Source organism: Pseudomonas psychrophila, from assembly GCF_001043005.1.
Classification (GTDB): domain Bacteria; phylum Pseudomonadota; class Gammaproteobacteria; order Pseudomonadales; family Pseudomonadaceae; genus Aquipseudomonas; species Aquipseudomonas psychrophila.
Genome location: NZ_JYKZ01000005.1, coordinates 57,672 through 115,342, shown reverse-complemented (window position 1 = coordinate 115,342; position 57,671 = coordinate 57,672). Strand labels below are relative to the sequence as shown.

Below are 57,671 nucleotides of genomic sequence, written 5' to 3'. Positions count from 1 at the left end.
TTCCGCCCCCTGCGCCTGCAAAATGGCCTTTATGTTCAACGTTTTGCCCCGATGCTGCGAGTGGCGGTGCCTTATGGCCAACTGACTTCGCGCCAGGCGCGAATGATGGCCAAAATCGCTCGCGACTATGACAAGGGCTATGCCCACATCAGTACCCGCCAGAACGTGCAGTTCAACTGGCCCGCGCTGGAAGATATTCCGGACATCCTGGAAGAGCTGGCAACCGTGCAGATGCACGCCATTCAGACCAGCGGCAACTGCCTGCGCAACGTCACCACCGACCAGTTCGCCGGTGTCGCAGCCGATGAACTGATCGACTCGCGCCCTTGGTGCGAAATCGTGCGTCAGTGGACGACCTTCCACCCGGAATTCGCCTACCTGCCACGCAAATTCAAAATTGCAATCAACGGCTCGACCTCTGACCGTGCCGCGATTGAAGTGCATGACATTGGCCTTGAGCCAGTGCTCAACGAAGCCGGCGATCTGGGCTTCCGCGTACTCGTGGGTGGCGGCTTGGGCCGTACGCCGGTCATCGGCGCATTCATCAACGAGTTCTTGCCCTGGCAGGACCTGCTGAGCTACCTCGAAGCCATCCTGCGGGTTTACAACCGCTATGGCCGTCGTGACAACAAGTACAAGGCCCGGATCAAGATTCTGGTCAAGGCCCTGACGCCTGAAGTGTTTGCAGAGCGTGTTGAAGCCGAAATGGTTCACCTGCGCGGCGGCTCCAACACCCTGACCGAAGCCGAAGTGCAGCGTATCGCCAAGCACTTCGTGGACCCGGACTACAAAGCCCTGCCCGACTTCGGTGCTGAACTGGCCGAACTCGACAAGCAGCACCCGGGCTTCGCACGTTGGCGTACCCGCAATACCCTGGCCCATAAAAAGCCGGGTTATGTCGCAGTCACCCTGTCGCTGAAGCCTACCGGCGTCGCACCGGGCGATGTGACCGACAAGCAGTGGGATGCCATTGCCGACATGGCCGATCGCTACAGTTTTGGCCAGCTGCGCACCTCCCACGAACAGAACATCATCCTCGCCGATGTGGAAGAGAACCGGTTGTTCGCCATGTGGGGCGAGTTGCGCGAAAACGGCTTTGCCACCCCTAACATTGGCTTGCTGACCGACATGATCTGCTGCCCGGGTGGGGATTTCTGCTCGCTGGCCAACGCCAAGTCGATCCCGATTGCCGAATCGATCCAGCGCCGCTTTGAAGACCTGGACTACCTGTTCGACATCGGCGAATTGGACCTGAACATCTCCGGTTGCATGAACGCCTGTGGTCACCACCACGTCGGTCACATCGGGATTCTGGGTGTGGACAAGAAAGGCGCCGAGTTCTACCAGGTGTCACTGGGTGGCAGTGCCAGTCGTGACGCAAGCCTGGGTAAAATCCTCGGTCCTTCGTTCGCTCAAGACGCCATGCCGGATGTGATTGAAAAGCTGATCGACGTCTATGTTGAAAAACGTAACGAAGACGAGCGTTTCATCGACACCTATCAACGTATCGGCATTGACCCTTTCAAGGAGCGCGTCTATGCAGCGAATCATTAAGAACAACCAGGTCATCGACGAAACCTGGCACTTGCTGCCAAAGGAAACCACCTTTGACGAAATCTCCAACTGCGACGACCTCATCGTCCCGTTGGTGATGTGGCGCGAGCACGGGCATGCACTCAAGGCCCGTGATGGCGGCCTGGGTGTGTGGCTGGACAGCGATGAAGAAGCCGAAGAACTGGGCGAAGACGTGGTGCACTTTCAGGTGATTGCCCTGAACTTCCCGGCCTTCACCGATGGTCGCAGCTACTCCAATGCCCGCTTGCTGCGTGACCGTTATGGTTACAAAGGCGAATTGCGCGCCATTGGCGATGTACTGCGCGACCAGTTGTTCTATTTGCATCGTTGCGGTTTCGACGCGTTCGCCATTCGCGCCGACAAAGACCCGTATGAAGCCCTGGAAGGCCTGAAAGATTTTTCGGTGACCTACCAGTCCTCGACCGACGAACCCATGCCGTTGTTCCGCCGGCGTTGATTACATGACTCAGGCCTGATCCTCCCCTGGGTTCAGGCCTGAGTCGTTGATTGATCGCTGCCCAGGGGGTGTTGCTGGAGCTCCAGGCGAGTCAGCTGTGTGACCACCGAGGCTCTTGTCCTTCCCCGTGCATCACCCAGCGCATTCGACTGCGCGACATAGTCGTTGCTCGACATGCTTTCGCGGGCCATATACAAAACGTCCATGCGCTCGTCCAGAGGCTCGTCGGCTACAGTGAACGCCTCGGGGTATTTTTTCTCCAGGAACGCTGTCCAGAAATCCCTGCTGCCGATCGAAGCCATCATGGCTTCAGGCTTATCCTGCGCGAGCACATAGGCTTTAGCGGTTTTAAGCTCAGCCGATGTCACCCGCGCAATCCTTTCAAAACGCATGCTCCTGGGCCTTGCCGGCAAATCCAGAGCCCGGGCCAATTTGACCTGATAGAACATCTGCACCTGTAGCGGATCAAGTTCGGCTATCTGACGACTGATGCTTGCCGGACTCAGTTGCTCAGCCAGGCTCAACGATTGAGGGGTCCCCAATCGGTAGGCCACGCCTTGCTGCTGAACGGCGTCCATGCTGCTCACCGGGACAGATGCCAAGTGCGGCCCGAGCTCATCCACCAACTGTTGCAGCTCACGCACAGAGGCCTGCTGCTGTAGCTGAATGGCGGCCAAGCGCGCCTCGATGATGGTATTCACATGTTGGTTCAGCAAATCGATATGGAACAAGCCGTGGGCCAGCTTCAACAGGCTCTCTTCGGTGTTGACTCCGGTTTGTGCAATAAACACCTGATGTTGCAACTCCATATCGGCAAAAATCATCGCAATCCCGTCACTGCAGGTCCGTGGATTCGAGGCAATCTCAAACACACGGTCGCGCAATTCCAGGTGATCGTGCATTGCACCAAGCAAAGCCCAGATCCGCTGGGTAAGGTTTTCTCGCTGTTGCAGGAACTGCGCAGAAGTCGTCATGTCTTCCAGCACCCGGAAAAAATCGGTTGCCCCTGAAGCGTTCATCAAGCCGCTCCAATGAGTTGCTTGTTCACGGGTAGGCGAGGTTGACCAATGCTCGATACCGCGTTGTGGAGCTACGTGCTGACGCTGTAGATCAACCCCAAAGTTGATCCCGTGTTCCCGATGATAAACCTGCAGACGACGCTGCGAATCAGCACTCAGCGGGTTGTCGTGCAAAAACGTTACCCGGTTAAGAGCGGCCCGGTCCGCAGCCAGCACCTCAGGCGGGATATGGCTGATGGCGTTATCTCGCAGATCCAGTATCTGCAGGCTCATGAGATGCTCAATCCCGTCCGGCCATTGCGTAGTACCTGTGTGGCGCAACAGCAAGTACTTGAGCTCACGCATGGGCCATACCGCTAAACGCCTGCCCAGCAGATTGCCGGTAAGATTCAATGATTTGAGCCGGGTCAGGCCAGACAGAACAGCCACGGCCTGATCGTTCAGGGCAATCCGGTTGCCTTGCAGGTTGAGATCCCGTAGCTGCGACATGCGCCCGAGTGAAGCAGGCAGCTCGGCCAAATGACTGTTTTTAAGTGACAGTATTCGAAGATTGGGAAAACGGTCGAGAAAGCCGACTGGAAATTGAGCATTGCCCGAGTGGGACAAATGCAATGCGCTGACATGTCCAAAATCAGCGGATAACGCCGGGAGCCCATCGACAGGCCAGGCTTCAAGATCCAGCTCATAGCCTGTGTGATCCTCAATCTGGACGCTGGGGGTTTGCCTGCGCCAGGCGCGGATCAAGGCCTGGCTGATTGCCCGCTTGGTCCTTTGCGCCAGGAGGGTGCGCGGCCCATTGTGGGGTTGGGTCCAGACATCAGAGCCAACCCACTCATCAAGATCGCTGCGCAGGGCCGTGAGTTCAGTCTTGAGATTCACCAGCGCCCGGGTCATGAGTGCCCCGGGTATTTTAAGCCGGTACAAGAACTGACCTGCCTGCACGTCGCTCATCAACGGGTAAAGCTCGACAACCAGATCCTTGAGCAGTGCCGGCTCGCCTGCAGGCAAAATACGCCCGGCGCGCCCGCCGAGGGTGTAACCCAAACGGCCATCGGCCAGGCGCAACGGCGATTTGAACCATGGTTTTATGCTGTGCATCCCGAGGCTTTTGGTGACACTGTTGCGCTGAATCGCCGCTTGGCTGGCCACTTTCAAGTGCAACTGGGTGCCCAGATCAGTGGTCCCCAGCCCAATGGCTGATCGCTCCTCTGAGGTCAACACGTGGGGTACACAGCTCAAAAGAGCTGGATTGCTGTAAACCTCCCCGGCCGAATTCTGAAACTCGTAGACCTCGGCGTTTTTTACAATCTCACGACCAGACGCAGCAGTTCGACCAAGACTGTACAGCACCTGGCGAGTGAATTTATCTCTCACCACAAACCCCACATTCCGTGGCCATCCTGGTACGTCAGGCAAGGTTTCCCATCCCACTAGAGTGCTATCAGCATTACCCAGCGCCAGATGGAAAATACCTTCTATCGTGCGGTTAACGCGTAAGGTCTGTACATAGCTGCGAGCCTCCTCCAACACTACCAGCGGTATGGCCCCAGTGGCTGCGAACTGCATTTTTTGCCCGGCTGTCATCTGATCGAGCAGCTCTTCAACCACCGCCACCGGCAAACTGGGGAACTGACCTTTAAGGCCTGCCGTATCAGCGCCCAGCACCTCTGAGCTGTTATACAGCCGGGCAAGCAATCCCCCCCGGGTGCTTTCGGCATATTCACCCAGTTTGCGCGCCAACGCTGCAACCTGCTGATCAAGCCAAGGCAGCCCATCGCCCAGCAGACCCTCGATCTGCGACGATGACAAACTCTCAAGGGTGACTTTGAGCAAATCCCCGTTGTTGATTTGCGCCTGCGCAAGCTGCAGCCTGGAATGCAGCGACGTAAGATCAACACCGTACTCTTTGTAATTCACACCCTCTGCGTCAACAACACGCAAAACCCGCTCTGGAGGCCATCCCGGCAGGCGGGTCAACAGTTCCAGCTGCAAGTCCGCCTGATCAACAGTGCCGGTACTGCCCTGCTTCATCTGCATGATAAAGGTCTCGATTCGTTCGCTCAGGCGTACACGTTTGAGACTGTCGAGCAATAAAGGCGGCAGGGGCAAGTTGTCCATCAACAGTTGGCGCATCATGGTCTGCGATGTATTGGTCGCGGCAAGCACCTGTTCTGCGCCAGCATCTGACAGCCCTTCGGACTGGTGTCCAAGGCGCCGGAACAACTGCAATCCAGAAGCGTGTATCGGGTTGTCCAGCTCAGGGGTCCACATCCCGCGCTCGTTATGAATCAACCGGGGCGTGTAGGCATCAGGATCTGTGGGATGCAACAGATGACAACGGCCTTTGTCCGACTCGATGCGGACCTCAAACACCTTGCCGTCAAGCTTGATGAAGGACTGGTCGCCAACTTTGTACAGCCCCTGTTCGTCTGGGACCAGGCCGGCAAGGGACACATGCTTGAACTCATAAGGTATAAAGTCGGGTTTCCACAGCCTGTTGTGCCCTTTTACCGACTTGACCGGCACCAGAGCATCAACCACCGGCTCGGTCTTCAGCGCTTTGGTGCCAGCGCTGGTACTGGCGACCAGCGCAATGTTTTGCGCAATATCAAACAGGTGTTCAAGGGCCGCGACGCGATCAGCGTGCTGCCAGGCCCTGATGCCCTCATACACCTCAACACCCAACTGCAGCACACTGCCTACCAGCAGGACCTGACCCAAAACCGGAACAAATCCCAGCGCCAACCCCAGCAAACTCATCCCCAGATTCAGGTACATAGCCTGGCGTTCCAGGCGGCTTCTAGTGTCCTCATCCTCCGTGGGTACCAATAATTGTCGGGCGTCGTCTTTTATCTGGGCCAACTGCAACAGCCACGCCACTTCGAATGGATCGCCCGCCTGTAACTTATGGCCGGTCACTCCCAACAGCGCGGGTTCGTTAACGATAGGTGGACGTCTCAGCAAGAGTGAGTCCCAGCTCATCTGCCTGATATTGGTGCGACGAACAAACTCGGCACGATGGCGCAGCGGTACCCGCTGGATAAAATAGTCGGCAAAAAGCGAAGTCTTTAACCATTCCCTCAATTGAAACTTGAAGCGTTCAAACGTCTCGAAATGATAAAACGACCGTTGTGGTCCGTCCGGCAAATACACGATGCAGGACTGGTCCTGTTCACGTGGTTTTCGATCCGGCCAAAACACTATAATCCCGGGCACTTCAAAACCCAGTATTTCAAATGTGCTATGAACTGCCCCGCCAGTATTTGTCTCAGGCGAAGGCGAAAGTAGCTGATTAACCATTAGCGCGTAATGGCGAGATGTGACTTCAGACTTCATATAAGCAATGTGCAATGCCGAAGCAAACTCATAACGTTTATTCATACAGAATGCAGTTTTAATTCTGTAGGCTTTCGAACGTGAATCTTCTGCAGGCCATTCATCTCCGAGAGGAACAAAGACCCTGTCCAGATGCAATTGATACTGCAGCCCCACATTCAGATCACGGCATATGACTGCAAATTTTTCAGGCGTAAGTGCAGCATGGGGTCGTTGATTCTTATCACTGACCACATAGATCATGCTCCCTGAAGCAAAGCCTGTAGCCACGGTCTGTGCCTGCTGGAAATTTTGCATCGCCGCCTGCAGCAAGCTGTGCCGGTTAATACTCGACACCAGATTAAGCTCCAGTGACTGAGGCTCGAGCACATCAGGAATCAGCAACCGGACCAGGGCATCGGCCAAGCGCAACTGCTGATTGGCAATGTAAATCACGACATTGTTCAGCAGATGAACTTCCTTGATCGCACAGGCCCGAGGGTTAACATCCCAATGACCGTGGGCGGTCAGCGCTTGTATAAGTAACGGTTCAGCAAACTGCTCAATGGGCGATATTTGTGCCAATACAGCCGAGACGACTGCGTGTGTTTCATGGGCGTGCTTCATGCTGTCGCGCAAAGCCTGACGCACATCAGCTGGCGCCGTCACAAACCACAACGGCAACAAGGGCTTTATATAGTGTTCATATTTATTTTCTGCCAGCAAATCAGCATAGGTTGCAGAACACTCGACAACAGCCAATTCGCTCGCGGATGCAGGCGGCAAAGAAAGTGTAGACATTTCTAACATCCAGATAATTAGTCAGGAAACAAGCTTATACGCAGCCTTGCTTGAAACACTGTTAATTACCTGATCGAGGCGTGTGACACAGCCACTAAAAATTGAAACTAAACTATATATAACTACCCCTTAAAACAGTAAAGCCATACCTATTGATGAGTGAATGTTTTGCCTGCAAGGCCGCGTTCGATACCACGCTCTGCCACGACATGGGTTGTCGCAGCAGAGCACAACCTTTACCAGAAGCGCTGCTGGGTCAAGCGACTCCACAGCGAGTCAACCACCTGTTGCACCGAGGTGCTTGCCGCCAGCCCCACGCGCTCCTGGAGACTTTTACGCTGGGCATAGTGCAGGTGATAGAGCTGGGCATCGTTGGCCCGCTCGGACAAGTACTCGTCGCTGGTTTTAAGTTCATCGACCAGCTGTTTATCGACCGCGGCGACACCCAGCCAGACTTCACCGGTCGCCACTTCATCAATCGCCAGTTGCGGACGATATTTGGCCACGAAATTCTTGAACAACTCATGGGTAATGTCCAAGTCCTGCTGGAACTTCTCACGGCCTTTTTCGGTGTTTTCGCCAAACACCGTCAGCGTGCGCTTGTACTCACCTGCCGTCAGCACTTCGTAGTCAATGTCGTGCTTTTTCAGCAGGCGATTGACGTTGGGTATCTGCGCAACAACGCCGATGGAGCCCAGAATGGCAAAGGGTGCGCTGATGATCTTCTGACCAATGCACGCCATCATGTAGCCGCCACTGGCCGCGACTTTATCGATGCAGATGGTCAACGGGATGCCTGCCTGGCGAATACGCGCCAGTTGCGAGGAGGCCAGGCCATAGCTGTGCACCATGCCGCCGCCGCTTTCCAGGCGCACGACCACTTCGTCAGTCGGCTTGGCAAGGGTCAGCAACGCGGTGATTTCGTGACGCAGGCTTTCAGTGGCAGAGGCCTTGATGTCGCCTACAAAATCCAGGACAAAGACCCGAGGCTTGTCATCCGGCTGCTTTTTCTGCTTTTTGTCCGCTTTACTGGTTTGCTTGTGCAGTGCCTTGAGCTGGCTCTTGGACAACAGAGACTGTTCCAGACGCTCACGCAGCCCCTTGTAAAAATCGTTGAGCTTGATGACCTGTAATTGCCCGGTGGCGCGGCGCCCCTTGCCACGCAATGCTGCAAGGGTCACCAGGACAACCACAATGGCAACCACCAGGGTCACGGTCTTGGCCAGAAAACTGGCGTACTCGGCAAGAAATTCCACAGCCTCTCCTTAAAACGTCTGCAGCCCTCGGGTCAGGGCTGCGCAATGGCACTCAGCATACCGGCGCCAACCGGGGCCTGCCAGCCGTGAAACGCCTCGCATTCAGCGACAGGTAGGAATTCAAACAAGCGTATGTTTTTTCATTGACAGCCACTTGCCATCCTCCTAACCTCGCCAGACTTTCAGCGGACCGGGATGACGCGGACGTGGGCAGCATCTATTTGATAAGACATGGCCAGGCCTCTTTCGGTGCAGACGACTACGACGTGCTGTCGCCACTGGGCGTGCGTCAGGCGACCCTCACCGGCCAGCATCTGGTGGATCTGGGTCTGCGCTTTGATCGCTGCCTGTCAGGCGAACTGCAGCGCCAGCAAGACACCGCACGTCACGCCACAGATCAGTTCCACGCTGCCGGCCTCCCCGTTCCATCGCTGGAAACTGACCCGGCCTTTGACGAATTCGATGCTTTCGCCGTGCTTCGCACCTTGCTTCCTGGCCTGCTGCCGGACGAACCTGATGCGCTGGAGGCCATGAACAACGCCGCCCACAACCCGGCAGAATTCCAGCGTATCTTTGAACTGGTTATCGCCCGCTGGCTCAGTGGCACCTACGACACCCCGGGTCTGGAAACATGGCTGGCTTTTGTCGAACGGGTTCAGGCGGGACTTAATCGCATTCTCGACCTGGCAAACAATCAGCACACCATCGCCGTGTTCACCTCCGGCGGAACCATCACTGCCTTGCTCCACATACTGACCCAAATTCCGGCCACCGATGCTTTCAAGCTGACCTGGCAAATTGCTAACACTTCGCTCAGCCAGCTCAAGTTTCATGGCCGCGAAGTGACCCTGGCTTCCTTCAACAGTCATGTGCATTTGCAACTGTTGAAGACGCCGTCACTCATCACCTATCGTTGAGCGTCGGCAACCGCGACCTACGGGCCGCTGTAATCCACCCTATATAAGGATCGAACCATGACTTCTGTAGCTGATGCCGTTCAAGCAATGAAAGCAAAATTCAACCCAGCCGCTGCTGCAGGCCTGGATCTGGTATTTGGTTTTCGCATTGATGACGACAAACACTTCTCGCTGATCGTCAAAGACAGCACCTGTGAACTCAAAGAAGGCGAAAACCCGGACGCCCAGGTCACTCTGGTCATGGACGGCGAAACCCTGGAAGGCATCGTCAGCGGCGAAACCGACGGCATGCAAGCATTCATGGGCGGCAAACTGCGCGCTGAAGGCGACATGATGCTGGCCATGAAGCTGAGCGAACTGTTCCCGGCTTAAGCCACAGGCAACACCCAAAACCGAAGCCCACGCGCTTCGGTTTTTTTTGCCTTGTGATTCACTCAGGCAATGGTTATCAAGGGGGCTGATTCCCCATTAACACCCCTGCCTATTAAGGCCGCGCCTGCCTTGTCGAGACCCGGGTTGCCCATTAGATTAGCGAATGTTGTCAGGCCACAAATATAAGCAGAAGAGATAAACATGGCGCTTACCGACTCGTCCACCCACATCCGTTCTGGCGAAGAGCTCGACGCCAGCCGCATTGATCCTTATCTCAAGGCCCATATCCCGGGGCTTGAGGGGCAGCCCGTGATCAGCCAGTTCCCTGGTGGTGCTTCTAACCTGACCTATCTGATCGAATACTCCGGCGTTGAGCTGGTACTGCGCCGTCCGCCGTTTGGCCACAAGGCCAAGTCGGCCCACGACATGGGCCGCGAGTTCCGCATCCTCAATCAGCTCAAGGACGCCTTTCCCTACTGCCCCAAAGCCTATGCCCTCTGCACCGATGAGTCCGTGATCGGCAGCGAGTTTTATGTCATGGAGCGGCTCAAGGGCATCATCCTGCGCGCCGACCTGCCGCCAGAGCTGGGCCTGGGCCCCGACCCTACACGCACCCTGTGCCAAACCTTTATCAACACGCTGGCGGAGTTGCACAAGGTTGATTACACCGCTTGCGGCCTGAGTGATCTGGGCAAGCCCCAGGGCTATGTGCAACGCCAGATCGGCGGCTGGTGTGAACGCTATGAAAAAGCCCTGACCCCCGATGCGCCGCGCTGGGAGGCGGTCAAGGACTGGCTCAAAGCCAATATGCCTGCTGACCACCCTACCCCCGCCATCGTTCATAACGACTACCGCTTCGACAACGTGATCCTCGATCCCGCCGATCCGCTGCAAATCATCGGCGTGCTGGACTGGGAACTGACCACCCTGGGTGATCCGCTGATGGACCTCGGCAACACCCTCGCCTACTGGATTGAAGCTGACGACCCGGCACCGGTGCAGTTGATGCGCCGCCAGCCGAGCAACGCCCCCGGAATGTTGACTCGCCGCGAATTCGTCGACTACTACGCCGAACGCTCAGGCATTCAGATAGATAATTACGACTTTTACTACACCTATGGCCTGTTCCGTCTGGCCGGTATCGTTCAGCAGATCTACTACCGCTACTACCATGGCCAGACCCAGGACAAACGCTTTGCTCAATTTGTGCAGATGAACGCCCTGCTTGAGCAGATGAGCCTCAAGGTCATCGCCCCCAAAATCCGCGCTCACTGAGAAATCCACATGCCCAGGACTCAACTGTTCGACCTCGATGGCAAAATCGCCTTTGTTTCCGGTGCCAGCCGCGGTATCGGCGAGGCCATTGCCAAACTGCTGGCCCAGCAAGGCGCCCATGTGATTGTGTCCAGCCGCAAGCTCGAAGGCTGCCAGCCAGTGGCCGACTCGATCATCGCCGAGGGCGGCAAGGCAACGGCCATCGCCTGCCATATCGGCGAAATGGAACAGATCACCCGGACCTTCGCGGGGATTCGCCAGGACTTCGGGCGCATCGATATTCTGGTCAACAACGCCGCCACCAACCCACAGTTCTGCAACGTGCTGGACACCGACCTCGGCGCCTTCCAGAAAACCGTCGACGTGAATATTCGCGGGTATTTCTTCATGTCGGTCGAGGCCGGCAAACTGATGCGCGAGCACGGCGGTGGCAGCATTATCAACGTGGCCTCGATCAACGGCGTAACGCCGGGTGAATGCCAGGGCGTGTACTCGATGACCAAGGCCGCGGTGATCAACATGACCAAAGTGTTTGCCAAGGAATGTGCAGCCTTTGGTATTCGCTGCAATGCCCTCCTGCCGGGGCTGACCGACACCAAATTCGCATCGGCACTGGTCAGTAATGAGGCCATTCTCAAGTCAGTCCTGCAGCAGGTTCCACTCAAGCGTGTGGCGGCGCCAAGTGAAATGGCCGGAGCGGTGCTGTACCTGGCCAGTGATGCATCGAGCTACACCACCGGGGTTTCGCTGAATGTGGATGGCGGGTTTCTGTCCTGATCCCTGTGGGAGCGGGCTTGCTCGCGATGGCATCCACCCAGTTTTCCTGCCAGAACGCAGCCTCTGCATCGCAGGCAAGCCAGCTCCCACAGATTGTGTCACTCAACGCTGATACCGGTCGCCCAAAGCCTGATGACGCACGTTAACCGCCATCAGGCAGCGCTCTGCCTCCTGCACCATCTCGTCAATCAGGCTCTGGCAGCTTTTAAGATCGCCAATCGCTGCCGCCACCTGGCCGCAGGGCAAAATCCCCTCATCCGGCACACCATCGACCATCGAACGCTGCAGGAGCACCGGCTGGTTGGCCGCCATCACGGTTTGCGACAAGGCGCCGGGGTCTTCCTTCACGGATTGAACGAACACCCCCAGCATATGACCCAGGCTCATGCCTGTCTGTTGCTTCCAGTGCCAGGCACTGCCCAGGGCAATGCGCAGACGGCCAAAGGCACTGGCCTTTTCCAGGCGATTGATAAACGCGTTTTCGATCATTCGGTGTCGCATGCCATCCACCGCTGTCGTGACACGGATTTGCTGAGGATCGGCGACCTTCACATAGCGCTCCAGCGTGGCAAGGGGGGTAGGCGATTCCTGGGTCATCAGGAACCGCGTGCCCATGGCGATACCGGCCGCACCGGTGGCCAAGGCTCCGGCCAGCCCGCGCCCGGTGGAGTAACCCCCCGCCGCAATCACCGGCACCCGCACCGCATCCAGTACCTGCGGCAACAATATGGTGCTCGGCACGCCACCGGTATGCCCCCCGCCTTCACCGCCCTGCACAGTGATCATGTCCGCGCCCAGTTCCACGGCCTTGATCGCATGTTTCAACGCGCCCACGGTCGGGATACACAGCACCCCGGCCTTTTTGAAGCGTTCGATGGTCTGGCGATCCGGCCCCCGGCCATAACTGACGGCTCGCAAGCGGTACTCGATGGCCAGATCCACGCACTGCGCGGCGTTTTCCTGGAACATATGAAAATTGAGGCCGAAATTGCTCCCCCCCGTAGCCTCGATCACCCGCTGTATTTCAGCCTCCAACTGATCCGCTGCAAGGGTCGCACCCGCCAAAAACCCGAAGGCACCGGCCCGGGTGCTGGCAATCACCAGATTGGCGTCCGCCACCCAGCCCATCGCGGTTTGCACGATGGGGTAGCGACAGCCCAAGGCATCGGTCAACGCCGTTTGCAGGTACTCGCTCATCGCCCCTCTCCCGCAGCCGTCTTGTTCGCCTCAATCATGGCCTTGGCGTCGTAACCACCAAGCTTGTCCCCCGAAAGCAACTCGTTATGGCTATGAGCAAAGTGATGCCAGGCAAAGACCGCATCCATCGCCGTGCGCTTGCCTTGCAAGTCTTCAACGTGATTGATCGCCTGCTTGGTCAGCGCCAGGCCCATGCGCGGTTGCTTGGCAATAGCGGCAGCCAGCGCGTAAGTACCTGCTTCCAGTGCTTCGCGGGCAAACAGGCGATTGACCATGCCCATTTGATAAGCGCGCTCGGCACTCATGCGATCACCGGTAAAAAGAAATTCCTTGGCAATACGCGGATTGAGCTCGTAAGGATGGGCAAAATATTCCACCCCGGGGATACCCATGCGCACCACCGGGTCCTGGAAGAACGCATCATCGCTGGCCACGATCAAATCGCAGACCCACGCCAGCATCAACCCACCGGCAATACACGCGCCCTGCACCATGGCGATGGTCGGCTTGGGCAACTCTCGCCAGCGCCGACACATGCCCAGGTACACCTCCTGCTCGCGGGCATACAGGTACTCGCCACCCGGCTTGTTGGTGTGATCCCACCACAGGCTGGCCCGGTCGAAGGACTTGTTGATATCACGCCCAGGCGTGCCGATATCGTGCCCCGCAGAGAAGTGTTTACCATTGCCGCGCAGCACAATGACCTTCACCGCGTCGTCATTCACGGCGCGGCGAAAGGCATCGTCCAGGGCATAGGTCATCTGCGAGTTTTGCGCATTATTTACCGTGGGCCGGTTCATGGTCAGCGTGGCAATACCATCGGCCACTCCATACAGCACCGGCTCTTCGGTTTCATACACAGCGGTATCAGCCCGCTGTACAAATTCGCTATCGCGGCTCATGTGAATTCCTTGCCTTCAGGCCTGGCGAATGCCGGGCGGATTGCCCTTGAGCGCAGCTGCGCGATAGTCATGGGGGTCCAGACGACGGATCAGCGCCAGTTGCTCCGTCGTGGGCGCCATGGTTTGCTTGAGGTCAGCAGCCTTGAGCAGCGGGAAGCCGGTTTTTTCCTGTACCTCTTCAAAGCTCACGCCCGGGTGCAGGGAACGTACTTGCACGGCGCGATCCGGCCCGCCGAAGTCCATCACGCACAGGTCGGTAACGATCAGGCGGATATCCATCAGGTCGCGGCGCATACCTTCTTCCCAACGCTCGTCCTTAAAACCGACACCCGAGACCATGTCGACTTCACCCGAAACAAAAGCCCGGGTGTTATGGGAAGGCACGAAAAACGAGTTGATATGGTTGATGCTGTTGCCCGGCAAACCGCGCACCCCGAGCATTGCCACCTTGGGTTTTTGATAATCGCCAATGCACGACAGGTTGGTCTGGCCCCAGCGGTCGATCTGGGTCGGACCGATCATCGCGTGTCGGCGCCCCCCCCACACGCATTCGAACACCCGCTCGAACGACAGGTAGCCCGAGTAGCGCGGCACATAATCACCACGGGGGCCCAGCGGGATCGGCTCTTCCACCAGGAATGCCTCACTGTCGGTCATCAGCAGTTCAGGGCTGTGGGTCAGTTTGGCCAGACTCGCACCCAGGCGCGGGATCACGCCCAACCCCGAAGCAATGACTTCGCCGTTGCCGCGCCAGGCTTCACAGGCGGCCACGATCAACAATTCAGCCAAGGTAAATTCGTTAGTAGCAGTCATGTCAAAACTCCTTAAAACACTGGCAGCGGCAAAGCGCTCAGGCGATCGACACCGCCATTGCTGGCCTGATAGGCACTTTCGCCCGGGGTCACGAACTCGGCTACATAACCTTCCCAGCCACCTTCTTCAGCGGCGCTGGCGCTGTAGCGTTTCAAATGGCTCATGTCCCAGCCGTAGTCAGACGGACACGAGGTAGGGTGCGCGCCAAACGGTGCATGCACTACGCCGCTGACCAGATAGCGTTCAAAGGTATTGAAGCGGGCCTGTGCAGCTTCCAGGCTCAAGCGCTGCTCAATCCGCTCGCAAGACACAAAGCACTGCTTGGCGGCACGGGCGAACAGATGGTCGAAATACGGGTCAGGGCCGGTAACCAGGGTATTACCCAGCCGGTCGGCAACGTTGACATGCAAAAAGGCGATGTCCAGATTCAGCGCAGGCATGGCCAGCAGCACCTCGCCATCGTCATAAGGCGACTGCACCTGCTTGATGTGCGGATTCAGGCGGCTGACATCCGTGGCCAGCCCGCAACGGGTCGGCAAAAACGGCAAGCGCATGCCCGCGGCGCGCAGGCCCCATTGCAGCATGCCTTCGTCCAGCTCCATCAGCTCCAGCTCGCCGGCCTCGCGGGCCTTGCGAAAGTAGGCTTCAAGAGGGATCGCATCGAGGGTGGCAAAGCCGAACACCAGTTTCTTGACCTTGCCCGCAGCGCAGAGCATGCCGACTTCAGGGCCGCCATAGGCCACCACGGTCAGGTCCTTGACGTCCGAGCGCAGGATCTCGCGCACAATCGCCATGGGCTTGCGCCGCGGGCCCCAGCCGCCAAAGCCGATGGTCATGCCGTCGCGCAACTGGCCAACCACGTCTGCCGCTGTCATTTGCTTGTTCATCGTGACTCCTTACTGTTCTTGGCCGACGGAAAAATCGTGGCCCCACAGGCTTACCCGGGTGAATTCAAAAGCGCTGTGGTCTTGCCAATCCACCAGCAAGCCGCCATAGCCGTACTCCAGGTCAAAGCCCGAAGGTGTTTTCATGTAAAAAGAGGTCATGCGGTCGTTCAGGTGCTGACCCAAAGTGGCCGACAACGGCACGTTGTGAGCGATACGCCGATCGTGGGCGCGGCCCACTTCGGTCATGGACTCGACCTCGACCATCACATGCACGCAGCCCGATGGCACCGGGTATTCGGCCAGGGCCAGGCTGTGGTGACGGCTGTTTTTGCAATGCAGAAAGTGGATACGAATCGGTGGCGCCGAAGGGTCGGGACGAAAGTTGAAAATGTCCGACAGCTCAAACCCGAGGACGTCCTTGGCAAAGGCCAGGGTGGCATCGAAATTTGGCGCGGGCAGCACGGTGTGGCCCAGGCCCATTTCACCCGTGATAAAGCCCGGTACACCTTGAGGCGAGACAAAGGGTTGGCAATCGGAGCGATGGCCCCAGCTCAATTCATGGCGGTTGCCCGAAGGATCGGTGACATGCAGCAGCGCTTGCACACCGCGCTGATCGCATTGTTCTGCGGTGCCCGGGCGCCAGCTGACATCGGCTTGATCCAGCACCTGGATGGCCGCATTGAATGCCTTTTCGCTGGCCAGTTCCCAGCCGGATGCCAGATAGCGCGACTCGCCACCAGGCACGATCAGCATGCGAAACGGACGCTCATCCATCTTCACGTACACGCCGCCGGCGGGTGCTTCGCTGACCATCATCCCGAGCACGTCCTGGGCATAACGCTGCCACTGGACGGGGTCCCGGGACTCTGCAACGAAGTAGCTCAAACCACGAATGTCGATCATGTGCCTGCTCCTCAATGCCTGTATTTATTGGCTGAGGGCAGTATGGGAAGGATGGCGCCGGGGCTCATCGTCCGTTGAGACTAAAGCTCGATTGGCGCAACACACATAAAACAGTGGGAGCGAGCCTGCTCGCGAAAGCGTGTTGACTGGATGATCGCTTTCGCGAGCAGGCTCGCTCCCACGGGATTACATATAGAGAATCACCAGCTCATTGATCACCGACGGCCGCTCGCTGCCCAGCACATGGGTATTGAGTTCAAGGGTCAGTTGAGTGCCGCTTTTGACCCGCTCCACCCGCTTGACCCGTGCCCGGGCATGAATCGTCGAGCCTGCGGGCACCGGTGCCGGGAAACGCAGACGATCCGATCCGTAGTTGATCATGTTGCTGAAACCGGTGATCTCGTAACCCAGATTCAGCTTCATGCGCGACTGCAGGATCTGCACCAGCGCACCATGGGCAATGGTGCCGCCAAACGGGCTTTGCTTGCGCGCACGCTCAGGGTCGGTGTGGATCCAGTAGTCATCCCCGGACAGCTGGGCAAAGGTGTCAATCAAGGCCTGATCGACCACCACCTGATTGCTCCACGGGCTGAATTCCTCGCTGACCAGGGCCTGCAGCGCCGCCTCGTCATCCAGAGCAATCTGGCGCACGGTGGCGACCTGTTCTTGCGCCGGTTGCTCAACCGCTCGCAACGCCTTGAGGGCATCAGCATCCTTATCGACACCTGTAAAGCGCAGCAGCCGATTACCCTTGCCGTCTATCTCGGCATACACAGGTTGCAGGCGCATGCCGATCTTCACTTCGGACTCGTCCAGTCCCACCAGGTTGGTGTTCATACGAACACCCTGATCCAGCTCGACCACCGCCAGCATTTGCGGCATCTCATCCGCGAAGTCCGGCAAAGTTGCGATACGCGTTACGGTGAAGCTATACAGCGTTGCCCCGCCACTGACTTCACGCCAGGCCAGTGAATGAGTCAAACACGCCGGACAATGCCGGCGCGGGTAAAACACCCAATGACTGCATTCGTTGCATTGCTGAATCAACAGGCGCTCAGCCTTCAGGCCTTCCCAGAACGGTGCAGAGATCTCGGTTGGCACCGGCATTGGTTTGTTATTCGACATCGGATTCATGCTCCCTGAAGTATCAATGCGCCCTGCTCACTCATCACCCCGCCGGTGCCTGAGACATAAACCGTGTCGCATTGCTTGAGCTGGCGTTCACCCGCCTCACCCGCAATTTGCGTCACGGCTTCGATCACCTGGCTCATGCCGCCCGCTGAACCGGCCTGGCCAAAGCTGAGCTGACCGCCGTGGGTGTTCATCGGGAAATCGCCGCGCCAGGTCAAGTCGTGCTCACGCACAAAACTCATGCCTTCACCCTTGGCGCAAAAACCGGCGTCTTCCAGGGTCAGCAAGGCGGTGATGGTGTAGCAATCGTAGATTTGTGCCGCGTCCACATCCGCAGGCTTGATCCCCGCCATCTCAAACGCACGGCGCGAAGCAGGTCCGATTGGGGTTTGCAGCATGTCCTGGGCATAAGACGGCGATTTGAACGCCAGGTGTTCACCAAAACCGGTGATCCAGGACGGTCGTTTACGAGCGCGGGCAGCCACTTCTTTAGAAGCGATGATCATGGCTGCGCCACCCGCCACGGGCATGACGATTTCCAGCACGTGCAACGGGTCGGCTACCTTTTTGCTGGCCAGTACTTGCTCGATGGTCAACGGCTGACCGTAAAACATGGCATCCGGGTTGTACTGTGCATTGGTGCGCTGATCCACCGCGATTTTTGCCATCGCCCGAGGGTCATAGCCATATTGCGCGGCATAACGCTGGGCAATCATCGCGTAACCGGTGTTCTGGCCCATGTGACCGTAAGGCAAGTCAAACTCGGCTTCGGGAGCGCCAAACGCCGTGCTGTGGCCACCAAAGCGCATGGCCCGGGCCATCCAGCTGGCGTCTTCATCCGGGCCCATGGGCGCCATGCGTGCCGGCAATACGCACAGCACCGCCTGGCACAAACCCAGTTCAATGGCGGCCGCTGCGCGCCAGACCATACCTACTGAGGTACAGCCGCCAAGGTCGACGACTTCGGCAAAATTGAGGCGCAAGCCCAGGTATTCAGCGGCCATGGCCGGTACAAACACCGAAGCCTCATGAAATTGCGGACCATTAATCACCAGCCCGTCGATATCGGATGCCTGCAAACCGGCATCGCGCAACGCCTGGGCCGCCAAATCAGCCACTTGCTCCAGATGGAACATGCGCGGCGCCGTGGCGTATTTCTCAGGTTTGTACTGTGCGCTGCCCACAATGGCCGCGTGACCTTTAAGACCCATGGTTATCTCTCTTTAGAAGTGCAAATCAGGCCGTTTTGTGGGGGCGGCGGTGCGACGATTCGACTTGCTCGCGATGGCACCGACGCGGTTCTGCTGCAAAACGTCAGTGCCTGTATCGCGAGCAAACCCGCTCCCACACAGGGGACGGGCAAGTCGTTAGAAGGTGTATTTCATAGAGAACGTGGCGTAGTCACGGTCAGCAAGCGGCCGATTGATCGGATCGGGCGAACCCAGATACCCGATGTATTTGAGCGATACTTCCAGGTTGCTCAGGTACTTGAAGGTCGTGCCTGCGCTCAGGCGTCGATCCCCGGCCACCCCGGCGATAGTCCCCGACATCGGTGCAGCACCGCTGAAAACGTCCGAGTAAGTGAACGGAACTTCAAGGTCCCAGCCCTGGAACACACCCGGATAACTGAACGAAGCCCCCACGGTGTACGCGCTCGATGAGCGGGTACGCCACGCACTGCCGGTATTGTAGGTGTAGTCATTGGACGGCTGAACAGACGGCACCAGTGACGGCAACAGCCCTACACCTTCAAGGTTGGGCGCTGCCGAAGTTGCATCCGCGTGGTCGGCACGCACAGTGACGATTTCACCGGTCAACGTGGTTTGGCTGGCCCATGGACGGTCACCCAGAATTCGCATCGCCGACAACTGGAACTGTTGGCCCTTGCCCTTGGCAGGCACCGGCCCCAACCCGGTATTGACCATCACCGGCGCACCGTCGCGATACGACCACTCGGCACCGAGTTGCACGTCTCCCAGCTTGGTGGTGGCACTGATGCCGGTCAGCTTGATGTCTTCAAAGTATTTGACCCGGTAGCCGTTGGCCTTGTAAGCCAGGCCACCAGCGCCAGCCGGAATCGGGTCCCAGCCCACCAGCGCAGTGGCCGGGTTTTTATCGTGGTACACCACATGGAACAGCGACACTTCAAGGTCCGTGACCGGGCGGTAACGTATCTGAGCACCCCACTGACCACTGTCACGGGGCTCATCGGTGCCCAGGTACGGCACTTTATTGGCCCCCATGTACAAAAACTCGCGGCCCGGGCCAATCACGTCGGAGGTCGACAAGAAGCTGCCCACCGGCGGCAGTTCAGTGCCCTTCCACTCATACTGCACGTAGCCGCCCAGGGTAATTTCAGGATTGATCCGGTAGGACGCCGAGAATTGCCCGACCGGCAGCAAAACCTCTTTGACCTCGACCCCTGGCTGAGCCGCCTTGACCGCATCGGACGGGTTTTGTACGCCGTTCACGCCAGGGTAGTAAAGGCTCTCGCCCCACGACTCAATGTGGCGACCCGCCTTGACGTCGAGCATGGTGTCGTTCTCAAAACGCCAGCCGCCGAACACGTAGGCGTCGAGCAACTTAGTGCGGCCACCGCTGTAGTAGCGCGTGTCGCTGGTGAACTCGTCATTGCTGCCGTACTTGTTGACCGTGGCCGGTGAGTCGTTGTCATTTTTACGGTGGTACACATCGTCGTAAAAGGTGCTGGCGCGCACGACGGCACCATAGTTGTCCTTGCGCAGGATCATCTCGCCCAGCGCGCCCACACGGTTGGTGGTGAGGCTGTGCTGCTCGAAGTTGCGGTTCGGATCATCGGCGTTAATCCCCATCAGCCTGTCGCTGGGATGCCCCAGGCGCATACCGATGCCGTAGCTTGTGGTGACCGTCCAATCAATAGTGGTGCCGTCATCAAACTCGATGGTTTCCCCTGCCCACAGCGGACTGGACACCAGTGCCACAGCGACAGCCAGGCCACTGACCTGATAGCTGTGCGGGCGCGGCCCTTGATATTTATTGTTGTTTTTATTGATCACTCTGCCTCTCCTGATTGACGACTCGGTGGCCGCCTCGATGGGTTCAAGCGTCATTGCGTTCTGCATACCGCGCCTATAGCCACTGCTCAAAACAACTCAAGCGGGTCGAACTTCACGACTCCTGTCGGGGCTACCCGATAACGATGCAGCCCTCCTTGTTCCTCACGAACGAGCGCCCCCTCGGCCATAAGGTAATTGGCGTGAGCCAACGTCTCCCCAAGCGCCATCAGTTCGTCAAAACGACCTGACAGTTTCTTAAACAACACCGCCATCATTTCCAGCGCCGTGCGCGGTTCCTCGCAGGCCAGGAGCAACTGCTGCAAATGTTTGAGATGGTGATCGCGCAACTGATCCAGTCGCAGATGCAGATTGAAAAACGGCCGCTCATGGGCCGGCAGCACCAGCACGCTGTCGGGGATCACGCGCAGCCGTTCGATGGAGTCCAGCCAGTCACGCAATGGATTGGCTTCTGGTTCCGGGACATACACCGCAATGGTCGAGGTAATACGGGGCAACACTTGATCGCCCGAAATCAGCAACCCATCGTCCGGCGCGTACAGACACGCATGCTCCGGTGAATGCCCGTTACCCATCACCACCTCCCAACGGCGACCGCCGATGGTGAGCCGGCTGCCATGGCTCAAACGGGTAAAACCGGCGACCAGTTGCGGACGAAAGTGCTCGCCCTGGATCAGTGGCAGTAACGATGTGGCGCGCTCTGAACTGAACCCGGCCTTTTGATAAAAATCGAGAAACGCCCAGTCCGGCTCAGCGGCTTTTGGCGGGCCGTGATGCAGTGCCTGAAACTCACCCCGAGTCATCAATACCGGACAGCGGAAACGCTCGGCCAACCAACCGACCACGCCGGTGTGATCGCTGTGAAAATGCGTGCAGATCACCGCCTTGAGCGGCAAACCCGAGAGCACCTCTACAAATACGCGCTCCCACACTTCGCGGCATTGATCGCTGTTGAGGCCCGTATCGACCGCGACCCAGCCGTCACCATGGCGCAGCAAATACAGGTTGATGTGATCAAGCCCGAACGGCAGCGGCATGCGCAGCCACAGCACGCCCTCGGCGACTTCCTGCACCTGGCCGCTGGCCGGAGCCTGTGGCCACGGGTAACGCAGACCGTCACGCCATTCATGCCCTTGAGCGTCGAATTCACTCATGGCTGCAGCCTGCAAAAGGCAGCAAACCGGCACGGGCCAGTACTTGCAGCGAATACGGCTGATAAGTGCCGGTACTTTCGTCACGCACAAACAGCGGATCGGCAAACAAACCCGGTGCGTAGCCCTGGCGCTGCAGATCGACCTTGCGCAACTTGAAAGTACTGGTCAGGTCTGCCGCCGCCGAAACCCGTACAAACATCGGCGCCGCATAACGTGGCAACCGGGCTTGAGTCAGATCAAAGAAAGCCTGCGGATCAAACGCATGCCCCGGTTGCATAAGAATCGCTGCCATCCCGGCGCGACCTTCGTGCTCAGGCACCTGAACGCCGTATACGTTGATCAGCTCAAGCCCTGGCATGTCACTGAGCGTATCTGCCACTTCAAGCGTCGAAACGTTCTCGCTTTTCCAACGAAAAGTGTCGCCAATACGGTCGACGAAATAGAAATAGCCGTCGTCGTCATAGCGCAACAGATCCCCCGAACTCCAGTAGGCGTCGCCAGTTTGAAACACATCACGGCGGATCTTGCTCTCGCTGGCCGCTGCGCTGGTGTAACCCTCGAAACGCCCGCCGCCAATCTGCGGGTGGTCAACGATAAAGCCCATCGCCTCACCCAATTCACCGGGTTGGCACAGCTGATAAAAACCGTTTTCGTCCCGCGGATGGCTCTCGCTTTCAACGTCGTAGCGCACCAGGCGCAGATTGGTGCGGCTCCAGTCCGGCACTCGCCCGCACGATCCCACGTAGTTGTCGACATTGATCAGGTTGGCGTTGGCTTCGGTGGCGCCCCAGCCTTCAAAGACCTGGACCGGACCGAAACGCTCAAGCCAGCGCTGCCAGGATTCAGGCGTCAGGCCTGCACCGAGCATGTAGCGCAAACTGTGCTCACGCTCTCCGGCCGCCACGGGCTGATTGAGCAGATAACGGCAGATCTCGCCGATGTACTGGAACACGGTGATGCGGTTACGGCGCACATCAGGCCAGAACTCCCGCACACTGAACCTGCGCCGCACCACGATGCTCGCGCCCACGCGCAACGCCGTGGACGTCACCGAAGTGGCCGCCGCGCCGTGGTACAGCGGCAGGCAGCAATAAAACACGTCGTCGCAGGTGGCGCCCAGGGTTACTTCCATTACGTCACCCGACGACATCCAGCGCATATGGCTGTAACGGGCCGCCTTGGGCAGCCCCGTGGTGCCTGAGGTAAAAATCAGCAACGTAGTGGTTTCAGCCGTAATCCCGGCGCGCACTTCACGGGTAAATGCAGTGCCCGGCGCACGGGCGATCTGCTCGCCAAACTGGCTGTCGACACAGGTTGGCAACGCACCCGCAAAAGGGTTGGACGGGTCTTCGACCAACCACAGCGGTACGTCTGGCAAGCCTTCAGTGTCCAACAGGTTAGCCAGGCACTCTTCGCCCACCACGACTGCCTTGGCAGCGATGGATTGCAAGGCATGCACCAGCGGCTTGCCATTGACCTGGGTATTGATAAACGCCACCACGACACCGAGTTTGACCAGCCCGAACCAGCTGAAGAAAAACTGCGGACGGTTCTCCATGGCAATGGCGCACACGTCACCGGGGCGCAGGCCCTTGGCGTAAAACACGTGAGCCATGCGATCGGCTTGTGCATTCACGGTGGCGTAACTGAAGCGCTGCTCGCCGTCGATCAGAAAGCAGTGCCCGGGCAAGGCCTGCGCCTGAGCTTCAAGACGATCAGCCAGGGTGTACAGGTCTGACGGTTTAATCTGGGCACTGGCCGCTGCACGTACATCGAGCAATGCCTGAGTGTGCTCCCGTGGCACGGGCTGCTGCCTGGATGCAGTTAGAGCGCTGATTCGTGACATGTCGTTCATTGCGCCACCGCCTCGCCCAGCGGGTAATCGCTGTACCCTTCGGGGCCCGGCGAGTACAAAGTCTTGCGGTCGAAGCGGGCCAGAGGCAGCCCCTTGCGCAGACGCTCCACCAGATCCGGATTGGCAATAAAGTGACGGGCAAACGACACCGCGTCACCCTGCCCGGCCTGCAGTGCAGCCTCGGCCGACTCACCGTCAAACCCGTCATTCAGGATCAGGCCGTTGCTGCAATGGCGCTGGGCCAGGGCAAAGGCATCCAGTTCGGCCAGAGGCGAACGCATGATGTGCACGTAAGCCAGGCCCATAGGCTCGGCGGCCTTGCACAGGGCTACTGCGGTGGCTAACGGGTCTTCGTCATCGATGTCATTGAATGGGTTGCCCGGACACAGGCGCAGTGCCACACGCCCGGCACCAATGGCTGAAGCCATGGCCGCCAGCACCTGAGCCGGGAAGCGCACGCGGTTGTCGACACTGCCACCGTACTGGTCTTCACGCAGGTTGCTGCCCGACGCCATGAACTGCATCGGCAGGTAACCGCTGGTGCAGTGCAACTCAACCCCGTCAAACCCAGCTTCGCGCGCATTCAATGCAGCCTGGCGATACTCCTCGATCACCAGGGCGATATCTTGCAGGGACAAGGCCTGGGGCTCGTCGGTATCGACCATGCCGGCGGTGTCGGTAAACAACTGAGTACGTGCGCGCAAGGGCGAAGGCGCAACCGTAGCGGCCCCGGCCGGTTTGTTGTGGGCGCTGGAAGCACGGCCGACGTGCATCAGTTGCAGCACAATCAGGCCGCCTTCGGCATGTACCGCGTCGGTCACAGCCTTCCAGGCCGCGATCTGTTGCTCGTTGTAAATCGCCGGGGTCCGGCAATAGCCCAGGCCGCTGGCAGAAGGCGCGGTGCCCTCGGCGACGATCAGCCCGGCCGACGCACGCTGGCGGTAGTACTCAACCATCTCAGGGGTGGGCACGCCGTGCTGATCCGCACGACTGCGGGTCATCGGTGCCATGACAATACGGTTGGCCAGTTCAAGCTCACCGAGGCGCACAGGTTCAAACAAAATGCTCATGGATAGTCCTCAGCGCACGCGAATTTTCGGTGCGCCAGCCCCTCGGCGCAGGGTGGCAAGAAAGTGTTCGACCGGTGCCGCTGTCGCCACTTGGGGCAGTTGGTCCTTGTCCGGGCGATGGGCCCAGAACTCGGTCCAGGACGGGAACAGGTCGTGGAAAGTACCGGCGTAGGGTTCGCGCCCCGGCCAACGCATTTTTTGCGTGCCGATCGGCGGCTTGTTGAGGTCACTGGCGTACCAGTAGCACGGCAAGCGGCGGCGGAAATACCAGCGCCCCTGCATCCGCTCGTAGTCATCCCAATAGAGCATTTGCATGGTGACCCACTCGGGGCCGGTCTCGTGCTCGTTCTTGGAATACACCACACCCACGGCGTGATCAGGGTCGGTAAACTCGATGAGGTGCTGGCCCAGGTGATGCGAGGTGCCATGGAACTGATCACGCAACGTGTCATCGACCCAGGCTTTGAGGTGTGCACGCCCGGTTTTTTCGCGACCGACACGAATGTCTTCGGCAAACAGATTGACGTGGGCATCGAGGTCGCGCATGTCCAGCGACAACGAATATTTGCCGGCCAACTGGCGAATTTCTTCAATCGACTCCAGCCGGTCAAGACGGGCTAGCAAGGCGTTCTGTTCCATAAAAGGGTCCTTATTCCAATACCGTGTACAGCTCGCTGCTGCGCCCGCCATCGACCGGCAAGCAGGCGCCGGTGATATACGAGGCTTCGTCGCTGGCCAAAAACAGAATGGCGTTGGCCACTTCCACGGGTTGGCCGACGCGCCTGAGCGGGATCAGTTTTTCGGTATTGGTGCGGGTCTTGTCGTCGGTGAGCATGCCGGCCGTGGCGGGCGTCTCTACCACGCCCGGGCTGACCACGTTGCACCGAATGTTGTGGCTGGCGCCTTCGCTGGCGGCGGCGCGGCTGAAATTGATCACCGCGGCCTTGGCTGCGCTGTAGCCAGCCATCCATGGCGTACCGAACTGGCCGCAGATCGAGGCCAGATTGATGATTGAGCCGCTGCCCTGAGCACGCATCAGGCCCATCGCCGTACGCGTACCCCAGAAGGTGCCGTCCACGGTGGTCGCAAAGTTGGAGTGCCAGTCAGCGGTGGAGGTGCTGTCAATCGCACCCCAGCTGTAGGCCATCGCATTATTGACCAAAATATCCAGCCGGCCATGGCGTTGTGCCGCCTCGCTGATGGCGGCGACATAGGCGGCTTCATTGCTGACATCGGCCACCGCGCATTCCGCACGGCCACCGCTGTCGCGAATGTGTGCGGCGACCGCTTGCAGCGGCTCGATGCGACGACCGCAAAGCACCACCAGGGCGCCCTCTTCGGCAAACCGCAGTGCCGTGGCGGCGCCAATCCCGGAACCGGCACCGGTGATAAATGCAATCTTGTTGTGTAAACGAGTACCCATGACCTGCTCTCCCATTGCTGTGCCCGGCGTTTAGATAAACGCCATGCCGCCGTTGACCGCCAGGTTTTGCCCGGTAATGAAGGCCGCGTCATCACTGGCCAAGAAGGCCGCGACGCGAGCGATTTCATCGGTCTCACCCATGCGGCCCAGAGGGATGGCCTTGAGCATGCTTTGCATCCAGTCTTCCGGGATGTCAGCCATCATCGGGGTGTTGGTCGGGCCGGGAACGATGGTGTTGACGCGAATGCCATTGCCTGCCAGTTCGCGGGCCATGCTGCGGGTCAGGCCCATTACGCCAGCCTTGGCCGCGCAGTAATGGCTTGGACCTTCACCCGTCAGGGCGGAGGTGCTGGAGATATTGATCACCACACCGGGGGTGGCGGCCTGAAGCATCAGTTTTACGGCTTCACGACTGCAGAAGAAGGTCCCGGTAAGGTTGACGCCGATAACGCGCTGCCAGTTCTCGTCCGGTGTTTGCGCGAACGCATCAATCGAACCGATGCCTGCGTTATTGACCAGCACATCGAGGCTACCGAAGTGCGCGTGAACGGCAGCCATCGCGGTGGCGACAGAATCGCTGTCGGCGACGTTGCAGCTGACGGCAAGAGCGCTGTCGCCCAGCCCTTCAATGCTTTGGCGTGCGGCGTCCAGATTGATGTCGGCTGCGACAACCTTTGCCCCCTGCTCGGCAAAATGACGCACGATGGCCCGCCCCATGCCTTGACCTGCGCCCGTTACAAACGCCACTTTATTCAGCAATTTCATAGAGTTCTCCCGCCTGCCCGATTCCGGACCGCCCTTAAGACTGGGCGGTGTATGGGACCAATCATTGACTGGAGAAAAAAGCTGAACATCGTCCGATAAGACTAAGCAGCACTCACACCTTGTTGGCGCACTACCCGCTCCGTAGCCGTTGACGAGTAGAACAAGGCTAGGTCCGAGCGCGAAGCGGTCGCAAATCCGGAGCGCACGGTTTGCCTGATTAACCGCAATATCCGGATTTACGACTGCTACGCAGCCTCGCAGCGCTCGTCAGCGGTGACAAGATGACCGGCTGGTCTAAATGGACGATGTACTCGCCACGCGCTTCATGGAATAACGGAACCACTAGAACAAAAACCGGGAGAGCCCGTCGTGTCCATACCCTTGCGCCCCACCTGGCGAACTCACTACGCACTAGGCGTTTTGGCTGCCATCTATATCTTCAACTACATCGACCGGCTGCTGATGGCCATTTTGATCGAGCCGGTTAAAGCCGAATTCGGCATTTCCGACACCGGTATAGGCCTGCTTTCAGGGGTGACCTTTGCGGTGTTTTACACCCTCTTCGGCTTTCCTCTGGGGCGACTGTCAGACCGTATCGGACGCAAGAAAGTCATCGCATTCAGCTGTATTGCCTGGAGCGTGATGACCATTTTCTGCGGCTTTGCGGCCAGCTTTGCGATGCTGGTGGTGGCCAGGATCGGGGTAGCGATTGGTGAGGCCGGTGGCACCGCCCCGTCAATGGCAATGGTCTCGGACCTGTATCCGCCTGAACGCCGTTCTACCGCTCTGTCGGTACTGATGCTGGGCTCAAGCCTGGGGGCGATTTTCGGGCTGGGGCTGGGCGGCTGGATCGCTCAACATTACGGCTGGCGTTTTGCATTTGTAGTGATCGGCGCGCCGGGGATTTTTCTCGGACTGCTGTTACTGCTCACCGTACGGGCGCCGAAACCTGCAATGCTGGTCAGCCCCAATCAAGTGGCGCAGGCGAACTGGGCCGTCACGGTGCGCGAGCTGTTCCAGACCCCTTCTTTCCTCTGGATTGTGCTCACCGGCGGCTCTGCTGCCATCGCCGGTTATGCCATCGGCACCTGGAGCCCAAGCTTTCTGATCCGCTCCCACGGTTTGAGCCTGCAGGACGCCGGGCTGCTGGCCGGTGTGGCAGGTGGCGCCGGGGCCACATTTGGCACCCTCACCTGCGGCATTTTGTGTGACCGTCTGGCGCGCCGTGACAAAGGCTGGCAGATCGGCGTTCCGCTGCTGGGCACGCTGATCAGCATCCCGTTCGCCCTGACTTACTTTTTGTGGCCGGTTGGCACCGCGTTTTATGTGGGGAGTACCCCTGTACCCACCGCCTTTCTGTTTTATAGCGTGTTCAGCTTTTTCGGGACGTGGTGGGCAACACCCTGCCTGGGCGCCATTTCTCATCTGTTCCCGGCAACCCGACTGGCCCAGGCCACCGCGATTTTTGTGATGTCCATGACCTTGCTCGGGGTGGGCGTCGGTCCGCTGCTGATCGGCATGCTCAGTGACGGTTTCGCCCATAGCCTGGGCAACGAAGGCCTGCGCTACGCCCTGGCCTCTTGCGTCTCGCTGCTGGTGCTGGCTTCGTTGTTTCTGGCCATGGCCTTGCCACGCTATCGCAACTACCTGATGAACAAGACCCCAACCCCAGCATCGCTGGCTGACGCGGCCACTGCCTGACTTTTGGAGATTGAGTGATGACAGAACAAGACCTTCCACTGCCCATCGGCCACTTTGTGACACTGGACAGCGGCCTGCGCCTGCACTTTCTCGATGAAGGCAGCGGCCCGGTGGTGTTGTGGCTGCACGGTAGCGGTCCGGGTGCCAGTGGCTACAGCAATTTCAAAGGCAACTACCCGCAGTTTGCTGCCGCAGGTTTTCGCAATCTGGTGGTGGACTTGCCGGGGTTCGGTCGCTCCGACAAGCCTGAAGATGCCCAGTACAACCTGGAATTTTTCGTCAATGCCATATCGGGGTTTCTCAAGGCGGTCGGGGTAAAGCGCGCAACCCTGCTCGGCAATTCCCTGGGCGGTGCAATTGCCCTGGGCCTGGCGCTGGCGGAACCGGAGCGCGTCGAAAAACTGATCCTGATGGCCCCGGGCGGCGTTGAAGATCGCGAAACCTACTTCAAGATGATCGGCATTCAACGCATGGTCGAGCTGTACAACGCTGGCCCCCTGGGCATCGAGCAAATGCGCCGGATCATGAGCCTGCAATTGTTCGACAGCTCGCAGCTGGATGACAGCCTGCTGGCTGAACGTGTGGCCGTGGCCGTGCACCAACCGCGCAATCTGTTCACCACCATGATGGTGCCGAACATGACCGAACGACTGGAGGAGCTGCAAGCACCGATCCTGGGGTTCTGGGGCACCGATGACAATTTCAACCCCGCCAGTGGCGCGCTTAAAGTGCTGAATCACGCTCCCAAAGCACGCTTTATCATGCTCAACCAGTGCGGCCACTGGGTGCAGGTTGAACACCGTGACCTCTTCAACAAGGCGTGCCTGGAATTTTTACGCGGCTGAATCATCACCGCGAACCACGCATGACTCACGGCTGCCTGCGGGCGGCCGTACCCCCTTCCAGACACCCGCTCGGGCTGAAATAACAATGACAAAATACTCTCAGTTGCTGGCACCCGGTCGTATTGGCTCTCTTGAGCTGCGCAACCGCATCATCATGGCGCCCATGGGTTCCAATTTTGCCGAAGCCGACGGCCAGTGCGGCGAACGGATTCAAGCCTATTACGAAGCCCGCGCCCGAGGCGGCGCCGGACTGCTGATCATGGGCGTGTGCTCGGTGGCGTTTCCGGCCGGGACCGCCGAGCCGTTCCAGGTCGGCGTGTCCAGCGATGACTTCATCCCCGGTTTGAGCCGCCTCGCCGAACGCGTCCACCAGCACGGCGCAAAAATCGCCATGCAACTTCAACACGCCGGCAAGACCTCGGTGCGCGACATGGCCGAAGGTCGGCAACTGTGGGTGCCTTCAGTACCGCCCGTGCTGCAAAGCGACATGATGGAGGCGCTGACACCCGAGGAGCTGGCCAACTTTGTCAGCTCCATGAAACGTCGCGCCGAAGGCTCACCGATCAGGGTGATGGACAGCTTCGATATCGCGCAAATGATCGACTGGTTTGCCTTGGCTGCCGACCGGGCCAAACGCGCCGGCTTCGACGGCGTAGAACTGCACGCGGCCCACGGTTACATCATTGCCGGCTTCCTCTCAAGCTATTACAACCGGCGCGAAGACGAGTACGGCGGCTCATTGGAGAACCGTGCGCGGCTGCTGTTGGAAATCATCGCGGCAGTACGCGCCAGGGTCGGCAACGACTTTGCGGTGTGGCTGCGTCTGGACGCAGAAGAGCTGCACACCCCTGGCGGCATCACTCTGGACGACGCGACGGCTGTGGCGCGCATGGCCGAGGCCGCTGGGGTCGATGCGGTCAGTGTGTCCGCCAGTGCACGCATCACCAGTGGCGTGGTGTTCACCGAGGCACCACTGGTTCAAAAGCCCAACGGATTCCTGGAGTGGACTGGGGCAATCAAACGCAGCGTGCAAGTGCCGGTGATTGCCGTAGGGCGCATCGAACCGGAGGCCGGTGAAGCGGCACTGAAACGCGGCGACTGCGACTTTATTGCCATGGCCCGCAAGCTGTTGGCCGATCCGGAGCTGCCGAACAAGCTGCTCAACGATCAGGAGGCCAGCATCCGCCCGTGCATCTACTGCTACGTGTGCGTCAGCCAGATCTTCATCAACGAGCGGGTCAAATGCGCGGTCAACCCCATGACCGGCCATGAGTTCGAATACGTTATCAGCCCCACCTCAACGCCTAAGCATCTGGTCGTGGTCGGTGCCGGGCCTGCCGGGATGGAAGCCGCACGCATTGCTGCCCTGCGCGGACATCGTGTAACCCTGCTCGAGCGCAGCGACCGCCTGGGGGGCACGCTGTTTTTTGCGGGCCTGGCCTATGCCGAAAACGCCCGCTTGCTGGACAACCTGAAGGTTCAGGTGCAGCAATCATCCATCGATGTGCGCTTGAACACCCAGGCCAGCCCCGCCCTGCTTCGCGACCTGGGCGCCGATCAAGTGCTGGTGGCTGTTGGCGCTGAACGTGCGGCACCGGCGATCCCCGGTGCCGATCAAGACCACGTTTGGAGCGGAGATGAGCTGCGACGCCTGATGACGGGTGACCGCGCCGACGAAATCGCCAAGCGCAAGCTGTCCTTTACCCAGCGTGCACTGATGAAAGCCGGCAGCCTGACCGGTGTTACCGACAGCCGGGAAGCCATGCAAAAACTGTCACGGGTGTGGATGCCCTTGGGCAAGCGCGTGACCATCATCGGTGGCGGGCTGGTGGGCCTGGAACTGGCGGAATTCCTGATTGCTCGCGGGCGTCAGGTAACCGTGCTGGAAAGCGGCACCCACCTGGGCCGCGAACTGGCCATCGTGCGCCGCTGGCGGGTGCTCCACGAAGTTCGCGTGCATGGCGGCGAGTTGATTACCGGGGCCTGCGTAACAGCCATTGAAGGCCATGCCGTGCTTTACCAACTGGCTGATGGCAGCAGTGCCCGCAGCGAAGCCGATTCGGTGGTACTGGCCATCGGCGCACAGCCCAACACCGGATTACTCGACGAGCTGACCCGTGCAGGCTTGAGCGCCACCAGCATTGGCGACTGCCGGAGCATTGGCTATATCGAGGGTGCCATCAGTGCCGGACACAAGGCCGGGCGCGAGGCCTAGGGACAGACCGCGCCGTTAGCTTCGCAGGCAAGCCAGCTTCCACATACCCACAAAACGTGATGGTTACACCCTCGCTGTGGGAGCGGGCTTGCTCGCGATGGCATCACCTCGACCTACCTGTAAGACCCCGCCGCTCTCAAGCAGGCTGTCGAACATGGCCTGGGCTGCCGCCGACAACTCATGACCGGGTTTGGTCAGCACGCCGATGGCGCGCTCTACCACGGGCTCATGCAAGGTGATGCAGCATGCGCCGAGCTCACGCATCTGCTCGGCGCACAGCGCCGGTACCACGCTCACGCCCAGCCCGCTGGCGACCATTCGCCCGACCGTGGCCAGTTGATGACTTTCGAATTCCACCGGTAATTTCATCTGTCGCGCCTGCAGGTGTTCTTCCAGCATTACCCGCACGGCAGAAGGCCGTTGCAGGGTAATAAAGGGCTCTTGCAGCAGGGTTTTCCAGTCAATCAAACCAAGCCCGGCCAGCACCGAATCACGGGGCACTACCGCGACAAAACGGTCGAGGTACAACGGGGTAAAGGTCAGCGACGAACCGGGTGCGGGTTCGAAAGCCACACCCAGCTCCACCTGACGATCGCGAACCATCTCCAGTACTTGCTCGTTGATGACGTCGTTCACCGTGACGTTAACCTTGGGATATCGCACGCGAAAACGCTTGAGCATCGCTGGCAGCTGATTACCCGAGAATGACGGGATCGCCGCCAGGGTCACGCGCCCACGTTGCAGGGTGAAACGCTGACGCAAGTCATCCTCGGCGTTGTCCCAGTCCGCGATCAGACGTCGGGCCAGCGGCAACAGCGACTCGCCCTCGGGTGTCAGTGCCACATTGCGCGTGGTACGGCTGAACAGACGCCCGCCCAGGCCCTCCTCCAACGCTTTGATGGTCAGGCTCAAGGCCGACTGGGACAAATGCAGGCGCTCGCAAGCCACGGCAAAACTCAAGCTCTGGGCCACGGCGAGAAAGGCGCGGATCTGCTTCACGGTCATGGGCTTAGCCTCGCAGTGATTGATTTGTTTTATCTATTAATCCAGCTTAAAAATCAACTTATCAAATCAATCACATCCAGTAACACTCACTTCAAACGGCTAACCACAGCCCACTAAAAATAAAGAGGTGCGTATGGCAGGTTTCGACAAGCGTGTGAGCTCCTACGAGGAAGCCCTGGCGGGACTCAAGGACGGCATGACCGTCATCTCTGGTGGCTTTGGTTTGTGTGGTATCCCCGAGAACCTGATCAACGAGATCAAGCGTCAGGGCATCCGCGACCTGACCGTGGTTTCAAACAACTGCGGGGTTGACGGTTTCGGCCTCGGCGTCCTGCTCGAGGACCGCCAGATCAGCAAGGTGATCGCCTCTTATGTGGGTGAAAACGCCCTGTTCGAGAAGCAGCTGTTGAGCGGTGAAATCGAAGTCGAACTGACACCCCAAGGTACCCTCGCCGAAAAAATGCGCGCTGGCGGTGCCGGCATTCCGGCATTTTTTACCGCTACAGGTGTCGGCACCCCCGTTGCCGACGGCAAGGAAACCCGCGAATTCAAGGGCCGCGCCTACCTGATGGAAGAGTCCATCACCGGCGATTTCGCCATTGTCAAAGGCTGGAAAGCCGACCACTTCGGCAATGTGATCTACCGCCATACCGCCCAGAACTTCAATCCGCTGGCCGCCACGGCCGGCAAGATCACCGTGGTTGAAGTCGAAGAAATCGTCGAGCCCGGCGAACTGGACCCGACCCAGATCCATACCCCGGGCATCTACGTCGACCGGATCATTTGCGGCACGTTCGAAAAACGTATCGAACAGCTCACCGAGCGTTCCTGATCCCCTGCCCAACTCCTGAACCCGAGCACGGAGAACAACCATGGCTCTATCCCGCGAACAAATGGCTCAGCGCGTCGCCCGCGAAATGCAGGACGGCTTCTACGTCAACCTGGGCATCGGCATCCCGACCCTGGTCGCCAACTACATTCCCGAAGGCATGGAAGTCATGCTGCAATCAGAAAACGGCCTGCTCGGCATGGGGGCGTTCCCCCGGGTCGGTGAAGCAGACGCCGACATGATCAACGCCGGCAAACAAACCGTCACCGCACGCACCGGGGCGTCGATTTTCTCATCTGCAGAGTCGTTCGCAATGATTCGCGGCGGCCATATCGACCTCACCGTACTCGGTGCCTTCGAAGTCGACGTACACGGCAACATCGCCTCCTGGATGATCCCCGGCAAGCTGGTCAAGGGCATGGGCGGCGCGATGGATCTGGTGGCCGGCGCGGAAAACATCATCGTCACCATGACCCACGCGTCCAAGGACGGAGAGTCCAAGCTGTTGTCGCGTTGCAGCCTGCCATTGACCGGCGCAGGTTGCATCAAGCGTGTCTTGACCGACCTTGCCTACCTGGAAATCGACAACGGCGCGTTCATCCTCAAGGAGCGCGCACCCGGCGTCAGCGTTGAGGAAATCATTCGCAAAACCGCAGGCAAGCTGATCGTCCCGGACCATGTCCCGGAAATGCAATTCGCCTGAACCATTCACTCAAGAGCAACGCTGCTCAAGTGTGGGAGCGGGCTTGCTCGCGAGGGTCTTCAGAGCACCGCATTAACTCAGTAAAGACGCGTCATCGTTAACGACCATCGCGAGCAAGCCCGCTCCCACAGAGCCAAAAAAACCTTGAGTGAACAGCATTGTCAGTCACAGCGTTTTTTTGATGACCCGTGTCTGCTCGGGGGCAATCAACTGACCGTGCGCGTCGATGGGCCGCATCAACCCCAACGGCTGCCCTGTGGCTGTATCCACGAGTTGCGAATGGGCCTCGTGGGGCTCGAACATATGCTGCTCTGCCCATTGCCGCAAAGCCACGACCACCGGAAAGAGGCTCTCACCTTTCGCCGTCAAGACGTATTCCTGATACGAGGTCCCGTCAGACGCGGGCCGCACTTCCAAAATACCTGCCTCAACCAGGCCCTTGAGCCGGTGGGTCAGCACGCTGCGCGCTACACCCAAACCACTCTGAAAGTCCCCAAAGCGCCGAACGCCATCGAACGCATCGCGTACGATCAGTAACGACCAGCGATCGCCGATCAAGTCCACAGTCCGTGCCACCGGGCAGGTGGGGGCTGGATCAATGTGCGGCTTGGCCATGCAGGCTCCTTTGATTGTTTAGGAAATCAGAATGATTTCTCGCAGCAAGTTTCATTTTAAGACTGGTTGCCCTACAATGAAACAAGTCTTAATTTGAGACTAGATTGCCGCGAGGTTTACCCGTGCACAATGATCAACTTCATCCCGTCTGCGGGGCGCCCCCACGGCGCACTCCGCGAGGGCTGGTCGGACTGTTCGCCTGCGCCAGCGGGTTGAGTGTGGCGAACGTTTATTACGCCCAGCCATTACTTGACCAGGTGGCTGAAGACTTCGCCATCAGCCCTGGCGCTGTCGGCGGTGTAATTACCGCCACCCAGGTTGGCAGTGTGCTGGCCTTGTTGTTGATTGTGCCGCTGGGCGATCAGATCAACCGCCGAACCTTGATGCTGGTCCAAATCAGCGCGCTGATCGGCGGACTTTTTTGCGTCGGCATAACCCACTCCCCCTTGATCATGCTGTTAGCCATGCTCGCGATCGGTTTGCTGGGAACTGCCATGACACAGGGCCTGATCGCCTTCGCCGCCACTGCGTCCTTGCCAGAAGAACGCGGTCGGGTGGTGGGCACGGTGCAAGGCGGGGTTGTGATTGGACTGTTGCTGTCACGGCTGGCTGCCGGGCTGATCTCGGACCTGGCCGGGTGGCGCTGGGTGTACCTGAGCTCGGCGCTGGCCATGATGACGCTGGGTTTGATCCTCTACAAAGTCTTGCCCACGCAACGACCGTCATCCGCACCCATGGCATATCCGCGGCTAGTGCTGTCGATGTTTAAGTTGCTCAAGGAGGATCCCGTGCTGCAAATCCGCGGCATGCTCGCCTTGTTCATTTTTGCGGTGCTGGGGATTTTCTGGAGTGCGCTGGTGTTTCTCCTGACCCACGCGCCCTACGGGTTTTCACACACCACCATCGGCACATTTGGACTGGCAGGCGTAGTGGGTGCGCTCGCGGCCACGCGCGCAGGAGTTTGGGCGGACAAAGGCCTGGGCCAATGGACAACCGGCGTATCGCTGGCGCTGCTGATACTGGCCTGGGGGGCTCTCTGGCTTACGACTGACTCGATGGTATGGCTACTTATCGGCGTTGTGATGCTCGACCTCGGCGCACAAGCCATTCATGTGACTAATCAGAGCATGATTTTCAACTCACAGCCCGCCTCGCACAGCCGCGTCGTGGGCTGCTACATGCTGTTTTATGCTGTTGGCAGCGGCCTTGGCGCACTGGCATCCACTGCCCTTTTCGCGGCCCATGGCTGGACCGGTGTGTGCCTGCTTGGCGCCGGCGTCAGCTTGACGGCCCTTGGGTTCTGGGCCGTCACACTGCACCTGATGCCGGGCACTGTTGAGCACTCACGAACAGCCGCCAGGCATCCCGGATAAACACAGGGGACGACAGCCCGTGAAAAGGTTGTCAGTGGGGAGGTGGTTCCTCACGGACTTCGGGAATCGTCAGAATCCGCTTCAACAGTTCTGCGGTTTCCACCCGGCTGGTTTTTCTGAACTCCACGGTGATGCTCTCGGTGCCCATGTCCGGGCCTTGCTCAACAACCACCTGTTTGAGGCGACCTGCGTCTTTGCCGAGAAAGTCCTCAAGGGTCTGGCGATTCAATACGCCAATTGGCGCCACCAGCTTGATGACATGCACTTTTATGTAATCGCGATACCTGTGCTCAATCGGCCCGATGGTAATCAGGATCAGCAGAATCAGAACGGTAGCCGCCACGCCCAATAGATACAGCCCGCCACCGATGGTCATGCCAATGGCCGCCACCGCCCACAGGCTCGCGGCCGTGGTCAGCCCCTTGATCACTTCACCGCGCATCATGATCGAGCCTGCACCGAGAAAGCCGATACCGGTAACGATCTGCGCGGCGATCCGCGAAGGATCGAGTTGCGTGCCCTGCTGGGTCAGCGCCTGCTGAAAACCAAAGGCGGATACGATCATGAACAGGCATGCCCCGGTCGCCACCAGCATGTGGGTGCGCAAACCCGCGGTCCAAAATTGATGTTCTCGTTGCAATCCAATCATGCTACCCAACACTGCGGCCAACAGCAGGCGCGCAATCATTTCCCATTCTGAAATCATTCCAGTCCCTCAAGCCAGATCATCTGCCAGCGCAGTAATTGCCAACAGCATAGTCAAGGTTCAGCCGTGCGCCGCACAGCCATGCGCCAGCGCTATTTGACCAGACGGATTTCCTTGGAGGGCCGGTAGCCGAAATAGGCGCTGTAGCACTTGCTGAAATGGCTCGGCGACACAAATCCGCAGGCCACCAGCACCTCCACCTGTGACAGTTCGGTGTGCTGCAGCAAGCGCCGCGCTTCGGTAATGCGCAGTTCGAGGTAATACCGTTGTGGCGTGGTGCCCAACTGTTCCTTGAACAGACGCTCCAGCTGACGACGGGATCGGCCCACATAGACCGCCAGTTGTTCCAGCTCCAGGGGTTCTTCAAGGTTGGCGTCCATCAGCATGACCACTTCACGCAGCGGGGCGCTCACGCAGATGTTTTGCTCCGGCTTGATGCGCCGATACCGGGATTCTTCAAACGCCAGAATATCCTCGATACCTTCGACCAACGCCTTGTCATGCAAGCCCTTGATCCAGCCCAACGCCATCTGGAAGGCCCCGGCAGGGCTGGAGGCCGTCAGCCGGTCACGATCAATGACGAAGGGCTCGCTGGTGACCTGTGCGGCCTTGGCCACTTCGGCCAGTGCGGGGCGATGTTCGGGGTGGATAGCACAACGGTAGCCGTCCAGCAGCCCGGCACTGGCCAAAAACCAGGCGCCGTTCCATAACCCGCCGAGGGTGATCCCTGCACTGGAAGCAGCCCTGAGCAGGCTGACCAGTTCGTCACTGATCTTGAGTTCGGTTCTGTAGCCACCGCAAATAACCAGCAGGTCCAGTTCGTCGAGCAGGGTGGGGTCAATGCGGGCATCGGGACGAATCACCAGGCCCAGATCGCTGACGACCTCGCCTTCGCTCAGGCCATAGGTGCGCGATGAAAACAAACCGGCACGCAGCAGGTTGGCGGTGATGAGGGTGTCCAGCGCCTGGGTAAATGCAGGCAGCGAGAAGTGTTCAAGCAGCACAAAGCCCGTGCGAACCACCGGGCCTGCCTCGGCGTGGCTGTCCTTGAGATAACGAAGGTTTTTACCCTTCATGCCGGTGCTGAATTGACGTCGCTCGATCAAGGCCAGATCCATTTTTATGCAGTGATAAGGCCCAATGCTACCCCCCGGCAGGCCAAAAAGCTCCTGCTGGAGAGAGACGACCGGGGCGTGTCGGCAACTGTCCCTCCCCCATCGCCAGGCCCCGGTTCAAGCACGTTGAAGATCAGAACCCCACAGTGGCACTCAACAGGTAGGTTCGTGGCGTCGAGAGGGTCAGCCCCGGCTCGCTGTCATCCGAGGCGCCCGCCGAACTCCAGTACCGTTTGCCCAGCACGTTCTCGACACTGGCCCGCAAGGTCACGTCCTTTTGCTCGACCTTGAATGCGTAACGCGCCCCCACGTCGAAGCGTTCCCAGGCATCGATTTCCTTGGTGTTGGCCTGGTCCAGATACTGCGAGCTGGTGTAGATGCCGCGCCCGGTAAGGGTCAGCCCTTGTACGCCCGGCACATCCCACTCGGTGCCCAGGTTGACGTTGTACTTGGGTGTGGCAGGCGCACGGTTGCCGTCAAAGTTGCCGCCCAGGGTATCGGTCAGTTTGCTGTCGATGTACATCACGCCACCCAGCAGGCGAAGCCCCTGGAGCGGCTCACCGAATACGCTCACTTCGGCACCCAGGTTTTGTCGCTTGCCGTTGGGGCCGAACACCCGGCTGATGGCGTTGGTTTCGTAGGCCGGCTGCCGGATCCGGAACACGCTTGCGGTGATCGCGAACGGGCCCATGTCGTACTTGGCCCCGGCTTCAATTTGACGGCTGATGAACGGCGGGAAAATCTCGTCATTGTTGGACGCTGTCGACGGCGCAATCTTGCCCTGGCTCAAACCTTCCATGTAGTTGGCGTACAGCGAGAGCTGTTCGGTGGCCTTGAACAGAATGCCTCCCGAAGGCGAGATTTTCTCTTCGTCATAACCGGTGGTGCCTTTGACGTCATTGCTCCAGTCATCGACCTTGACCCGCTGCCAGCGAGCACCAACGGTCAGGAGCAGGCGATCATCAAAGAAGCCCAGGGTGTCGGACAACGCTACGCCGCTATAACGGCTTTCGGTGTAGACCTCGGGGTCAAGCCGGGTCGGTGTGCCGGGTTTTGGCGTTTCAACGGGGTGATAGAGGTTGCTGTTGGCCTCCGCGTAACGGGCGCCGCCATTGGTAAAGTCCATATAAAAGTAGCTGGCGGCCAGATTGACCTCATGACTCACAGGTCCGGTATGGAACCAGTTGCGCACACCGGCCATCGCGGTGCGCACGTTTTCATCACGGGTAAACGCTCGCGGCTGCACCTTGAAGTCACCGGCATCGTTGGTCACCGAAACGGCATGGCGCAGGAAGTCGTGGTTGCTTTTGCGCGCGCCGACGGCGCCGTAGACCATGACCGAATCGTTGACGTCATACTCTGCGTTCACCGCGCCAAACGTATCCTTGGTATGGGCCCGGCTCCAGGGCTCTGCGTAGTTGTGGCGAACATCGCTGGCGTCCGGAACCTTGGCTTTTGGACCCACCTGCACCCGCTCCTGAGGGGCGTCGGTGATGCGTTCGGTGCGGCCCATATCCGTCGACACGCGCAGACGCTCGCCGCGAAAATCCAGACCCAGTACGGCCATCTCGCGATCGACGCTCTGATGGTCCCACTCGGTATCGCCGGACTGTTTTACACCGTTGAAGCGCACCCCGAACTGGTCTTCGTCGCCGAACCGACGGCCAATATCCACCGCACCGCCCACCTGACTGTTGGAGGCATAGCTGCCGGTAAACTCGGTGATCGGCTGATCCGTGGCGCGCTTGGGCACCACATTGATGCCACCGCCCACGCTGCCACGGGGCGAGATGCCATTGATCAATTGGCTCGGCCCTTTAAGGATGTCGACGCGATCGGCCATTTCCATGTCGATGGTATACGTCGGCAAAATGCCGTAGAGGCCGTTATAGGACACGTCACTGTTGAACAGGCTGAAGCCGCGAATGGTGAATTGCTCATAGCGCCCGCCCGCCGGGTTGGTGGCACGTACCGAAGGGTCGCTGCCTATCAGATCACCCAGGGTGCGCGCCTGCAGGTTCTTGACCGCCTCGCTGGTGTAGGTGGTCATGCTGAACGGGGTTTCCATGAAGTCCCGCGAACCGAGCATCCCCTGGGAACCCCTGCGCGCGACCTGACCGCCAGCGAACACGGCACCGCCCTCCATACCGTCTGCACCGAGAATCGAAGTACTGGGCAGTTGCAGGCTGTCGCTGCCTTGCGCCAGGGGAATCAGGGTATAGGCCTTATCGCCTGCGGACAGTAATTGCAGGCCAGAGCCCTGCAGTAGCCGGGAGAAGCCTTCTTCGACTGCAAACGCACCGGACAGGCCGCTACTGCTGTGACCGCTGACCAGCGCCGGATCCACCGACAGGTTAACCCCGGCCAAACCGGCGAAGCGGGTCAGCGCTGCGCCCAACGTGCCCGCGGGTACCTCGTAGGTACGGCGCTCGGAGCTGTCGGCCCAACTGGAGGTGATGAACAACGGACTGGAACTGAGGGTCAACACAAGACCTAATCGAAACAGCGGGCGCAGGCGCAAGGACGATACTGCTGGCATGGGGCAAAGCTCTCGTATTTTATTCACTTGCCTTGAATGACAGGCGAGATGAAAAAAAGGGACAGCGAGCGTTGCACAAAATCTGTAGATACTCTGTTGCCAGCCGACCTGTTCAGAGCAATGTGCTCCGCTAAAAAGGTCGGCCTGTAGGCCGCCTCGGCGGGCCGTTGATCTTGTTTTTGCACTGGTTTTTGATCTACCTGCCCTTCGGGAGGCTGAGAGGAGGTTCTGCGTAGTGGGTCGACCGGCATGGATGCCGGGAGAGCCGTGTTGGGCCATGGATGGCCCGTCACGGCGTGCCCACGGAGCGGGACCGGAGTGAGGGACACCTGAGCGCAGCGAGGGCCGTACGCTGGGGCAAGGCCTTTTTGGGTACTTTTGTGGCTGTTTGACAAAAGTGCCTCGCTGTAAGAGCGAAACCATCATTTCAGTTAACCGCGAATGCCGGATATGTACCCCGTGTGCCCGTTGTTTTGCGATGCGCCCGCAGCGATGCCGAGTACATATCCATTCGATATGTCACGACCTACTACGGGTTCCGCCCTTACGGCGGGTCACTTTTTCCAAACGCCGAAAAAGTAACCAAAAAGGCTTGCCCTACCATACGGCCGCCTCGCCCAGGCTCGGTGGTTCCCTCACTCCGGCACTGTCATGGGGGCTCGCCGCGACGGGCCATCCATGGCCCATCGCGGCTGGCGCGGCGTCCTGCCGCGCCACCCCCATAACAGCACCTGCGTTCGGCCTTCTGTGATGGGCATTCGCGTCGTCTGGACATTCGTGTGGCTCCAGCAAAAGCACAAGCAAAAGCAAAAGCAAAATCCATCGCAGACGCCACAGAACCTTGCGCAAAACGTTTTAGCGCCAACATACAAGACGCTGGCGCAGGAAAACGGCAACTGTGGGAGCGAGCCTGTTCGCGAGCAGGCTCGCTCCCACAATAGGGCTTGACCTACAACAGAGTATCTAGAGGTTTTAGAGGGTTCACGCCTGGTTATTTCGGGGTACCAGCGTGACCCAATAGCGTGTGCGTGTTTGCACCTGTACCGGCAAGGTAGCGGCCAGCAGCGACAGGATGCGGTCGGTATTGTCCAACTGAAAACTGCCAGTGACCCGCAGGGTTTCAAGCCCGGGTTCCCAGCGCAGCCAGCCTGCGCGATAGCGGCTCAGCTCACGCAAAAAATCCCCCAAGGGCTGGTTCTGCGCCATCAGCACCCGCTCCCGCCAACCAGGCTGCAACGGATCGAACGGGCCAATGGCCCCTGCTCCCGTCACGCCCAAGCTGACCTGTTGGCCCTCACGCAACAACAGCGCAGCACCCTGTACCGGCTGTACCTGCACCGTGCCGCTGACCACCGAAACCTGACAATCCCCTGCATTGAGACGCACGCAGACGTCACTGTGACTCAGGGTGATGCGCCCGTAGCGGGCGTCAATGGTGAAGGGTGCAACGCCCCTTGCCTTGAGCGCCATCTCGCCCCGTACCAACGTCAGCAACCGGGCTTGCATGTCGACATTCACAGCGCTGGCCGTATTGAGTTGCAGTGTGCTGCCGTCGGCCAACGGCACATCGGTATGTTCCCCCGTGGCGGTGTGCAGATCGGCGCGCCATGCATCCAGGGGCAACTGGCGTGTCAGCAACCAGGCTGTCGGCACCACGGCGCCCACACACAGTGCCTGCTTCAGGAGTGCACGCCGTCCCGGATCTGGACGGTCAAGGGTGGCCATTGCCAACGCAGAAGGCAGCTTGTGGAAGCGCTGGCGAAGTAATTGCACTTTCTGCCAGGCGGACTCATGAGCACCGGCGCTGTCGCGCCACTGTTGCAGATGCGCGCGATCTCGGTCAGTGGCCGTGCCGGACTCCATCAGCGCCAGCCAGTGGGCAGCAGCGCGGGCAACGTTTCTGACTTCGGTTGAAGGATCGGCCTGTTTCAAGCGTCCACCAACAAGCAGTGTTCGTATGCCTGGGCCATGTAACGCTTGACCGTACGTTCAGAGACCTTCAGGCGTTCGGCAATCTCCCTGTACCCCAGCCCTTCGAGCTGGCTCCAGAGGAACGCCCGGCGCACCACTGCCGGTAACCCATCAAGCAACTCGTCCAGGGCCTGCAAGGTCTCGAGCAGCAGCCAACGTTGCTCGGGGGACGGCACACTGTCTTCGGGCAGCTGTGCCAGCGCATCCAGATAGGCCTGTTCCAGGCTGCGCCGAGTATAGAAATTGCTCAGCAGACGCTTGCCGACCGTCAGCAAATAGGCTCGAGGTTCACGCAAATCAGCCAGTGGCTGGGCGCTGGCAAGGACGCGAACAAAGGTGTCCTGGCTCAGGTCTGCCGCATCCCAGGCGTTGCCCATGCGCTGGCGCAACCAGTTTTCCAGCCAGCTGCGATGATCGCGATACAGCGCATGCAGGGTCTGCTCTTTCGGTGTCGCTGCTTCAATCATCTCAAGAGGCCCTGTGTGCAGGATATGGCAAATGAGAGTGATTCTAATTTGTGTTTTATCTTGATACCAAGTTCTTTTTCTTCTACCTCAGTCCTTTAGTCGATCCAACAGGGCCTGGGGGTGTAGATGAAGAACTAAACTGCTACAAATCATGTAGGCAGCTCACTCGGAACTTGTAGTCCCCTGGATAGGCTGCGATAAGCTCCGCCATTGGTTCAATCAACAGCAATCAGGAATTATCGATATGTACGGGGTTTTTGCATGAAGTGGCTCAAGGGCATCATTCTGGGCGCGATACTGCTTGCAGTCGGCGCTGTAGCGCTTGGGCTATTTTACTTTCTGCCTCAACACGATGTGGTGATGGTCACCGGGGTTGAAGTCAAACGGGTTGATCACAACGGCGTTATCAACGCTGAAAATCCGGCCGACGGCCCGACCCGTGATGTGTACTTCATCAACACCGAAGACCCGATCACCAAGGAAGTCATGGTGTATCGCAACGAGGACACCGGCTGGTCCTTCCCATGGTATTTCAAGTTCGACTCTGCAGACATCCAGGCCAAGGCCCAGGGATACTCCCGAGATGCCGAGCAGCTGGCACTTATTCGATATTACGGATGGCGCATCAAGATCCTGTCGGTGTTCCCGAACATCACCGCGATCGAAGCCACCAAAACCCGCGATGAACCCTTCCCCTGGTTTAACACGGTGTTCTTCAGCGTGTTGGCACTGGTGGTGCTTTTTATTGCCGTGTTTGTAAAACGCCGCGTCAAACGACGCCCGCAAATGCCAGTGAGCTGATCAATGCGCCCCTCCCGGGGCGCATTTCTCTGCCATCATCGCAACGCTCGTGCATCGCGATAATGCTTAAGCCTGACGCTGCACCCTCTGCTCGTCTTGACCGTGCGATGCATCTTCTTCCTGCACCACAACGTCGATATCCCGTTCGTGGTCGAACACGGCCTGGGCGAGGTCTTCAGTGACGCGCATCTCGACCCCCACCGCTGACATTTGTGCCGCAGCGGTGAATGGCGCTGCTGTGACCGGCTCCGAACGCTTGCCGCGCCGCCACATAAACAGCAGCACCAGGCACACATTGAGCGCTGCCAACGCCCAGAACAACCCGCCTTCGCCGACCCGGGTCATTAACGGTGAAATCACCAGCGGGCTGATGGCAGACCCTAGCGAGTTGATCAGCAACAGGCCCTGGATCATGCGCACTATCGCCCCCGACGATGCCCGATCCGCTGCGTGACTGACTGCGACCGGATAAATCGCGAAAATACCGCCTCCCAGCAGGAAAAACGCCACGACCAGTAAGGGCGACCCCGGCGGCAGGAACAGGATGATCAGCGACAACACCGCGCAGGCAGCGCCCAACACGATCAGCACCAGATGCCTGTCCTGATGGTCCGACCAGCGTCCGACCGGGTATTGCAACAGCATGGCGCCGAGAATCACACAGGCCATCATGTGTCCGACTTCAGTCACGTCCATGCCGATTCGTTGCAAATACAGCGGAAGCAGCGCGTACACCGCAGCAATAGCGATGCCCGAGCCAAAACAGCCGATGACCCCGGTCGGCGTTGCACGCAGCAACTGCAGTGGCATTAGCGGTTCGGCCCGCTCCACAATGGGCGTCGCACGAGGAATCATCACAATGGGCAACAGGGACAGCGACGCCAGGATGGCCGCAATCATGAAGGGAATGGTGTCACCGGTTTGCGCGATGACGCCCAGGTTGACCTGCCCCAGCAGGCCAGCGCCGTATAGGGCAATCATATAAAGGGCCAACAGGCGTCCACGGATCTTGGGGTCGGCGGCCATCAACAACCAGCTTTCCACCACGAGAAACACGCCGACACTGGCCCAGCCCGTGATCAGGCGCAACACGAACCAGGTCCAGGGATCTGAAGTCATCCCCTGGAACAGAATCGTGGTGGCGATCAGGGCAGCGAAGCAGCTGTAGGCGCGGATATGCCCGATCCGCACAATCAGACGATCATTGAAGATCGAGCCCAGCGTCAGCCCGATGAAATACGCAGAAGAGACGACACCGACCATGGTGGCTGACTCGCCCAATGTGTCGAGTCGCAACGTCGTCAACGACGAAAGCATGCCGTTGCCGATACTGATGATAAACAGCCCAAGTAAAGGTGCCAGCGCCATCGCCAGCAGTTGGACAGACATAATTGACTCACGACCTCATTGATCAATGGAAAAGCCCGCGACAAGCAGGTGCAACCCTGCACGGGCAAAGACCGGGCCGGGATAAAAAACAGGTATGTGCGATTGAGCTTCGCTCGACGCCACCGTCATGGCGGGCGAGTTACAGGCAAGGTTCAAGGCATGCTGGACGCACACCCTGCAACTGACCGGGCATGCAAAACCAGGGCGCGCATGTTAGCCGCAGACACGTGCAAGTTGAAGACACGGCGATCTGATTTTTCAACGAATAGAGCCCAAAGACACACTATCGATGACGCAAAAGGCAAACAGCGCTGTATCCGGCCTGAAAAGGACTGAATCCCAACCCCGGGAAAACCCTCACCCGGCCAGAGAGCGGTGCCGCTTGATCCGGTACATATCGCCATCGGCATGGCTGAGCAGCGTATCGGCGTCCTCCCCGTCTTCAGGATAAAAGGCCACACCGATACTGCAGGACGGCATGTGCATCCCACCAAACTCGACACCCAGTGGCTCGGCCATGATCGCGTTGATCTGTGCGACTTTCTCCAGCACGACGTCCTGCGAGCGGATGTCCGTCAACAGCACCGTGAATTCATCACCGCCCATGCGCGCCACCGTATCCGTCTCGCGCACGCAACTTTCCAGCCGTCTAGCCACCATGCACAGCACACGATCGCCCATGGCATGCCCATAAATGTCATTGATGCCCTTGAAGTCGTTCATGTCCACAAACAGCAAGGCCAGCGTGCTTGTGCGCCGGTTCGCTGTGCGTATGGCGAGGTCCAGCCGATCATTGAACAGCGAGCGGTTGGTCAACTTGGTCAGCGGATCATGGTGGGCAAGGAAGCGCAATTCGTCTTCGGCCTCCTTGAGGGCCGTCACATCCCGCGCAACACCGATACGCGCGCCGACATCCTCGGACCAGAAGGCAGCCCAAAGAATATGCACGATGCTTCCATCCTTGCGGATATAGCGGTTGCGAAAATCAACGTGGGGTTGACCGTTCATGACCCTAACGATGGAAGCCCGTGTGGTCGCCAGATCATCGGGATGCATGTAGTCAGTGATCGCGGTTCCGGTCAGCTCTTCGGCACGGTAGCCGAGCAGTGCTTCGCAGGCATCACTCACAAATGCAATCTGGTTATCCCTGTCGACCACAAAAACCGTATCCAGCATCAGATGGATAAGTTTTGGGTAGAGCGCTTGAAGGTCGACGGGCATAGGGCTGAAAAGTCCGGTTGATCACACCTGTTGATCATAGCTTGATGGCAAATTAATGGCCAAATAATCCCTTGACCTGGCCCTTTTGGCACCTACAGGCCACGTGTTTGGGTCGAAAACTGCCAAACGGTCATCGCAGGTCATGTCCTGAAGAGAGGCCGCGCATAACGCTGACCTGCAGAACCTGCCCTTCCTGCCCCAATGCCACCGCCCGTGGCGGGGTAAATCAGCACCGAACTTTACTTGTATACAATCCATAATAATTCTGGTTACATAATTCCGCGCCTACGACCCCGGTAATCGCCGGTGCGTATTGCGAGGGTCAACTAAAAATGCAACCTCCACAGCTGCTCGAACCCATTGCGCGTGCTCCAAAAATGTCACCCAGCGCGCATTCCGATGCTTGCTTGAGCCATCACGGAAGAGGAAACCCGATGCCCAAAACTTTACTGGTCAAGAACGCCGAACTTTTGGTGACCATGGATGGAGAACGCCGGGAGATCAGGCGCGGTGGCCTGTTCATTGAAGACAACCTGATCACGCAAGTCGGCCCTACCGAAACGCTGCCTCAACAGGCCGATGTGATTCTGGACATGGCCGGTAAAGTAGTCATCCCGGGCCTGGTCAACACCCACCACCACATGTACCAGAGCCTGACCCGCGTTGTACCAGCGGCCCAGGACGGTGAGTTGTTCAATTGGCTAACCAACTTGTATCCAATCTGGGCAAGACTTACGCCAGAAATGATCGCCGTCTCGACCCAAACAGCGATGGCCGAGCTGATTCTCTCTGGCTGCACGACATCCAGTGATCATCTCTACATCTACCCCAACGGCTGCAAGCTCGACGACAGCATCCACGCTGCGGCTGAAATTGGCATGCGCTTTCACGCTGCCCGCGGCAGCATGAGTGTTGGGCAAAGCCTGGGCGGTTTGCCGCCCGACTCAGTGGTGGAGAAAGAAAGCTTCATCCTCAAGGATTCCCAGCGCCTGATCGAGAGCTATCACGACGCCAGTCATGGTTCGATGCTGCGCATGGTCGTGGCGCCCTGCTCACCCTTTTCGGTGAGCCGCGACCTGATGCGTGAATCTGCCGTACTTGCGCGTCAGTACGGTGTGTCGCTGCACACCCACCTTGCGGAGAACGTCAACGATATCGCCTATAGCCGCGAAAAATTCGGTATGACACCTGCCGAGTACGTCGAAGACCTGGGCTGGGTCGGCCACGACGTGTGGCACGCCCACTGCGTACAACTGGACCAGCACGGCATTGAACTGTTCGCCCGCACGGGCACCGGGGTCGCCCACTGCCCGTGCTCGAACATGCGCCTGGGCTCGGGGATCGCGCCGATTCGCAAGATGCGTGACCACGGTGTATCGGTGGGCCTGGGTGTCGACGGCTCGGCTTCCAACGATGGGGCCAGCATGATCGGAGAGGTTCGTCAGGCACTGCTGTTACAGCGTGTTGGTTTTGGCCCCGATGCAATGTCCGCTCGCGAGGCACTCGAAATCGCAACACTGGGCGGTGCCAAAGTGCTCAATCGCAACGATATTGGCGCGCTGGCGCCCGGCATGGTTGCGGACTTCGTGGCTTTCGACCTTGGCCATCTGGCCTATGCCGGCGCCCTTCACGATCCGCTGGCCGCCCTTGTGTTCTGCACCCCCACCCACGTTGACACCAGCGTGATCAATGGACGCGTGGTGGTAAAGGACGGCCACCTCACCACCGTCGACCTGCCCCTGGTGCTGGAACGCCACAACACACTGGCCCGCCAGTTGGTCAGCGGCGAGTAATCCGTTCACCCCGTTGCGCTCTGCACTGAGGGCAACGACGGGCTGCAACAGAGCCCAAAAACTCATCGAATGCGACTGAGAACGTGCTGTTAGACGCATCTAAAATAACAAAAGCGAGCTACTCACCATGACTTCTTCAGCTACATCTCGTCCAGAGGACGAAAACCTCGGTATAGGCCCCAACCTGGCCTATGGTCTACAACACGTGCTGACGATGTACGGGGGCATCATTGCTGTGCCCCTGATCATCGGTCAGGCTGCCGGCCTTTCTTCGGCCGATGTTGGCCTGCTGATCGCGGCATCCCTGTTCGCCGGCGGCCTGGCCACCTTGCTGCAGACACTTGGCATTCCCTTCTTCGGCTGCCGCCTGCCCCTGGTTCAGGGTGTGTCTTTCGCGGGTGTTGCCACCATGGTCGCCATCATCGGCAGTGACGGTGCAGGCGGGTTGCCAGTCGTGTTCGGGGCGGTCATTGTGGCGTCGTTGGTCGGGCTGCTGATCACGCCGCTGTTTTCGAGCATCATCAAGTACTTTCCGCCGCTGGTGACGGGCATCGTCATCGTCACCATCGGGTTGACCCTTATGCCTGTTACCGCACGCTGGGCCATGGGCGGCAACAGCCAGGCCGCTGACTTTGGCAGCACGGCCAACATAGGCCTGGCGGCATTCACCCTTGTGACCGTACTGCTGCTCAGCAAGTTGGGAAGCGCCAGCATTTCTCGCCTGTCGATTCTGCTGGCAATCGTCATCGGCACGCTGGTCGCATGGGCCTTTGGCATGACTGATTTTTCCAATGTGCTGAATGGCCCGCTGGTCGCACTGCCAGAGGTCCTGCACTACGGCATGCCTGAGTTCAGGATCGCGGCCATCCTGTCGATGCTGATCGTGATTATCGTGACCATGGTCGAAACCTCCGCAGACATTCTCGCCGTCGGAGAGATCATCGAGACCAAAGTCGACTCAAAACGCCTTGGCAACGGACTGCGGGCGGACATGATTTCCAGTGCCCTGGCGCCGCTGTTTGGCTCGTTCACCCAGAGCGCCTTTGCGCAAAACGTTGGTCTGGTCGCCGTAACCGGCGTGAAAAGCCGCTACGTGGTGGCAACCGCCGGGATGATTCTGGTGACTCTGGGGCTGCTGCCAGTGATGGGAAGACTGGTCGCCGCGGTGCCCACCGCCGTACTCGGTGGTGCTGGCCTGGTACTGTTCGGCACCGTCGCGGCCAGCGGCATCCGCACCCTGGCCCAGGTGGACTACCGTAACAACATGAATCTGATCATCGTGGCTACATCGATCGGTTTCGGCATGATCCCGATTGCAGCCCCATCCTTCTATCACCACTTTCCGACCTGGTTCGAGACCATTTTCCACTCCGGCATCAGCTCGGCAGCGATCATGGCCATCCTGCTCAACCTGCTGTTCAACCATTTGCGAGCCGGCAACTCCGACCAACAGTCGGTATTCGTCGCCGCCAGCGATCGCATCCTGCGCTCCCGGGACATCCGTTGGCTCAATGAAGGTGATGTGTTTCGCGATGGCAAGCTGTTCGATTGCAACGGCAAGGAAGTACCCATTGTAGAAGCCGACGAAAGCCATGATCACGCCTCGCCACCCCGTAAAAAGCACTTCGAGCAAGAACACTGATCAACCTTGAACCCAGGAAATCGGCGTAAAGATTTGCTGTCGCTTCAATACGGGCGTTGCTGAGAAGGGATCAGCACGCCCGTACCGCCCGCTTTCTCAGCAGCCGCTCAGCGCTACCTGCCGACGTTCGCCCACAAAGAAGAACGGCCGCAGGCGCACGCCCACGCTGTTGCCGATAAAAGCAGCTACGAGCCACACCCAGCCATGCAGGCTGCCCGAGGCGATGCCACTGAAGTACGCGCCGATGTTGCAGCCATACGCCAGACGCGAACCGTAACCGAGCAACAAACCACCGATCACCGCCGCCACCAGCGAGCGGGTCGGAATTTTCAGGCTGGGTGCAAAACGCCCGGCCAGGCCTGCGGCCAGTAACGCACCCAGCACAATGCCCAGGTTCATGACGCTGGTGATGTCTTCCCACACCGGTGCGGCCAAGGCTTTGGCATTGCCCGGCATCTGCCAGAACGCCCAGCTGCCAACATCGACACCCAACCCGCTGGCTGCCTTGGCGCCCCACAGTGCAAAGGCCGACGTAATGCCCCAGGGCCGCCCGGCCAGGGCCAAAGTGGCGTAATTGAGCAACGCCAGGCCAATTGCCCCCCATACCAGCGGCCACGGCCCCCGCAAGAAGCGGCGCAGGCCCTGATGTTCGCTGCTAACGCCCTCTTCCAGCTTGCCATGCCGGCCCTTTTCCAGCCGCACCGTCACCGCGGCAATGAGCGCGAACACGGCCAGACTCAATAGCAAAGCGGGAACCACACCAAAGGTTTTGACGATAGAGGTCGGTGCAAACGAGGGCAGCGCAAACCACCAGTCAACGTGGTGAGTGGCAATCAGCGAGCCACAGATAAAGAAAAACAGGGTGACCAGCATGCGCGCATTGCCGCCACCCACTGTGAACAGAGTTCCGGAGGCACATCCGCCACCCAGCTGCATGCCGATACCGAAAATGAATGCGCCGAACACCACCGAAATCCCGATAGGCGCCACCAGCCCAACCACAGGCTGACCAAACAAGGTGCCCGCTCCCAGCGCGGGGAAGAACAGCACCACCGCCACTGCCAGCATCACCATTTGCGCACGCAAACCCGCACCACGCCGATCATTGATAAACACTCGCCACGCCGAGGTGAATCCGAAGGCAGCGTGATAGAGGGTCAAGCCCAGTGCTGCTCCGACTACCAGCAACAGTACCTGGCGCGAGCCGACACTGTTTTGCAGGAACACTGCGCCAAACAACAGAAAGGCAAAAGCCACCAGTGGTGCCACAGACTTGCGCACAGGTGACATGGAAAGAGAACTGCTCATGAGGAATCTCGGTACCCAGGTGTTGGTTAATTGCGATGGCGGCGAGTATAAACCTGCGCGGCGGGCAATTGCTGTGTAACCGCGTGTAGTCGCTGACGAGGAACGAAGGCTGCGATAGGCGTCATGATGTTTTACGACTGCTTCGCAGCCGAACGCAGCCTCGCACGGCTCGTCAGCTGCTACGGTTTTCGCCACCCGTCCCGCTCCGTAGCAGTTGACGAGTAGAACGAGGCTACGTCCGGTTGCGTAGCGACCGCAAACCGGTACACGCGGTTTGCCTGATAAACCGTGGAAGCTGACTTTACGACTGCTTCGCTCCTCAGCGGCTACAACTACATCCCCAGCCAGTTCGGCAACGCAAGAGAAACAAACGGCACGTAGGTCACCAACACCAGGAACGCAAGCATCACCAGCAGCCAAGGCGATACGGCGCGTACCACGCGTGTGAGCGGCATGCCCGTGACTGCCGAGGTGACAAACAGATTGAGCCCGGTTGGCGGTGTGATCAGCCCGATTTCCATATTCACCACCATGATGATACCCAGGTGGATCGGATCGATGCCCAGCTGCATTGCGATCGGGAACAGGATCGGTGCAAGGATCAGGATGATCGCGGACGGCTCCATAAAGGTGCCTGCAACCAGCAGCACGATATTGACCACCAGCAGGAATTCAATCGGCGTAAAGCCCTGCTCAACCACCCAGGCAGTGATCGACTGCGGGATCTGCTCGGTGGTCAGTACGTGGGCAAACAGCATGGCGTTGGCGATGATGAACATCAGGACCACGCTCAGCTTGCCCGCTTCGATAATGACCTTCGGGCATTCACGGACGGTCATGTCCTTGTAGATGAAGATGGCCACAAAAGCAGCATAAACTGCGGCCACGGCAGCGGCTTCGGTCGGTGTGAACATGCCCGAATAGATACCGCCGAGGATGATCACGATCAACATCAGGCCCCAACCGGCCCGGCGGCCTGCGGTCATGATTTCCTTGAACGATGCCCGTGGCAGCGAGGGCATGTCTTTCACGCGGGCCATGATGTAGATGGTGACCATCAACACGAGACCCAACAGAAGGCCCGGCACGACACCGGCCATGAACAGCTTGCCGACCGAGGTTTCGGTGGCCGTGGCGTAGACCACCATGACGATCGACGGTGGAATCAGAATACCCAGGGTACCCGCGTTGCACACAATACCGGCGGCAAAGTCTTGCTTGTAGCCGGAGCGCACCATACCGGCGATAACGATCGAGCCGACCGCTGCCACTGTGGCTGGCGACGAACCGCTCAGCGCCGCAAACAGCATGCAGGCAAGGATCGCCGCGATGGCCAGGCCACCCTTGATATGACCGACGCAGGCGTTGGCGAAGTCGATCAGGCGACGGGCTACGCCACCGCTGGTCATGAATGCGCCGGACAACAGAAAGAACGGAATGGCCAGCAGCGTGTAGTGCTCGCTGGTTTCGAACAGTTTGATCGCCAGGGAACGAACCGAATCGTTACTGAAGAACAGGATGGTCATGGCCCCTGACAAACCCAGGGAAATCGCCACCGGAATACCGATAAACATCAGCACGAACAGGGCGACAAAAAGGAAGGCAATGGTCATTTTTCGGCCCCCGACTGGTCGTTTTCCGCCAGTTTGACGGCGTCATCCACTTCACTGTGCAAGCCCAGCCCCTGCTGTTTGCCTTGGGCGATACGGATGAAAATCTGCAGGAAACGCACGAACATCAGAGCAAATCCGATGGGCACGATCATTACGATTTGCCATTGGGCAATGCCGAAACGGTCCAGGTCTTCAGCACTGGTCCCGACCCCATACAAAGTAGCCACCCACTGCTCACTGGAGTACGCCATCAAGGCGCAGTAGCCCAGGCAAATGAGCACGGCAAGCATGGCCACACGTCTCTGGTTGGCAGGGTTGAACTGGCGCACCAGCAAGTCGACGCCAATGTGGGCGCCAATCCGCACGCCCCAGGCCAGCCCCACAAAGATCAGCCAGCCAAACATGGCCTTGGTCAGCGCTACGCTCCAGGTCATCTCCTGGGCGATGTATAGAATTTTGTCGCCGATACCGAGCATGGTTTCGTTGGCGAAGGGCAGCGAATCCCCCAGAGAGTAGAAAACGCCATAAAGGTTGTTGAACACCACGTACGCGAAAGTGACCAGGGTCATGCCTGCAAGCAGGAACGCCACCAGCATTTCTTCCGCGTGATTCCAGACACGAACGACTGCGTGCATGGGTTTCTCCCTTGATAGAGCGGTCGCAAAGCGACGTGTGGGACCGATGAAGTCAGGGCCGCCGTAAACGTAGCCGTTAGCAACCCCGCACGGGGTCGCCAACGACAATCGGGGTCTCAGCTACTTTTGTTGGCCAGCTCGGCGGCCTGGATCACATCAGGACCAATGGCGCCTTCGAACTTTTTCCACACCGGGCGCATGGCTTCACGCCACATCTCGCGCTGCTCAGGTGTAAGGGTGATGATTTCGCTGTTGCCGGAATCGGCAATCTTCTGACGGGAGTCCTGGTTCAGCTTCTCGGCCTGTTTGTTCACCTCCACCGTGACCTCGGCCATGACCTCATCCAGGGTGGTGCGTATTTCCGGCGGCAGGCTGTTCCAGAACTTGGTGTTGGTGATCACCATGTAGTCGATGGCGCCATGATTGGACTCGGTGAAGAACTTCTGCACTTCATACACATTCTGGCTCTCGTAGTTCGACCAGGTGTTCTCGGTGCCATTGACCACACCGGTCTGCAAACCCTGATAGACCTCGGCAAAGCTCATTTTGCGCGGCGCGGCACGCAAGGCCTTGAACTGCTCATCCAGCACGGCAGAAGCCTGTACCCGGAACTTCAGGCCGCGAGCATCCTTGGGTTCATGCAGGGCCTTGTTGGCAGACAACTGCTTCATGCCGTTGTGCCAATAACCGAGGCCGGTAAGGCCCTTGCCTTCCATGGACTTGAGCAAGGCCTGACCTTGCGGGCTCTGCTGGAAACGGTCGACCGCATCGATGTCGTCGAACAGGAATGGCAGATCGAAGATCTGGATCGGTTTGGAGTAGTGCTCGAACTTGGCCAGCGACGGCGCCAGCAGTTGCACGTCCCCCAGCAACAGCGCCTCCATTTCCTTGCCGTCACCGAACAGCGAGGAGTTCGGGTAGACCTCGACCTTGACCTGCCCTGGCAGGCGCTCCTCGGCCAGTTTTTTGAACATGAGCGCGCCCTGGCCCTTGGGGGTGTGTTCGGCGACAACGTGGGCGAACTTGATGCTGATGGGATCGGCCGCGCTCGCAAAACCTGCGAATAACGGAAGTGCGCAGACCAACGCCTTGAGGGTGTGCTTGAACATGGGTACATACCTCTTGTTGTTATAAGTTTGGTAGTGCCTGGTGTTGCCTTAGTGCTGCTTGAATCAGGCTGACGCAGAACCCGCCCGCCGCACTATTCGCCGTGCATGTTCGATCACCGGAGCGTCGACCATCTGCCCGTCAACCACGAATACTCCGTCAGCAGACTCAACCGCAGACAGAATCCGTCGGGCCCGGTCCAGCTCTTCATGACCGGGCATGTAGGTGTCGTGAATCAGTGCAACCTGAGTGGGGTGAATGCACAACAGGCCGCCAAACCCCATATCCCTGGCATCGGCAGCCATTTGGGTCATGCCCTCGATGTTTTTGATATCTGCAAATACGCTGTCCAGCGGCGGCGCCAGCTCTACCAGCCGGCTGTGCAGCAAAATGGCGTAGCGGGCCTGATCGAGAATTCGCTGCGCTGCGACGCTGGTGCTGCTCAAGCCCATATCCAGGCCAAGGTCCAGTGCACCGAAAGTCAATCGCTCGATCCCGGCTGCCCGGGCAATGGCAGGTAACTCAAGCAAGCCCCTGGCACTTTCGATGATTGGCCAAACGGGTTTGGCGCACGCCGCAGCCAGTTCAACCTGCGCAGCACTTTCGGCCTTGGGCAGCACGACCGCCACTACACCCGGCTGGCGACGGCACAACTCCAGATCGGCCGCCTGTTGCTCATGATGCGGCGCATTGATACGCACCAGGACCCGTGCCTGTGGGTTGGCATCAAGAAAGGCGTCCAGATTGGCCCGTGCCTGGACCTTGAGGTTTTCTGCAACGGCGTCCTCAAGGTCGACGATGACCGCATCGGCGCCGCTTTCCAGCGCCTTGGCAATCCGCTCGGGGCGGGTAGCCGGTACAAACAACGCTGAACGAATGATTGTTCTGTTCATGAAAGTGCTCCGTGCCGAGGTGCGAGGCGCGCGCCTCACACCGCTCCTTGTTGATGGAGGCGCTGGATGTCCGTTGCTCCGTAGCCCAGCTCATTGAGCAGGCTGTCGGTGTGCTCGCCCAAGTGCGGCACTGGATCCATTCGTGGTTCAAAAGCGAGATTGCGACCCGGTGGCAGCAGTGCTGGCAGCTTGCCGGCCGGACTGTCCACCTCGCGCCAGCGGTCACGGGCCTTAAGTTGCGGGTGGGCCCAAACCCCTGCCATGTCGTTGACATGGGCGTTGGCAATCGACGCCGCGTCGAGCCGTGCGATGACTTCATCGGCGCTCATGCGGGCAAATGCCTCAATGATGATGGCCCGCAGTTCGGCACGATTGTCCGAGCGCCGCGCGTTTGCATTAAAGCGTATGTCGTCCGCCAGCTCCGGCTGCAGCAACACCTTGTTGCAGAACTGCTGCCATTCACGTTCGTTCTGCAGGCCAAGCATCACCGTACCACCATCCCCTGCCGGAAACGGCCCGTAGGGGTAGATTGTGGCGTGGGCGGCACCGGCTCGCGGAGGTGGGGCGGCACCGGCTCGCGGAGGTGGGGCGGCACCGTTGAAGGCGTAATACATCGGGTAATTCATCCACTCCACCAGGCTTTCCAGCATCGACACATCAATGCGGCTACCCTCCCCCGTCTTGTCCCGCAACAGCAGTGCCGAGAGCACACCGGTGTAGGCGTACATGCCCGCCGCAATATCGGCAATCGAGCAGCCGGCTTTGGCCATGTCGTTTTCGCCCGGTCCGCCGGTAACGGACAAAAAGCCGCCTTCGCTCTGGATCAGCAGGTCGTACGCCTTTTTCTGTTCGTAGGGTCCGCCCTCCCCGTAGCCAGAAATATCGCAGACGATCAATCTGGGGAAACGCTCATGCAGGGCTTCAAAAGACAGCCCCATGCGCTGGGCGGCTCCCGGCGCCAGGTTCTGCACCAAAACATCTGCCGTGGCCAGCAGCTTGTCGAGCACCTCTCCCGCGTCCGGCTGTTTGACGTTCAGGGTCAGGCTTTCCTTGGAACGGTTGGTCCAGACGAAGTGCGAGGCCAGGCCATTGACCCGCTCGTCATAGTCACGGGCGAAGTCACCGGAACCCGGGCGTTCGATCTTGATCACTCGCGCCCCCAGGTCGGCCAGCTGACGGGTGCAAAACGGTGCCGCGATGGCGTGTTCCAGACTCACAACAGTGATGCCGTCCAGCGGGCGGGGTTTGAATGCCGTGTCGTTCATGATGCAGTCCCTGCAGGTGCGGCAGTGCGGGTCAGCACGTCCAGGTTGTCCAGATGGCGCAGGTGCCAGACCAGCTCCACAAGCCCCGTCGCCTGCTCGTCGCTGCACGCTCCCGAGAAGGCCAGCAGGCGGCGAAACTTGTCCTCCAGCTCGGCGCGGCTCAGGGTGTTGCCCGGATCGCCCTTGGGCTCATCGATGCTGCCGGACACCGTCCGGCCCTGCACCGTCGTCACCTCCACACGGCCCAGCCAGCGCTGCGGGTAGGCGCCGTCGACGTGCTCGTCCAGCACCATGCTTACCTTGTCGCGAAATGCCCCGATGCGTGGATCGGTCAACGCGTGTTGATGAAACTCGGGCAATCCGGCCTTGCCGTAAACGGCGATCAGGCCCAGCACCGTGCCCATTGAGAATTTGGCCTGGTGAACGGTCTGTGGCACCTGCACGCGCCCCAACACGTCGATGGCGCCCTGATGGACCCGCGTGATCACGCGGGCAATGTCTTCGGCCCGCAGATTTTCGCGCTGCATCACCTCCAGCAGGGCATCCGCCGCCGGGTGCGTGTGGCGGCACGAGGCATGAAACTTGAACGAGGTTTCAATCAACGCCCAGCGGCTGCCCAGGCTGTCGGACAGGCAAGCCGGGTTGGCATCGCTGGACATTCCGGCAGCCATGCCCTGCTCACCTTCAAGAATGTTTTTCGCGCCGCTCAGCCCTTCTGCGGTCAAGTAGGCCGCCAACAGACCGTCCGCTGCCGCCTTGGCGGTGTGCAGCTGCTTGGAGTCTGCTGCATCTCGCAAAAACTCCCACAGGCCCGCCGCCTGGGTGCCCGCGGTGCCAAGCAGATGGGTGAACTGCTCCTGATTGAAATCCATCAACTTGCCCACGCCAACGGCTGCCGCCAGGGTGCCGACGGTGGCCGTGGTGTGAAAGATGCGGTAGTGCGAACGGCCAAGGAACTCACCTATTCGAATACCGGCTTCGTAACCGGCGACTGCCGCAACGA

General features: G+C 59.2%; 47 protein-coding genes (2 of these 47 cut by a window edge). 15 read left to right on the top strand and 32 right to left on the bottom strand.

The features are described from left to right. Both TU76_RS13795 and TU76_RS13790 read left to right on the top strand, forming a co-directional pair. Positions 1–1,554 carry the 3' portion of a nitrite/sulfite reductase gene (locus TU76_RS13795; protein WP_019826450.1) on the top strand. 105 nt of this gene lie to the left of the window's left edge, so only the last 1,554 of its 1,659 coding nucleotides appear in the window; its start codon lies off the left edge, out of view; its stop codon occupies positions 1,552–1,554. Then, positions 1,538–2,032, top strand: a complete 495-nt coding sequence (locus tag TU76_RS13790; protein ID WP_019826448.1) for a DUF934 domain-containing protein — start codon at positions 1,538–1,540, stop codon at positions 2,030–2,032. The genes TU76_RS13795 and TU76_RS13790 overlap by 17 nt, the downstream gene beginning before the upstream one ends. Before the next feature lie 32 nt (positions 2,033–2,064). Here TU76_RS13790 and TU76_RS13785 read toward each other — a convergent pair whose 3' ends face one another. Together TU76_RS13785 and sohB are read right to left on the bottom strand one after the other, a co-directional pair. Beyond that, the gene (locus TU76_RS13785) at positions 2,065–7,167 is read right to left on the bottom strand and encodes an NEL-type E3 ubiquitin ligase domain-containing protein (protein WP_048351859.1); all 5,103 of its coding nucleotides are present in this window, start codon (positions 7,165–7,167) and stop codon (positions 2,065–2,067) included. 236 nt (positions 7,168–7,403) lie between these two features. After that, complete coding sequence (gene sohB, locus TU76_RS13780) at positions 7,404–8,423, bottom strand: protease SohB (RefSeq protein ID WP_048351858.1); 1,020 nt, start codon at positions 8,421–8,423, stop codon at positions 7,404–7,406. Positions 8,424–8,629: 206 nt separating this feature from the next. Here sohB and TU76_RS13775 point away from each other — a divergent pair, with 206 nt between their 5' ends. The 4 genes from TU76_RS13775 (at position 8,630) to TU76_RS13760 (ending at position 11,764) form a co-directional block, all read left to right on the top strand. Then, complete coding sequence (locus tag TU76_RS13775) at positions 8,630–9,340, top strand: histidine phosphatase family protein (RefSeq protein ID WP_048351857.1); 711 nt, start codon at positions 8,630–8,632, stop codon at positions 9,338–9,340. Positions 9,341–9,397: 57 nt separating this feature from the next. Next, the gene (locus tag TU76_RS13770) at positions 9,398–9,712 is read left to right on the top strand and encodes an SCP2 sterol-binding domain-containing protein (RefSeq protein WP_016781113.1); all 315 of its coding nucleotides are present in this window, start codon (positions 9,398–9,400) and stop codon (positions 9,710–9,712) included. Positions 9,713–9,913: 201 nt separating this feature from the next. Beyond that, the gene (locus TU76_RS13765; RefSeq protein ID WP_048351856.1) at positions 9,914–10,987 is read left to right on the top strand and encodes a phosphotransferase family protein; all 1,074 of its coding nucleotides are present in this window, start codon (positions 9,914–9,916) and stop codon (positions 10,985–10,987) included. Between the two features lie 9 nt (positions 10,988–10,996). Next, entirely contained in the window at positions 10,997–11,764 is a 768-nt protein-coding gene (locus TU76_RS13760; protein WP_046810805.1) for an SDR family oxidoreductase, read from the top strand. Positions 11,765–11,866: 102 nt separating this feature from the next. On the opposite strand, the gene TU76_RS13755 is transcribed toward TU76_RS13760, so the two are convergent. The 14 genes from TU76_RS13755 to TU76_RS13690 all read right to left on the bottom strand — a co-directional run bounded on the left by TU76_RS13755 (position 11,867) and on the right by TU76_RS13690 (position 26,917). Next, complete coding sequence (locus TU76_RS13755) at positions 11,867–12,961, bottom strand: NAD(P)H-dependent flavin oxidoreductase (RefSeq protein ID WP_048351855.1); 1,095 nt, start codon at positions 12,959–12,961, stop codon at positions 11,867–11,869. Continuing rightward, positions 12,958–13,863 carry an enoyl-CoA hydratase gene (locus TU76_RS13750; RefSeq protein WP_019826434.1) on the bottom strand — a complete coding sequence of 302 codons (906 nt, stop codon included), beginning with the start codon at positions 13,861–13,863 and terminating at the stop codon, positions 12,958–12,960. Before TU76_RS13750 ends, TU76_RS13755 begins: the two co-directional genes overlap by 4 nt. 15 nt (positions 13,864–13,878) lie before the next feature. After that, on the bottom strand, positions 13,879–14,676 hold the full coding sequence (locus tag TU76_RS13745) for a CoA-transferase subunit beta (RefSeq protein ID WP_048351854.1): 798 nt from the start codon (positions 14,674–14,676) through the stop codon (positions 13,879–13,881). An 11-nt stretch (positions 14,677–14,687) separates the two neighbouring features. Beyond that, complete coding sequence (locus tag TU76_RS13740; protein WP_048351853.1) at positions 14,688–15,563, bottom strand: CoA transferase subunit A; 876 nt, start codon at positions 15,561–15,563, stop codon at positions 14,688–14,690. A 9-nt stretch (positions 15,564–15,572) separates the two neighbouring features. Continuing rightward, complete coding sequence (locus TU76_RS13735) at positions 15,573–16,466, bottom strand: VOC family protein (RefSeq protein ID WP_048351852.1); 894 nt, start codon at positions 16,464–16,466, stop codon at positions 15,573–15,575. Between the two features lie 186 nt (positions 16,467–16,652). Then, the gene (locus TU76_RS13730; protein ID WP_019826426.1) at positions 16,653–17,591 is read right to left on the bottom strand and encodes a bifunctional OB-fold nucleic acid binding domain-containing protein/MaoC family dehydratase; all 939 of its coding nucleotides are present in this window, start codon (positions 17,589–17,591) and stop codon (positions 16,653–16,655) included. Between the two features lie 5 nt (positions 17,592–17,596). Continuing rightward, positions 17,597–18,808 carry a thiolase family protein gene (locus tag TU76_RS13725; RefSeq protein ID WP_019826424.1) on the bottom strand — a complete coding sequence of 404 codons (1,212 nt, stop codon included), beginning with the start codon at positions 18,806–18,808 and terminating at the stop codon, positions 17,597–17,599. Positions 18,809–18,964: 156 nt separating this feature from the next. Next, positions 18,965–20,632: a DUF1302 domain-containing protein gene (locus TU76_RS13720; RefSeq protein WP_048351851.1), complete on the bottom strand. Its 1,668-nt coding sequence runs from the start codon at positions 20,630–20,632 to the stop codon at positions 18,965–18,967. Positions 20,633–20,718: 86 nt separating this feature from the next. Continuing rightward, positions 20,719–21,804 carry an MBL fold metallo-hydrolase gene (locus TU76_RS13715; protein ID WP_048351850.1) on the bottom strand — a complete coding sequence of 362 codons (1,086 nt, stop codon included), beginning with the start codon at positions 21,802–21,804 and terminating at the stop codon, positions 20,719–20,721. Further along, positions 21,797–23,659: a long-chain-acyl-CoA synthetase gene (locus tag TU76_RS13710; protein WP_048351849.1), complete on the bottom strand. Its 1,863-nt coding sequence runs from the start codon at positions 23,657–23,659 to the stop codon at positions 21,797–21,799. The genes TU76_RS13715 and TU76_RS13710 overlap by 8 nt, the downstream gene beginning before the upstream one ends. Continuing rightward, positions 23,656–24,729: an alkene reductase gene (locus TU76_RS13705; RefSeq protein ID WP_019826419.1), complete on the bottom strand. Its 1,074-nt coding sequence runs from the start codon at positions 24,727–24,729 to the stop codon at positions 23,656–23,658. The genes TU76_RS13710 and TU76_RS13705 overlap by 4 nt, the downstream gene beginning before the upstream one ends. 9 nt (positions 24,730–24,738) lie before the next feature. After that, on the bottom strand, positions 24,739–25,368 hold the full coding sequence (locus TU76_RS13700) for a nuclear transport factor 2 family protein (RefSeq protein WP_019826411.1): 630 nt from the start codon (positions 25,366–25,368) through the stop codon (positions 24,739–24,741). Positions 25,369–25,378: 10 nt separating this feature from the next. Further along, positions 25,379–26,152, bottom strand: coding sequence for an SDR family NAD(P)-dependent oxidoreductase (locus TU76_RS13695; protein ID WP_046810600.1), 774 nt, complete (start codon positions 26,150–26,152; stop codon positions 25,379–25,381). 30 nt (positions 26,153–26,182) lie between these two features. Next, on the bottom strand, positions 26,183–26,917 hold the full coding sequence (locus TU76_RS13690) for an SDR family NAD(P)-dependent oxidoreductase (RefSeq protein ID WP_019826407.1): 735 nt from the start codon (positions 26,915–26,917) through the stop codon (positions 26,183–26,185). A gap of 369 nt (positions 26,918–27,286) precedes the next feature. On the opposite strand from TU76_RS13690, the gene TU76_RS13685 reads away from it, so the two are divergent. From TU76_RS13685 to TU76_RS13675, 3 genes are all read left to right on the top strand, one after another. Further along, positions 27,287–28,618, top strand: a complete 1,332-nt coding sequence (locus tag TU76_RS13685; RefSeq protein WP_019826405.1) for a spinster family MFS transporter — start codon at positions 27,287–27,289, stop codon at positions 28,616–28,618. Positions 28,619–28,635: 17 nt separating this feature from the next. Further along, positions 28,636–29,463, top strand: a complete 828-nt coding sequence (locus TU76_RS13680; RefSeq protein ID WP_048351848.1) for an alpha/beta fold hydrolase — start codon at positions 28,636–28,638, stop codon at positions 29,461–29,463. Positions 29,464–29,548: 85 nt separating this feature from the next. Next, positions 29,549–31,678, top strand: a complete 2,130-nt coding sequence (locus TU76_RS13675; protein WP_048351847.1) for an oxidoreductase — start codon at positions 29,549–29,551, stop codon at positions 31,676–31,678. 63 nt (positions 31,679–31,741) lie between these two features. On the opposite strand, the gene TU76_RS13670 is transcribed toward TU76_RS13675, so the two are convergent. Continuing rightward, positions 31,742–32,683, bottom strand: coding sequence for a LysR family transcriptional regulator (locus tag TU76_RS13670; RefSeq protein ID WP_046810598.1), 942 nt, complete (start codon positions 32,681–32,683; stop codon positions 31,742–31,744). Between the two features lie 133 nt (positions 32,684–32,816). Here TU76_RS13670 and TU76_RS13665 point away from each other — a divergent pair, with 133 nt between their 5' ends. Continuing rightward, positions 32,817–33,515, top strand: coding sequence for a CoA transferase subunit A (locus TU76_RS13665; protein WP_019826399.1), 699 nt, complete (start codon positions 32,817–32,819; stop codon positions 33,513–33,515). Between the two features lie 40 nt (positions 33,516–33,555). Next, the gene (locus tag TU76_RS13660; RefSeq protein ID WP_019826394.1) at positions 33,556–34,215 is read left to right on the top strand and encodes a CoA transferase subunit B; all 660 of its coding nucleotides are present in this window, start codon (positions 33,556–33,558) and stop codon (positions 34,213–34,215) included. A gap of 165 nt (positions 34,216–34,380) precedes the next feature. Here the strand turns inward: TU76_RS13660 and TU76_RS13655 are convergent, their stop codons facing one another. Then, positions 34,381–34,830: a winged helix-turn-helix transcriptional regulator gene (locus TU76_RS13655; protein ID WP_048351846.1), complete on the bottom strand. Its 450-nt coding sequence runs from the start codon at positions 34,828–34,830 to the stop codon at positions 34,381–34,383. 122 nt (positions 34,831–34,952) lie between these two features. Between TU76_RS13655 and TU76_RS13650 the strand changes: the two genes are divergently transcribed. Next, positions 34,953–36,203, top strand: a complete 1,251-nt coding sequence (locus TU76_RS13650) for an MFS transporter (RefSeq protein WP_048351845.1) — start codon at positions 34,953–34,955, stop codon at positions 36,201–36,203. 31 nt (positions 36,204–36,234) lie between these two features. Here TU76_RS13650 and TU76_RS13645 read toward each other — a convergent pair whose 3' ends face one another. From TU76_RS13645 to TU76_RS13625, 5 genes are all read right to left on the bottom strand, one after another. Beyond that, positions 36,235–36,909: an MgtC/SapB family protein gene (locus tag TU76_RS13645; RefSeq protein WP_019826389.1), complete on the bottom strand. Its 675-nt coding sequence runs from the start codon at positions 36,907–36,909 to the stop codon at positions 36,235–36,237. A 92-nt stretch (positions 36,910–37,001) separates the two neighbouring features. Then, the gene (locus TU76_RS13640; protein WP_048351844.1) at positions 37,002–38,027 is read right to left on the bottom strand and encodes a GlxA family transcriptional regulator; all 1,026 of its coding nucleotides are present in this window, start codon (positions 38,025–38,027) and stop codon (positions 37,002–37,004) included. 130 nt (positions 38,028–38,157) lie between these two features. Further along, positions 38,158–40,563, bottom strand: coding sequence for a TonB-dependent receptor (locus TU76_RS13635; protein ID WP_046810595.1), 2,406 nt, complete (start codon positions 40,561–40,563; stop codon positions 38,158–38,160). Between the two features lie 981 nt (positions 40,564–41,544). Further along, the gene (locus TU76_RS13630; RefSeq protein WP_048351843.1) at positions 41,545–42,495 is read right to left on the bottom strand and encodes a FecR domain-containing protein; all 951 of its coding nucleotides are present in this window, start codon (positions 42,493–42,495) and stop codon (positions 41,545–41,547) included. Then, on the bottom strand, positions 42,492–43,001 hold the full coding sequence (locus TU76_RS13625) for a sigma-70 family RNA polymerase sigma factor (RefSeq protein ID WP_019826382.1): 510 nt from the start codon (positions 42,999–43,001) through the stop codon (positions 42,492–42,494). Before TU76_RS13625 ends, TU76_RS13630 begins: the two co-directional genes overlap by 4 nt. 261 nt (positions 43,002–43,262) lie before the next feature. Between TU76_RS13625 and TU76_RS13620 the strand changes: the two genes are divergently transcribed. Then, positions 43,263–43,802 (top strand): DUF1523 family protein, encoded by a 540-nt coding sequence (locus TU76_RS13620; RefSeq protein ID WP_019826378.1) that lies wholly within the window; start codon positions 43,263–43,265, stop codon positions 43,800–43,802. 66 nt (positions 43,803–43,868) lie between these two features. Here the strand turns inward: TU76_RS13620 and TU76_RS13615 are convergent, their stop codons facing one another. Beyond that, on the bottom strand, positions 43,869–45,191 hold the full coding sequence (locus TU76_RS13615; RefSeq protein ID WP_048351842.1) for an MFS transporter: 1,323 nt from the start codon (positions 45,189–45,191) through the stop codon (positions 43,869–43,871). Between the two features lie 357 nt (positions 45,192–45,548). After that, on the bottom strand, positions 45,549–46,412 hold the full coding sequence (locus TU76_RS13610; RefSeq protein WP_019826376.1) for a sensor domain-containing diguanylate cyclase: 864 nt from the start codon (positions 46,410–46,412) through the stop codon (positions 45,549–45,551). A 434-nt stretch (positions 46,413–46,846) separates the two neighbouring features. On the opposite strand from TU76_RS13610, the gene TU76_RS13605 reads away from it, so the two are divergent. Together TU76_RS13605 and TU76_RS13600 are read left to right on the top strand one after the other, a co-directional pair. Next, on the top strand, positions 46,847–48,205 hold the full coding sequence (locus TU76_RS13605) for an 8-oxoguanine deaminase (protein WP_046810592.1): 1,359 nt from the start codon (positions 46,847–46,849) through the stop codon (positions 48,203–48,205). Between the two features lie 127 nt (positions 48,206–48,332). After that, a complete protein-coding gene (locus TU76_RS13600; protein WP_037032450.1) occupies positions 48,333–49,847 on the top strand; it encodes a nucleobase:cation symporter-2 family protein in 1,515 nt (504 codons plus the stop codon). A 96-nt stretch (positions 49,848–49,943) separates the two neighbouring features. On the opposite strand, the gene TU76_RS13595 is transcribed toward TU76_RS13600, so the two are convergent. The 7 genes from TU76_RS13595 to TU76_RS13565 form a co-directional block, all read right to left on the bottom strand. Next, entirely contained in the window at positions 49,944–51,155 is a 1,212-nt protein-coding gene (locus TU76_RS13595; RefSeq protein ID WP_048351841.1) for a YeeE/YedE family protein, read from the bottom strand. A 332-nt stretch (positions 51,156–51,487) separates the two neighbouring features. After that, positions 51,488–52,768: a C4-dicarboxylate TRAP transporter large permease protein DctM gene (dctM, locus tag TU76_RS13590; RefSeq protein ID WP_048351840.1), complete on the bottom strand. Its 1,281-nt coding sequence runs from the start codon at positions 52,766–52,768 to the stop codon at positions 51,488–51,490. Beyond that, complete coding sequence (locus tag TU76_RS13585) at positions 52,765–53,403, bottom strand: TRAP transporter small permease (RefSeq protein ID WP_048351839.1); 639 nt, start codon at positions 53,401–53,403, stop codon at positions 52,765–52,767. Before TU76_RS13585 ends, dctM begins: the two co-directional genes overlap by 4 nt. Positions 53,404–53,519: 116 nt before the next feature. Beyond that, the gene (locus TU76_RS13580; RefSeq protein ID WP_019826365.1) at positions 53,520–54,512 is read right to left on the bottom strand and encodes a TRAP transporter substrate-binding protein; all 993 of its coding nucleotides are present in this window, start codon (positions 54,510–54,512) and stop codon (positions 53,520–53,522) included. Positions 54,513–54,575: 63 nt separating this feature from the next. Next, a complete protein-coding gene (locus TU76_RS13575; RefSeq protein WP_048351838.1) occupies positions 54,576–55,403 on the bottom strand; it encodes an HpcH/HpaI aldolase/citrate lyase family protein in 828 nt (275 codons plus the stop codon). Between the two features lie 35 nt (positions 55,404–55,438). Continuing rightward, positions 55,439–56,668, bottom strand: coding sequence for a CaiB/BaiF CoA transferase family protein (locus TU76_RS13570; RefSeq protein ID WP_048351837.1), 1,230 nt, complete (start codon positions 56,666–56,668; stop codon positions 55,439–55,441). After that, positions 56,665–57,671, bottom strand: partial view of an MmgE/PrpD family protein gene (locus TU76_RS13565; protein WP_048351836.1) — the 3' portion only. It continues 376 nt past the right edge of the window; the window shows 1,007 of its 1,383 coding nt (coding positions 377–1,383); its start codon lies off the right edge, out of view; it ends in the stop codon at positions 56,665–56,667. Before TU76_RS13565 ends, TU76_RS13570 begins: the two co-directional genes overlap by 4 nt.

Coding starts and splice junctions, on each gene's coding strand:
- TU76_RS13675 (WP_048351847.1), top strand. CDS start 29,549: ATGACAAAATACTCTCAGTTGCTGGCACCCGGTCGTATTGGCTCTCTT.
- TU76_RS13785 (WP_048351859.1), bottom strand. CDS start 7,167: ATGTCTACACTTTCTTTGCCGCCTGCATCCGCGAGCGAATTGGCTGTT.
- TU76_RS13665 (WP_019826399.1), top strand. CDS start 32,817: ATGGCAGGTTTCGACAAGCGTGTGAGCTCCTACGAGGAAGCCCTGGCG.
- TU76_RS13670 (WP_046810598.1), bottom strand. CDS start 32,683: ATGACCGTGAAGCAGATCCGCGCCTTTCTCGCCGTGGCCCAGAGCTTG.
- TU76_RS13745 (WP_048351854.1), bottom strand. CDS start 14,676: ATGACTGCTACTAACGAATTTACCTTGGCTGAATTGTTGATCGTGGCC.
- TU76_RS13600 (WP_037032450.1), top strand. CDS start 48,333: ATGACTTCTTCAGCTACATCTCGTCCAGAGGACGAAAACCTCGGTATA.
- TU76_RS13570 (WP_048351837.1), bottom strand. CDS start 56,668: ATGAACGACACGGCATTCAAACCCCGCCCGCTGGACGGCATCACTGTT.
- TU76_RS13705 (WP_019826419.1), bottom strand. CDS start 24,729: ATGAGCATTTTGTTTGAACCTGTGCGCCTCGGTGAGCTTGAACTGGCC.
- TU76_RS13755 (WP_048351855.1), bottom strand. CDS start 12,961: ATGAGCGAGTACCTGCAAACGGCGTTGACCGATGCCTTGGGCTGTCGC.
- TU76_RS13620 (WP_019826378.1), top strand. CDS start 43,263: ATGAAGTGGCTCAAGGGCATCATTCTGGGCGCGATACTGCTTGCAGTC.
- TU76_RS13790 (WP_019826448.1), top strand. CDS start 1,538: ATGCAGCGAATCATTAAGAACAACCAGGTCATCGACGAAACCTGGCAC.
- TU76_RS13645 (WP_019826389.1), bottom strand. CDS start 36,909: ATGATTTCAGAATGGGAAATGATTGCGCGCCTGCTGTTGGCCGCAGTG.
- TU76_RS13585 (WP_048351839.1), bottom strand. CDS start 53,403: ATGCACGCAGTCGTTCGTGTCTGGAATCACGCGGAAGAAATGCTGGTG.
- TU76_RS13730 (WP_019826426.1), bottom strand. CDS start 17,591: ATGTCGAATAACAAACCAATGCCGGTGCCAACCGAGATCTCTGCACCG.
- TU76_RS13610 (WP_019826376.1), bottom strand. CDS start 46,412: ATGCCCGTCGACCTTCAAGCGCTCTACCCAAAACTTATCCATCTGATG.
- TU76_RS13625 (WP_019826382.1), bottom strand. CDS start 43,001: ATGATTGAAGCAGCGACACCGAAAGAGCAGACCCTGCATGCGCTGTAT.
- TU76_RS13735 (WP_048351852.1), bottom strand. CDS start 16,466: ATGATCGACATTCGTGGTTTGAGCTACTTCGTTGCAGAGTCCCGGGAC.
- TU76_RS13695 (WP_046810600.1), bottom strand. CDS start 26,152: ATGGGTACTCGTTTACACAACAAGATTGCATTTATCACCGGTGCCGGT.
- TU76_RS13690 (WP_019826407.1), bottom strand. CDS start 26,917: ATGAAATTGCTGAATAAAGTGGCGTTTGTAACGGGCGCAGGTCAAGGC.
- TU76_RS13760 (WP_046810805.1), top strand. CDS start 10,997: ATGCCCAGGACTCAACTGTTCGACCTCGATGGCAAAATCGCCTTTGTT.
- TU76_RS13765 (WP_048351856.1), top strand. CDS start 9,914: ATGGCGCTTACCGACTCGTCCACCCACATCCGTTCTGGCGAAGAGCTC.
- TU76_RS13680 (WP_048351848.1), top strand. CDS start 28,636: ATGACAGAACAAGACCTTCCACTGCCCATCGGCCACTTTGTGACACTG.
- TU76_RS13750 (WP_019826434.1), bottom strand. CDS start 13,863: ATGAGCCGCGATAGCGAATTTGTACAGCGGGCTGATACCGCTGTGTAT.
- TU76_RS13615 (WP_048351842.1), bottom strand. CDS start 45,191: ATGTCTGTCCAACTGCTGGCGATGGCGCTGGCACCTTTACTTGGGCTG.
- TU76_RS13725 (WP_019826424.1), bottom strand. CDS start 18,808: ATGGGTCTTAAAGGTCACGCGGCCATTGTGGGCAGCGCACAGTACAAA.
- TU76_RS13700 (WP_019826411.1), bottom strand. CDS start 25,368: ATGGAACAGAACGCCTTGCTAGCCCGTCTTGACCGGCTGGAGTCGATT.
- TU76_RS13660 (WP_019826394.1), top strand. CDS start 33,556: ATGGCTCTATCCCGCGAACAAATGGCTCAGCGCGTCGCCCGCGAAATG.
- TU76_RS13715 (WP_048351850.1), bottom strand. CDS start 21,804: ATGAGTGAATTCGACGCTCAAGGGCATGAATGGCGTGACGGTCTGCGT.
- TU76_RS13770 (WP_016781113.1), top strand. CDS start 9,398: ATGACTTCTGTAGCTGATGCCGTTCAAGCAATGAAAGCAAAATTCAAC.
- TU76_RS13655 (WP_048351846.1), bottom strand. CDS start 34,830: ATGGCCAAGCCGCACATTGATCCAGCCCCCACCTGCCCGGTGGCACGG.
- TU76_RS13710 (WP_048351849.1), bottom strand. CDS start 23,659: ATGAACGACATGTCACGAATCAGCGCTCTAACTGCATCCAGGCAGCAG.
- TU76_RS13595 (WP_048351841.1), bottom strand. CDS start 51,155: ATGAGCAGTTCTCTTTCCATGTCACCTGTGCGCAAGTCTGTGGCACCA.
- TU76_RS13580 (WP_019826365.1), bottom strand. CDS start 54,512: ATGTTCAAGCACACCCTCAAGGCGTTGGTCTGCGCACTTCCGTTATTC.
- TU76_RS13740 (WP_048351853.1), bottom strand. CDS start 15,563: ATGAACAAGCAAATGACAGCGGCAGACGTGGTTGGCCAGTTGCGCGAC.
- TU76_RS13635 (WP_046810595.1), bottom strand. CDS start 40,563: ATGCCAGCAGTATCGTCCTTGCGCCTGCGCCCGCTGTTTCGATTAGGT.
- TU76_RS13640 (WP_048351844.1), bottom strand. CDS start 38,027: ATGGATCTGGCCTTGATCGAGCGACGTCAATTCAGCACCGGCATGAAG.
- TU76_RS13605 (WP_046810592.1), top strand. CDS start 46,847: ATGCCCAAAACTTTACTGGTCAAGAACGCCGAACTTTTGGTGACCATG.
- dctM (WP_048351840.1), bottom strand. CDS start 52,768: ATGACCATTGCCTTCCTTTTTGTCGCCCTGTTCGTGCTGATGTTTATC.
- TU76_RS13575 (WP_048351838.1), bottom strand. CDS start 55,403: ATGAACAGAACAATCATTCGTTCAGCGTTGTTTGTACCGGCTACCCGC.